Source organism: Parendozoicomonas sp. Alg238-R29, assembly GCF_947331445.1.
Lineage (GTDB): Bacteria > Pseudomonadota > Gammaproteobacteria > Pseudomonadales > Endozoicomonadaceae > Sansalvadorimonas.
Genome location: NZ_CAMZOG010000003.1, coordinates 1 through 57,671 on the forward strand (window position 1 = coordinate 1; position 57,671 = coordinate 57,671).

The 57,671-nt window shown below is 47.9% G+C and carries 53 protein-coding genes (1 of these 53 running past the window's edge); 29 read left to right on the forward strand and 24 right to left on the reverse strand.

What is annotated here, in order from left to right:
- Positions 1 to 412: 412 nt before the first annotated feature.
- Complete coding sequence (locus QMA35_RS01095; protein ID WP_281645276.1) at positions 413 to 1,615, reverse strand: hypothetical protein; 1,203 nt, start codon at positions 1,613 to 1,615, stop codon at positions 413 to 415.
- A 193-nt stretch (positions 1,616 to 1,808) separates the two neighbouring features.
- A complete protein-coding gene (locus QMA35_RS01100) occupies positions 1,809 to 2,069 on the reverse strand; it encodes a death domain-containing protein (RefSeq protein WP_281645277.1) in 261 nt (86 codons plus the stop codon).
- A 350-nt stretch (positions 2,070 to 2,419) separates the two neighbouring features.
- On the opposite strand from QMA35_RS01100, the gene QMA35_RS01105 reads away from it, so the two are divergent.
- A complete protein-coding gene (locus QMA35_RS01105) occupies positions 2,420 to 3,454 on the forward strand; it encodes a metalloregulator ArsR/SmtB family transcription factor (RefSeq protein WP_281645278.1) in 1,035 nt (344 codons plus the stop codon).
- A 7-nt stretch (positions 3,455 to 3,461) separates the two neighbouring features.
- Positions 3,462 to 4,625, forward strand: coding sequence for a methionine adenosyltransferase (gene metK / locus QMA35_RS01110; RefSeq protein ID WP_281645279.1), 1,164 nt, complete (start codon positions 3,462 to 3,464; stop codon positions 4,623 to 4,625).
- A 65-nt stretch (positions 4,626 to 4,690) separates the two neighbouring features.
- Here metK and QMA35_RS01115 read toward each other — a convergent pair whose 3' ends face one another.
- Positions 4,691 to 6,037: a hypothetical protein gene (locus tag QMA35_RS01115; RefSeq protein WP_281645280.1), complete on the reverse strand. Its 1,347-nt coding sequence runs from the start codon at positions 6,035 to 6,037 to the stop codon at positions 4,691 to 4,693.
- Positions 6,038 to 6,356: 319 nt separating this feature from the next.
- Here QMA35_RS01115 and ahcY point away from each other — a divergent pair, with 319 nt between their 5' ends.
- From ahcY to QMA35_RS01130, 3 genes are all read left to right on the forward strand, one after another.
- Positions 6,357 to 7,745, forward strand: coding sequence for an adenosylhomocysteinase (gene ahcY / locus QMA35_RS01120; protein ID WP_281645281.1), 1,389 nt, complete (start codon positions 6,357 to 6,359; stop codon positions 7,743 to 7,745).
- A gap of 126 nt (positions 7,746 to 7,871) precedes the next feature.
- The gene (gene metF / locus QMA35_RS01125) at positions 7,872 to 8,717 is read left to right on the forward strand and encodes a methylenetetrahydrofolate reductase [NAD(P)H] (RefSeq protein WP_281645282.1); all 846 of its coding nucleotides are present in this window, start codon (positions 7,872 to 7,874) and stop codon (positions 8,715 to 8,717) included.
- 132 nt (positions 8,718 to 8,849) lie between these two features.
- Positions 8,850 to 9,122 (forward strand): hypothetical protein, encoded by a 273-nt coding sequence (locus tag QMA35_RS01130; protein ID WP_281645283.1) that lies wholly within the window; start codon positions 8,850 to 8,852, stop codon positions 9,120 to 9,122.
- Positions 9,123 to 9,161: 39 nt separating this feature from the next.
- Here QMA35_RS01130 and QMA35_RS01135 read toward each other — a convergent pair whose 3' ends face one another.
- Positions 9,162 to 9,878: an SIMPL domain-containing protein gene (locus QMA35_RS01135; RefSeq protein ID WP_281645284.1), complete on the reverse strand. Its 717-nt coding sequence runs from the start codon at positions 9,876 to 9,878 to the stop codon at positions 9,162 to 9,164.
- A 121-nt stretch (positions 9,879 to 9,999) separates the two neighbouring features.
- Between QMA35_RS01135 and QMA35_RS01140 the strand changes: the two genes are divergently transcribed.
- Together QMA35_RS01140 and QMA35_RS01145 are read left to right on the forward strand one after the other, a co-directional pair.
- The gene (locus tag QMA35_RS01140) at positions 10,000 to 10,734 is read left to right on the forward strand and encodes a 16S rRNA (uracil(1498)-N(3))-methyltransferase (protein WP_281645285.1); all 735 of its coding nucleotides are present in this window, start codon (positions 10,000 to 10,002) and stop codon (positions 10,732 to 10,734) included.
- A gap of 23 nt (positions 10,735 to 10,757) precedes the next feature.
- On the forward strand, positions 10,758 to 11,570 hold the full coding sequence (locus tag QMA35_RS01145; protein WP_281645286.1) for a hypothetical protein: 813 nt from the start codon (positions 10,758 to 10,760) through the stop codon (positions 11,568 to 11,570).
- Positions 11,571 to 11,576: 6 nt separating this feature from the next.
- On the opposite strand, the gene QMA35_RS01150 is transcribed toward QMA35_RS01145, so the two are convergent.
- From QMA35_RS01150 to QMA35_RS01190, 9 genes are all read right to left on the reverse strand, one after another.
- Positions 11,577 to 12,032, reverse strand: coding sequence for a chemotaxis protein CheW (locus tag QMA35_RS01150; RefSeq protein WP_281645287.1), 456 nt, complete (start codon positions 12,030 to 12,032; stop codon positions 11,577 to 11,579).
- Between the two features lie 5 nt (positions 12,033 to 12,037).
- Entirely contained in the window at positions 12,038 to 13,132 is a 1,095-nt protein-coding gene (locus QMA35_RS01155) for a chemotaxis protein CheB (RefSeq protein WP_281645288.1), read from the reverse strand.
- The gene (locus tag QMA35_RS01160) at positions 13,095 to 19,637 is read right to left on the reverse strand and encodes an Hpt domain-containing protein (RefSeq protein ID WP_281645289.1); all 6,543 of its coding nucleotides are present in this window, start codon (positions 19,635 to 19,637) and stop codon (positions 13,095 to 13,097) included. Before QMA35_RS01160 ends, QMA35_RS01155 begins: the two co-directional genes overlap by 38 nt.
- Before the next feature lie 76 nt (positions 19,638 to 19,713).
- Positions 19,714 to 20,571, reverse strand: a complete 858-nt coding sequence (locus tag QMA35_RS01165; RefSeq protein ID WP_281645290.1) for a protein-glutamate O-methyltransferase CheR — start codon at positions 20,569 to 20,571, stop codon at positions 19,714 to 19,716.
- A 109-nt stretch (positions 20,572 to 20,680) separates the two neighbouring features.
- A complete protein-coding gene (locus tag QMA35_RS01170; RefSeq protein ID WP_281645291.1) occupies positions 20,681 to 22,762 on the reverse strand; it encodes a methyl-accepting chemotaxis protein in 2,082 nt (693 codons plus the stop codon).
- A 69-nt stretch (positions 22,763 to 22,831) separates the two neighbouring features.
- Complete coding sequence (locus QMA35_RS01175; protein WP_281645292.1) at positions 22,832 to 23,392, reverse strand: chemotaxis protein CheW; 561 nt, start codon at positions 23,390 to 23,392, stop codon at positions 22,832 to 22,834.
- 68 nt (positions 23,393 to 23,460) lie between these two features.
- On the reverse strand, positions 23,461 to 23,826 hold the full coding sequence (gene pilH, locus QMA35_RS01180) for a twitching motility response regulator PilH (RefSeq protein ID WP_281645293.1): 366 nt from the start codon (positions 23,824 to 23,826) through the stop codon (positions 23,461 to 23,463).
- 101 nt (positions 23,827 to 23,927) lie between these two features.
- Complete coding sequence (gene pilG, locus QMA35_RS01185; RefSeq protein WP_281645294.1) at positions 23,928 to 24,317, reverse strand: twitching motility response regulator PilG; 390 nt, start codon at positions 24,315 to 24,317, stop codon at positions 23,928 to 23,930.
- A 209-nt stretch (positions 24,318 to 24,526) separates the two neighbouring features.
- Positions 24,527 to 25,258, reverse strand: coding sequence for an ABC transporter substrate-binding protein (locus QMA35_RS01190; protein ID WP_281645295.1), 732 nt, complete (start codon positions 25,256 to 25,258; stop codon positions 24,527 to 24,529).
- Between the two features lie 207 nt (positions 25,259 to 25,465).
- Between QMA35_RS01190 and gshB the strand changes: the two genes are divergently transcribed.
- The 4 genes from gshB to ruvX are packed head-to-tail and all read left to right on the forward strand — an operon-like array spanning position 25,466 to position 28,381.
- Positions 25,466 to 26,419, forward strand: a complete 954-nt coding sequence (gene gshB, locus QMA35_RS01195) for a glutathione synthase (protein ID WP_281645296.1) — start codon at positions 25,466 to 25,468, stop codon at positions 26,417 to 26,419.
- Between the two features lie 50 nt (positions 26,420 to 26,469).
- On the forward strand, positions 26,470 to 27,333 hold the full coding sequence (locus QMA35_RS01200) for a TonB family protein (protein WP_281645297.1): 864 nt from the start codon (positions 26,470 to 26,472) through the stop codon (positions 27,331 to 27,333).
- 8 nt (positions 27,334 to 27,341) lie between these two features.
- Positions 27,342 to 27,923: a YqgE/AlgH family protein gene (locus QMA35_RS01205; RefSeq protein WP_281645298.1), complete on the forward strand. Its 582-nt coding sequence runs from the start codon at positions 27,342 to 27,344 to the stop codon at positions 27,921 to 27,923.
- A 5-nt stretch (positions 27,924 to 27,928) separates the two neighbouring features.
- Positions 27,929 to 28,381: a Holliday junction resolvase RuvX gene (ruvX, locus tag QMA35_RS01210; RefSeq protein WP_281645299.1), complete on the forward strand. Its 453-nt coding sequence runs from the start codon at positions 27,929 to 27,931 to the stop codon at positions 28,379 to 28,381.
- A 3-nt stretch (positions 28,382 to 28,384) separates the two neighbouring features.
- Here ruvX and QMA35_RS01215 read toward each other — a convergent pair whose 3' ends face one another.
- Together QMA35_RS01215 and QMA35_RS01220 are read right to left on the reverse strand one after the other, a co-directional pair.
- Positions 28,385 to 29,515, reverse strand: coding sequence for a PilT/PilU family type 4a pilus ATPase (locus QMA35_RS01215; RefSeq protein WP_281645300.1), 1,131 nt, complete (start codon positions 29,513 to 29,515; stop codon positions 28,385 to 28,387).
- Positions 29,516 to 29,548: 33 nt separating this feature from the next.
- Positions 29,549 to 30,583 (reverse strand): type IV pilus twitching motility protein PilT, encoded by a 1,035-nt coding sequence (locus tag QMA35_RS01220; protein ID WP_281645301.1) that lies wholly within the window; start codon positions 30,581 to 30,583, stop codon positions 29,549 to 29,551.
- 140 nt (positions 30,584 to 30,723) lie between these two features.
- Between QMA35_RS01220 and QMA35_RS01225 the strand changes: the two genes are divergently transcribed.
- The 3 genes from QMA35_RS01225 (at position 30,724) to QMA35_RS01235 (ending at position 32,943) form a co-directional block, all read left to right on the forward strand.
- Positions 30,724 to 31,425 carry a YggS family pyridoxal phosphate-dependent enzyme gene (locus QMA35_RS01225; protein WP_281645302.1) on the forward strand — a complete coding sequence of 234 codons (702 nt, stop codon included), beginning with the start codon at positions 30,724 to 30,726 and terminating at the stop codon, positions 31,423 to 31,425.
- 33 nt (positions 31,426 to 31,458) lie between these two features.
- Positions 31,459 to 32,292: a pyrroline-5-carboxylate reductase gene (proC, locus tag QMA35_RS01230; protein ID WP_281645303.1), complete on the forward strand. Its 834-nt coding sequence runs from the start codon at positions 31,459 to 31,461 to the stop codon at positions 32,290 to 32,292.
- A 93-nt stretch (positions 32,293 to 32,385) separates the two neighbouring features.
- Positions 32,386 to 32,943, forward strand: coding sequence for a YggT family protein (locus tag QMA35_RS01235; RefSeq protein ID WP_281645304.1), 558 nt, complete (start codon positions 32,386 to 32,388; stop codon positions 32,941 to 32,943).
- A gap of 76 nt (positions 32,944 to 33,019) precedes the next feature.
- On the opposite strand, the gene QMA35_RS01240 is transcribed toward QMA35_RS01235, so the two are convergent.
- Complete coding sequence (locus QMA35_RS01240) at positions 33,020 to 33,502, reverse strand: hypothetical protein (protein ID WP_281645305.1); 483 nt, start codon at positions 33,500 to 33,502, stop codon at positions 33,020 to 33,022.
- A 202-nt stretch (positions 33,503 to 33,704) separates the two neighbouring features.
- Between QMA35_RS01240 and QMA35_RS01245 the strand changes: the two genes are divergently transcribed.
- The 6 genes from QMA35_RS01245 to hemW all read left to right on the forward strand — a co-directional run bounded on the left by QMA35_RS01245 (position 33,705) and on the right by hemW (position 39,840).
- The gene (locus tag QMA35_RS01245) at positions 33,705 to 35,669 is read left to right on the forward strand and encodes a dynamin family protein (RefSeq protein ID WP_281645306.1); all 1,965 of its coding nucleotides are present in this window, start codon (positions 33,705 to 33,707) and stop codon (positions 35,667 to 35,669) included.
- A 120-nt stretch (positions 35,670 to 35,789) separates the two neighbouring features.
- Positions 35,790 to 36,959, forward strand: a complete 1,170-nt coding sequence (locus QMA35_RS01250; RefSeq protein WP_281645307.1) for a homoserine O-acetyltransferase — start codon at positions 35,790 to 35,792, stop codon at positions 36,957 to 36,959.
- On the forward strand, positions 36,959 to 37,552 hold the full coding sequence (gene metW, locus QMA35_RS01255) for a methionine biosynthesis protein MetW (RefSeq protein WP_281645308.1): 594 nt from the start codon (positions 36,959 to 36,961) through the stop codon (positions 37,550 to 37,552). The genes QMA35_RS01250 and metW overlap by 1 nt, the downstream gene beginning before the upstream one ends.
- Positions 37,553 to 37,571: 19 nt before the next feature.
- Entirely contained in the window at positions 37,572 to 38,015 is a 444-nt protein-coding gene (locus QMA35_RS01260; RefSeq protein ID WP_281645309.1) for a DUF4426 domain-containing protein, read from the forward strand.
- A 26-nt stretch (positions 38,016 to 38,041) separates the two neighbouring features.
- Positions 38,042 to 38,644, forward strand: a complete 603-nt coding sequence (locus QMA35_RS01265; RefSeq protein WP_281645310.1) for an XTP/dITP diphosphatase — start codon at positions 38,042 to 38,044, stop codon at positions 38,642 to 38,644.
- On the forward strand, positions 38,641 to 39,840 hold the full coding sequence (hemW, locus tag QMA35_RS01270) for a radical SAM family heme chaperone HemW (protein ID WP_281645311.1): 1,200 nt from the start codon (positions 38,641 to 38,643) through the stop codon (positions 39,838 to 39,840). The genes QMA35_RS01265 and hemW overlap by 4 nt, the downstream gene beginning before the upstream one ends.
- Here hemW and QMA35_RS01275 read toward each other — a convergent pair.
- The 4 genes from QMA35_RS01275 to QMA35_RS01290 form a co-directional block, all read right to left on the reverse strand.
- Positions 39,809 to 40,717 carry an endonuclease/exonuclease/phosphatase family protein gene (locus QMA35_RS01275; protein WP_281645312.1) on the reverse strand — a complete coding sequence of 303 codons (909 nt, stop codon included), beginning with the start codon at positions 40,715 to 40,717 and terminating at the stop codon, positions 39,809 to 39,811. The genes hemW and QMA35_RS01275 overlap by 32 nt on opposite strands.
- A 44-nt stretch (positions 40,718 to 40,761) precedes the next feature.
- Positions 40,762 to 41,430, reverse strand: coding sequence for a thiol:disulfide interchange protein DsbA/DsbL (locus tag QMA35_RS01280; RefSeq protein ID WP_281645313.1), 669 nt, complete (start codon positions 41,428 to 41,430; stop codon positions 40,762 to 40,764).
- A gap of 132 nt (positions 41,431 to 41,562) precedes the next feature.
- Positions 41,563 to 42,168, reverse strand: a complete 606-nt coding sequence (locus QMA35_RS01285) for a c-type cytochrome (protein WP_281645314.1) — start codon at positions 42,166 to 42,168, stop codon at positions 41,563 to 41,565.
- A gap of 54 nt (positions 42,169 to 42,222) precedes the next feature.
- Positions 42,223 to 42,528 carry a c-type cytochrome gene (locus QMA35_RS01290; protein WP_281645315.1) on the reverse strand — a complete coding sequence of 102 codons (306 nt, stop codon included), beginning with the start codon at positions 42,526 to 42,528 and terminating at the stop codon, positions 42,223 to 42,225.
- A 231-nt stretch (positions 42,529 to 42,759) separates the two neighbouring features.
- Between QMA35_RS01290 and yihA the strand changes: the two genes are divergently transcribed.
- Positions 42,760 to 43,425 carry a ribosome biogenesis GTP-binding protein YihA/YsxC gene (gene yihA / locus QMA35_RS01295; RefSeq protein WP_281645316.1) on the forward strand — a complete coding sequence of 222 codons (666 nt, stop codon included), beginning with the start codon at positions 42,760 to 42,762 and terminating at the stop codon, positions 43,423 to 43,425.
- 264 nt (positions 43,426 to 43,689) lie between these two features.
- Here the strand turns inward: yihA and QMA35_RS01300 are convergent, their stop codons facing one another.
- Complete coding sequence (locus QMA35_RS01300) at positions 43,690 to 45,054, reverse strand: hypothetical protein (protein WP_281645317.1); 1,365 nt, start codon at positions 45,052 to 45,054, stop codon at positions 43,690 to 43,692.
- Positions 45,055 to 45,157: 103 nt separating this feature from the next.
- The gene (gene polA, locus QMA35_RS01305) at positions 45,158 to 47,971 is read right to left on the reverse strand and encodes a DNA polymerase I (protein WP_281645318.1); all 2,814 of its coding nucleotides are present in this window, start codon (positions 47,969 to 47,971) and stop codon (positions 45,158 to 45,160) included.
- A gap of 261 nt (positions 47,972 to 48,232) precedes the next feature.
- Here polA and QMA35_RS01310 point away from each other — a divergent pair, with 261 nt between their 5' ends.
- The 8 genes from QMA35_RS01310 (at position 48,233) to QMA35_RS01345 (ending at position 55,612) form a co-directional block, all read left to right on the forward strand.
- Positions 48,233 to 48,664 (forward strand): DUF2782 domain-containing protein, encoded by a 432-nt coding sequence (locus tag QMA35_RS01310; RefSeq protein ID WP_281645319.1) that lies wholly within the window; start codon positions 48,233 to 48,235, stop codon positions 48,662 to 48,664.
- Between the two features lie 43 nt (positions 48,665 to 48,707).
- Positions 48,708 to 49,703, forward strand: coding sequence for a homoserine kinase (locus QMA35_RS01315; RefSeq protein ID WP_281645320.1), 996 nt, complete (start codon positions 48,708 to 48,710; stop codon positions 49,701 to 49,703).
- A 64-nt stretch (positions 49,704 to 49,767) separates the two neighbouring features.
- Positions 49,768 to 51,024, forward strand: coding sequence for a hypothetical protein (locus QMA35_RS01320; RefSeq protein WP_281645321.1), 1,257 nt, complete (start codon positions 49,768 to 49,770; stop codon positions 51,022 to 51,024).
- 28 nt (positions 51,025 to 51,052) lie between these two features.
- Positions 51,053 to 52,870, forward strand: a complete 1,818-nt coding sequence (locus QMA35_RS01325; protein ID WP_281645322.1) for a hypothetical protein — start codon at positions 51,053 to 51,055, stop codon at positions 52,868 to 52,870.
- Between the two features lie 77 nt (positions 52,871 to 52,947).
- The gene (locus tag QMA35_RS01330; protein ID WP_281645323.1) at positions 52,948 to 53,463 is read left to right on the forward strand and encodes a Fur family transcriptional regulator; all 516 of its coding nucleotides are present in this window, start codon (positions 52,948 to 52,950) and stop codon (positions 53,461 to 53,463) included.
- Complete coding sequence (gene znuC / locus QMA35_RS01335; RefSeq protein WP_281645324.1) at positions 53,456 to 54,247, forward strand: zinc ABC transporter ATP-binding protein ZnuC; 792 nt, start codon at positions 53,456 to 53,458, stop codon at positions 54,245 to 54,247. The genes QMA35_RS01330 and znuC overlap by 8 nt, the downstream gene beginning before the upstream one ends.
- Entirely contained in the window at positions 54,244 to 55,056 is an 813-nt protein-coding gene (gene znuB, locus QMA35_RS01340; RefSeq protein WP_281645325.1) for a zinc ABC transporter permease subunit ZnuB, read from the forward strand. Before znuC ends, znuB begins: the two co-directional genes overlap by 4 nt.
- 7 nt (positions 55,057 to 55,063) lie before the next feature.
- Positions 55,064 to 55,612: a hypothetical protein gene (locus tag QMA35_RS01345; protein ID WP_281645326.1), complete on the forward strand. Its 549-nt coding sequence runs from the start codon at positions 55,064 to 55,066 to the stop codon at positions 55,610 to 55,612.
- A 218-nt stretch (positions 55,613 to 55,830) separates the two neighbouring features.
- Here the strand turns inward: QMA35_RS01345 and QMA35_RS01350 are convergent, their stop codons facing one another.
- Entirely contained in the window at positions 55,831 to 57,243 is a 1,413-nt protein-coding gene (locus QMA35_RS01350) for a hypothetical protein (protein WP_281645327.1), read from the reverse strand.
- A gap of 69 nt (positions 57,244 to 57,312) precedes the next feature.
- Positions 57,313 to 57,671, reverse strand: the 3' end of a protein-coding gene (locus tag QMA35_RS01355; protein WP_281645328.1) for an alpha/beta hydrolase. The gene runs 508 nt beyond the window's last position; only the last 359 of its 867 coding nucleotides appear in the window; the start codon falls outside the window, past its right edge; it ends in the stop codon at positions 57,313 to 57,315.

The following is a 57,671-nucleotide window of genomic DNA, read 5'->3' on the forward strand; positions in this document are numbered from 1 at the left end:
AATACTCTTTAATACTCTTTAATACTCTTTAATACTCTTTAATACTCTTTAATACTCTTTAATACTCTTTAATACTCTTTAATACTCTTTGCTCAGCTACTTGTTCATGCTTTCAACAACAGACAACACCAGTTCCTTGCGTGTTTCAAACTTTTCACGGTCGTGATCGCGGATGATGATGCAGTTCAGTTCCACAGTGGCCACTGTGCCGCTGGAACCCTGCAGGTATGCAGGCCTTCATTTGAACCCCCATCTTATCACCCGGCTCCCATCAGGGAGCACAGCCTGTCCCAGCTCTCTGTAAATGGCAACTTAGCCATGATTGACCATCTGCAACCGATAATCGGGCTTGAGCCTGATCTCCGCTCCTCGGTCGAACAGGCATAATCGCGCAACAACCACTCACATTCTTTTAACGCCGACTGGAGGAAGCCAGGATTTTTTTATAGATTGCATCAGCGTCCTCCTTGCTTTGCCCTGCGGCGGCGTAAACATCAAATGTGGCTTCTGCCAGCTTTATGTAACTAGCGTCAACTTCTCGCTGCAGCCATATGTTAATGACGCTACTCATACACCCATCCGCATTTCCATGATTGTTCGATTCGATTATACTAGCTTCCCCGCCAAGCCCAAGTTGCACCGCAATATCTCGCCAATGCACTGCGATCTCGCGTCTGAAAGTGCTGACAGATTTCAGGGCGGCTCGTGATCTGGCCGCGGGCGGTATGCTCACCGATGGATACTGGCCAATTTGTGCACATAGTTTCTTGGAGGCAGGTGTATCAACAGGGTCACTCCCGCTCTGTTCCCGACGTCTCTTCAACGACGTGACTTCCTTGCTATAGGCTATGAGGCGCTCCTGTGATTCTGTTATCTGGTGGTCTTTGGCTGCTATTTCAGCAGTCTGTCTCTGTTGTTGTTTGAGTGCCTCACCATATTGCGCTTGCAGTTGTGCGTATTTTCTCTCGCCATCCTGACGAACTGCTTCCACATCTTTAGAGAAGCGTTGTTGGTAGTCATGGTCGCTTATCGCTGTTAAACGCTTAACCTCATCCTGCAGATTTTGGGTATGGGAGAGTGACCTCTGTGCTTCACTGGCTTGTTGTGATGCTTGAGCTCTTAGCGCGTCAATCGTCTGTGTGAGACAACGGTTCTCATTATTTGACTGGGTAACCTGACTAGAAAGAGCCTTGATTTTTTCCCTTTGTTCTTTGACAGTGGCATCATTGGCAATAGCTGCTTCCAGTTGTGCTATCTTCTCCCCGCTTTCCCTCTGCTCTCTTTCGTGGATTTTGCGTTGTTTTTTCTCTTTGGCCTTATAGTCTTCAAGGCTTTGTGTTAGACGCGTTACCTCCGATACAAGACAGGCATTATCATCCTGCAATGTCTTGGTTTTCATCGCTTTTTGATAGTGGGGGTTAGTTTCGTAGGAGGTTTGACCTACTCGCTTCTCTATTTTATCGGCTGTTGAAATGGCTTGAACATTTTTACTCCGTAAAACCTTTAAAAAAACATCCAGATTGGCTGTTGCCGGATGTGATTCGATCCACGTATTTATAATTTTCGACAATAGTTCTTCACAGTCACCCCTTATGTCGCTTTCCAGCGACAGCATTTCATCCTCCGATAGCAAACAATACCCAATCTCGTGGGCGTGAACACTTAGTCCCACAATCATATTATCGAGGGCTGCTCGTGATGGGAGAGGGCGGCACTCAGGTAAAATATTAGCGTAGGGATCAATAAGAAAATCTTCCCCTCTGCTCCTTAAATTATCAATGTTACTGCATAAGGCTCTGAACTCGAGATCATATAATCCCGCCTTTAAATTCTCGAGCGTACACCTTTGCGGGTATTTTTTTCCAGTGGATAAGTACCGCTCTCAGCTGTTCTGTTATGCTCTTTTTGTCATGTTCGATAGAGTTAACTGCTCGGTCATCGCTATCAAACAACTGTATCGCTAAATCAGACCACTTGTTCCCCAGAGATGGCCCTATGCACTCTATGACTTTATTGATATCCAGGCCTTCCTCCGATGTCACAGCGGCATTGGTAGAAGATGCCGACATACCGGAAGCCCCCTCCGTATTAGTGAGGTAACCAGCCGTTTGGCTCCATGAGTTTCCCCCAGAGGACCCTTGCGTTCTATACATTGTGTATTCCCTTTGTTGTTTGATGTGATGTGTGTTGTTTGATGTGATGTGCCAAATTGGACATCACCGGGAACAAGAAGACTCCTGAGCCAGGCAGGGCTTGTCAGGAATCACAACTGTGTTGTCAGTGCTGGGCCAGAACCTTCTGCTCAGGAGTACGGGAAACAGTCTGACTGGATATTGATTGAGATAGCGAACCCATCAAATATCACGCTGTATCAAAATATTTTGATACAGCGTTTGCGTACTGTTAAACTTCTCACACTATGACAGTCGCAATAGCCAAGTCTCAGGCTACAACCCCGAATTTATCTGATTCAGAAAATGAGCTTCTTCACGTCGCAGCCCTTGGCAAAGCCATGGGGGATGCCCTGCGCCTGAATGTTTTGCGACTACTGAGAACAGAATCACTCGGGGTTCTGGAGATCACCAGAATCCTGGAGACCCGTCAGTCCGGCCTTAGTCATCACCTGAAAGTGCTGGCGAAATCAGGCCTGGTCTCTACCCGGCGGGAAGGTAACTCTATTTTCTACCGCAGGGCTCTGCCGCCTTCTGATTCAGTACAGGGGCAGCTTATTCAATCCCTGTTTGAGGCTATTGATGAAGTTCCTCTGGCACCTGATTACCGGGAGCGCTTGCAGGAAATCCGACAGGCACGGGCTGAACAGTCACGGGTTTTCTTCTCCCGCAATGCTCAGGCTTTCCGTCACCATCAGGAACTGATTGCTGACCACGAGCTATACACACGAACAGTACTTGAAATGCTGGTTCATGTAGATCACCCGTCCCGGAGAATTGTTCTTGAACTGGGCCCGGGGGAAGGGACATTCCTGCCTCAGCTGGCAGAACAATTTGAACGAGTTATCGCTCTGGATAACTCTCGCGACATGCTTGAGCAAGCCAGGACACGCGCACACCAGGCCGGTATCACTAATATTGAATACCGGCTTGGTGAGTTGTCTCTGTTGGCAGATGAAGGCATGTCTGTTGATTGTATTGTTGCCAATATGGTTTTACACCATGTTCCGGCACCAGCCGCTATCTTTCGGGAAGCGGCAACATTATTACGTCCCGGTGCAAGTCTGTTTATCAGCGATCTCAGCCGTCACGACCAAGAGTGGGTGAAAGAATCCTGCGGTGATCTGTGGCTGGGTTTCAGTAGTGATGAACTGAGTGGCTGGGCAAGAGAAGCTGGCCTGATTGAAGGGGAGGCCCAATATCTTGGGCTTCGCAATGGCTTTCAAATACAGGTTCGGCAGTTTTATCGCCAGCGCCGTCGACAAGAATTACTTGAGGATTAATAAAACCATGGCTGAATATTCCCTGTTTACTTCAGAATCTGTATCTGAAGGGCACCCGGACAAAGTTGCCGACCAGATTTCTGACGCCATTCTGGACGCCATTCTGAAAGATGATCCGGATGCCCGTGTTGCAGTAGAGACAATGGTTAAAACCGGCATGGTTATTGTTGCCGGCGAGGTTCGCACAGACACTTATGTTGATATCGAAGAACTGGTTCGCAAAGTAGTCAAAGACATTGGTTACGATCACGGCGATCTTGGTTTTGATGGTGAATGTGTTGCCGTACTCAATGCTATTGGCAAGCAGTCTGCCGATATCGCCATTGGTGTTGATGAAACCGAAGAACGCGAGCAGGGTGCTGGCGACCAGGGTCTGATGTTTGGCTACGCGACGAACGAAACCGACTCCCTGATGCCCGCTCCTATTTATTATTCGCACAAGCTTGTGCAGAAACAGGCTGAGCTACGCAAAAATAAAACTCTGGCCTGGTTGCGCCCTGACGCTAAGAGCCAGGTCACCATGCGTTACGGTGCTGATGGTAAGCCAGTAGCCGTTGATGCTGTTGTTCTTTCTACCCAGCACGATCCAAGCATCAGCCTTGAGCAGCTACGTAAGGAAATTCTGGAAGAAGTTATCAAGCCAGTACTCCCTGCCGAGTGGCTGCACGCTGATACCCAGTACCACATTAACCCAACTGGCAACTTTGTAATTGGTGGCCCTGTTGGTGACTGTGGCCTGACTGGCCGTAAGATTATTGTTGATACCTACGGTGGTATGGCTCGTCACGGTGGCGGTGCATTCTCTGGTAAAGATCCTTCTAAAGTTGACCGTTCAGCAGCTTATGCTGGTCGCTACGTGGCCAAGAACATTGTTGCCGCGGGTCTTGCCGATCGTTGCGAAATCCAAGTCTCCTACGCAATCGGTGTATCTGAACCTACCTCTATCAGTGTGAACTCGTTTGGCACTGGAAAAGTCAGCAATGAAAAAATCGTTGAACTCGTTCGTGAACACTTTGATCTGCGTCCAAAAGGCCTGATTGCCATGCTGGATCTGAAACGCCCTATTTATCAGGCGACTGCCGCTTATGGTCACTTTGGTCGTGATGATGAAAACTTCACCTGGGAACGCACAGATAAGGCCAGCATTCTGCGTGAGCAGGCTGGGCTCTGATCCCAAATTTCTATAAAAACGGAGCCTAATGGCTCCGTTGTTTTATTCATTTGCCAGTAAGGAGATTACTGAATAATCTCAAAGTGCGTTTTGTGCTCAATTGGGTACTGACGAACGGTTGGAGCTTCTAGGTACTTCTGAAGAGCGTCCTTATCCTCTGGAGCAAATTCAAACTGTCTTGTACCCCATTCCGCTTTACCGTTTGCAATTAACAGCAGTACAGCTTCGGTTTGCCAAATAGTATGGCTACCCGCATCCTGAGGCGATTTCGCTGCGGCATCCTTGGAGAATGGTGTATCTTGATGAGTCTTCAAACACTCCGTGATCGCCCTACCATCTACAGCATGTCTTCCCTCTACTACAGGCAGCCCATAAGTCGAGACAATTACACGCCATGCGCCGGCCGCGCCATTATTATGCACAAAAGAGATGTAGTAGAACCCTCTAAATTCAGGGCTTTCGCCACAAATCTTACCTGACTCACGCAGACGAACTTTCATGGAGATGACTTCTGCACCATCTTCATCATTACCCAAACGGCCAGCGATGATGGGGTACGTTTTAAACGTATCCTTTGTAATCAGTGGCTGTGAATAGCCTCCGATAGAATTTTTAGCAATTTTGATCTCTCCTGCTGCAGGAAGAATGTTAAAGGCATGAACAAAGGCTTTTGCAACATTGTCTGAGTAGTCATCAACACTGAAGCCATCATCGTGAGCACTACTAAACGATTTCGTAACCTCATTCATAAATGCTTTATCAGCAATTGTGTTCTGAGTGGCTTCTTTATCCATGGTTTTATCTGAATCTGGTCCTTTAGATTCGCCTTGCTGATCCTGATCTGTAACCTTGCTAGGCACAATCACCTGCTTCTGCTCATCCTGCTGCACCTGCTCGTCCTGCTGCTTCTGCTCGTCCTGCTGCACCTGCTCGTCCTGCTGCACCTGTTCGTCCTGCTGCACCTGTTCGTTCTCAGTGTTCTCAGTGTTAAAGAAGCCACTAAAGCCGAAAGAGTTAACAAATTGATTAGCAGTACTTTTCCAAGAGCTACCCAACTTCGTCTCGTCCTGCTTCTTCGGCTCGTCCTGCTTCTTCGGCTCGTCCTGCTTCTTCGGCTCGCCCTGCTTCTTCGTCTCGCCCTGCTTCTTCGTCTCGTCCTGCTTCTTCGGCTCGCCCTGCTTGTTAAGAATATTGGAATCAGAATTTGTCGTAGTAGCAGGGGCTGCTGGTGAAGTGCCTACCACAACCGGTGGTTTATTACCGTTATTCTTATACATGATGCGGGTGGCTTCATCGCTATCCCGCGATCTAACACCTGCATGGAGAACACCACTGAAAGACAGTGCCATTGCTGCTGTGAACAGAACTCCTGCAATCCTGGTGGTCAATTTCCCTGATTTGATAGTTTTCATTCCCTTTCCTCCTCTCAAATAGACTGGGGTATGTGGCTTCGATGGACCGCAAGGACATCCAATACCAGCAATCGCAATATGCGGCTGTCACTATGGTCTACACCTATGACCTGCGGTTCCTACAAACATTCCCGCCTATGTACAAAACCCCATACACCTTTGTAAGAAGAGGTAACTTCTGCTCCTACTTGATAATTCACACTCACCAATCGCTATATCAAAATAAATTGATATAGCGTAAGGCTGTTGCTAGACTGCCTAAAAAATTAAAAATCTTTCTGGCAATCACCCTGACAGCCAGTCACAAAAGAGAATGAATATGAACGCCGCAAATATTCCGGAATTCAGTGATTACAAAGTCGCAGACATTACTCTGGCAGACTGGGGCCGAAAGGAAATTCAAATTGCTGAGTCTGAAATGCCGGCTTTGATTGCTATTCGAAATCGCTATAACGCCTCTCAGCCTCTGAAAGATGCCCGGATTATGGGCTGCATTCATATGACCATTCAGACAGCCGTTTTAATCGAAACCCTGATTTCTCTTGGCGCTGACGTTCGCTGGTCTTCCTGCAATATCTTCTCAACCCAGGATCATGCCGCTGCGGCAATCGCTGCTCGTGGCATTCCGGTTTTTGCCTGGAAAGGGGAAGCAGAAGAAGAGTATGACTGGTGCCTTGAACAGACTATTGGCGCTGATGTAGCCGGATGGCAGCCCAACATGATTCTGGATGATGGCGGCGACCTCACTCTTCTTCTCCACAACAAATACCCTGAGATTCTGGACAGTTGCCACGGTATCTCTGAAGAGACCACCACCGGTGTTCACCGCTTGCTGGAAATGCTGGAAGAGGGGACGCTGAAGATTCCGGCTATTAATGTGAACGACGCAATTACCAAGAGTAAGAACGACAACAAGTACGGCTGCCGCCATTCGTTGAACGATGCAATCAAGCGGGCGACAGATCACTTGTTAGCTGGTAAGAAAGCTCTTGTGATTGGTTATGGTGACGTTGGCAAAGGCTCTGCAGCTTCTTTACGCCAGGAAGGAATGATTGTTCGGGTAACGGAAGTTGACCCAATCTGCGCCATGCAGGCTTGCATGGATGGTTTTGAAGTCGTTTCTCCTTACATTAATGGTGTGAAAACCGGCAACGACAGCTGCATTAATAAAGAGCTACTCGGTAGCACTGATCTGGTTGTGACCACAACTGGTAATGTCCATGTTTGCGACAACGCGATGCTTCGCCACCTGAAAAATGGTTGCGTGGTCAGCAATATTGGTCACTTCGACACTGAGATTGATACAGCTTACATGCGCGAAAACTGGCAGTGGGATGAGATCAAACCTCAGGTTCATAAAATCCATCGCAGCAATGAAGAAGCTGATCATCTGCTTCTTCTGTCAGAAGGTCGCCTGGTAAACCTTGGCAATGCCACTGGGCACCCATCCCGTATTATGGATGGCTCTTTCGCTAACCAGGTTCTTGCACAAATCCATCTATTCGAAGCTAAATTTGCAGATTTGCCAATTTCGGAAAAAGCAGCAGCCGTAACTGTAGAAGTTCTTCCAAAGCAATTGGATGAGGAAGTAGCCCGTTATATGGTTGAAGGTTTTAGCGGTGTCCTGACTAAACTGACCCAGGAACAGGCAGACTACATCCATGTTCCTGTAGATGGCCCATTCAAGTCTGACGACTACAAGTACTAAATCCAGTACAACAGGTTAAAACGCCTGCCAGAGATAATTACTCGACTCTGGTAGGATATAAAGACAAGTAAAAACGATTCCAAGAAGGAGGAAGGGTCTGGCTTAATACCGGCTGACCCGGCCATCATGACACCCATCAGTTTCGAATTTTTCCCCACCCAGACAGAAATCGGTGCGGAGAAACTGCAAGTTCAGGCCCAGCAGCTGGCAGTAAGTAACCCTGAGTTTTACTCCGTCACTTACGGAGCAGGCGGTTCCACACGTGGTCGAACCCGTGGAACTCTGTTGGCAACCAGAGAAACTACCGCTCAGCCGGTTATGCCTCACCTTGCCTGCCTTGGTCACAGTAAAGAAGAAGTCCTCTACATTCTCAAAGATTATCAATCTCTGGGAATCAACAGGATTATTGCTCTCCGTGGAGATTTGCCGTCGGGTATGGGGCGACTGGACAATGCAGAATTTCAGTACGCCAGTGAACTCATCGCATTTATCCGTGAGGCAACAGGCGACCACTTCCATATAGAAACTGCAGCCTACCCGGAAGTTCACCCTCAGGCTCGTTCTATGGATTCAGACCTGGATAACTTCCGGCGTAAAGTAGATGCGGGAGCAAATTCTGCGATCACTCAGTATTTCTTTAATCCAGACAGCTATTTCTACTTTATGGATCGTATAGCTGCCATGGGAATTGATGTGCCAGTTGTCCCGGGAATTATGCCCATAACCAACTATATGAAGCTGGCTCGTTTCTCCGATGCCTGTGGTGCCGAATTGCCTCGCTGGTTGCGCAAACAACTGGAAGCTTATGGTGACGATAGCGCCAGCATTCGTCAGTTTGGCGAAGAGACAGTATCAAGGATGTGCGAAAAATTGATCGCCTTTGGTGTACCGTCGCTGCATTTCTACACACTGAACCAGGCAGCGCCTTCTCTGGCTATTGTTAAAAATCTTGGGTTATATCCAGAGAGCTAAACACTCACCTGTATCGGGGCGGAAGCTTAACCTTCTGCCCCCATTATTCTCATAACTCATGCTGCACCACTTCCCCACCCTGACTGATAATTTTAAGCATGCCGGGATACCCGAGCCATACTTGTTAAAATCATGACAGACAGCGTTCATAGCGAGCGCGGACAACACATGGTGAGCCACCTTAACTGGATACACAGCCATTCAATTACTAACGGTGATTATTTATACACACTGGCACTGTTTATTATTGAGCCCGACCGTTGGATGAATAGCTTTGGCTATCGAAAGCTGAAAAGCTCAGAGCAATATGCACTTTATCGAGAATTTAAAGACCTTGGTGAGGCAATGAACATCAAGGATATGAAGGCTTCAGCCTGGATCCTAAAAAACTGGTGGGGCGTATAACTCCTGGAGGCGGCTGCCCATATCACCACACCGATAAACCTAATCAACAAGATAATACTCTACAGTAGAGATCACTCTCACCCGTTTGATGTAAGGTGTATTCCGATCGCGATCATTGATCTGGAATACCCCCTGGCGGGCTGACTTAATCTTGCCAAGTTTGCTGTCTGAGTCGCGGGCAAATTTTTCGGCTACTTCGCGAGCTTTCTGGGTAGCTTCTTCGATCATCTTTGGTTTTAGATCATTCAATCCGTTAAACAGAAACTCTGTCCGTGCATTGTAATCATCTGTACTGAAAGCAATACCCTGTCGTCCAAGCTCACCGACATCCTGCATAGCTGTTCTGACTTTATTCACCTCACTGGTATAAACAGTGACCACAGAATCTGCAGTGTATCGAAAACGGATTTTGCTGGTATCAACGTAACTGTTGGCCTCGTTGTCGGTTATAGACGGTGGGCTTATGGAAACATCATCCCGGGCAAAGCCTTTTGACTGAAGGAAGGTAATGATCTGTTGATTTTTTTCATCGATACCATTGATCAGATTACCCAGCTGATTGTCCGCCTGCTTAAAGCGAATCGGCCAGATAGCAATATCTGCCGGAACTTCCTGTTCAGATAAACCCTTCACTACAACAGAGCGATTGAGGGTCTGAAAACGCACGATTCCTTCGGCTAACTGGTAACCACCAATAGCCAAGCCTGCTACAAAGCAGATGCCAAGAATCAATGATGGAACCGTTCGCTCTGTCACAATCCACTCCTTCGTAAACCGTCGCCTCAAAAAGCCTAAGGTAGTTTAGTATTCAACCACCCCATTCGTTACAATAATCAGGCTTTTTTCTTACCCGCCAACTTCTTCTGTAGACAAGCCCATGCGCAACCCTCGTATTTATGCTCCCGTAACTCTTGATGACTATCAGCCTGTAGACCTTCCTGAGAGTGCAGCCAATCATGTGGGCCGGGTTTTGCGTTTGAAAGCCAGCGACCCGCTCATTCTTTTTAATGGGGAAGGCGGCTGCTGGCAGGCTCGTGTGAGTGAGGTTACCAAGAAGAAAGTTCAGGTCGTACCATTGGAACACATGCCCGGAGATAAAGAATCCCCTTTGCATATTTCTCTCGGCCAAACCCTGAGTCGGGGAGAGCGAATGGATTATGCCATCCAAAAAGCTGTAGAGTGTGGTGTAACAGAAATCACGCCCCTGTTTACAGAACGCTGTGAGGTGAAACTCAACAGTGAGCGTCAGGACAAACGGCTGCGCCATTGGCAACAGGTTATTATCAGCGCCTGTGAACAGTGTGGTCGAAATAGACTTCCAGTCATTCACCCTCCCGTGCAAATCAACGACTGGCTGGAAGGTCGTACAACCCAGCTCAACTTTGTACTTCATCACAGAACAGAGAAAGCTTTGACTGGGTATGAACAACCAGAGTCCGTTTCCTTGCTTATCGGGCCTGAAGGCGGCCTGACTGCTGATGAAATTTCACTGGCCGAACAAAAGCAGTTTCATCCGCTGGCTCTTGGGCCTCGAGTTCTCAGAACTGAGACTGCTCCGATCTCTGCCATAAGCCTGATGCAATATATCTGGGGCGACTGGCGACAGTCATAACCTAAGACCTACAATCAGCAGCCATGAAAAGACTGTCACTGTATTTCATTCTATGTTTTCTAGCTGCCTGCTCCTTCAATGAGGAAACTCAGGTTGTGCATCCCCTTTGCATCAGCGAACTGGTACAGATGCACTCCGGGTCACAACCGGCCTCTATAAACCTTTCTGCATGTCAGAAGAAATATAACGGCCTGAGTTTTACTGCTGAGTCTCCTTGGGAAGCGTCGTGGTCAGCCGATCAGAACTCAGAAGGACATATCAATGAAGACCTACCGGTATTTTCTGCTTACAAAATTGCCGGCGGGTTAGATGATGATCAGGTATTGCTGACTCACATTGCAAACTATGGTGGCAGCGGAACATTCACTAATGCAGTTATTGTAAAAGGCCTGACTCTTAACCTCTCAGGAAAGATGCCATCAACGCTTGAGGTTGTTGAGGTATTCGCAGGCGGTGACCGTTGTTTCGGTGGAATTGATGATCTTCTTATTCAGACACCGAACAGATTTATCATTACCCGCAGGATCACTCCGGCAGAACTTATCAACTTTGGTCAGGGTGAAAAAACGCCATCAACAACACTTCCGGACTGTGCCCTCTGCTGTATTGGCACAATTTCTGAAAGTTACTCTCTCACGGGTTCAAGCCACTTGAACCGTGTTACGATTTTTCCGCAGGCATCTTTTCCACGAATACCAGAAGGTGACAGCGGTGCTGTGAGCCGCTGCCTTTATCAGTTACTTCCGGATATCAATCATCGAATGGAACTGAACAAAGAGGAACTGGAGGCACTGCACATGCAATTTAAACGTCAGTGCCTCAATAATGGAGAATAGCAGCCATCACGCTGAAAGCAGTTTTTCTTCCAGTTTATCCAAGTCAGGAATGATGGCCTCTGACCCAGCGGCACTGACTCCCATGCTGACAACATCTGCACTGTTATTCTTGGTTTTGAGCGGCATAACATCACCAGCTTCAACCTTGACCGAGCGAGGAATGCCTTCAACAGGAATGGCGTAAAAGGGCAGATCGCTATTTCTGGAAACACCATTGAGAATCGCTAAACGGGTTTCGGTTGTTGGCTTTTGCAATGTTTTGTTTCCGGCAAGCTCAAAAGAAACCACCGGTACAGTTTCATCCCGCCAGAGGATCTCACCAAGAAACCACTCAGGCTTTCCCTGAACAGGGTTTGGAGCCTGATAGGGAATCATTTCCGCAACAACAGCACCCGGAACCAGTAAAACATCATCGGACACTGACACCAGCATCGCTGCAATCTGTTGAGTATTTTCTGCCATGATCTTTAATCTCCAGAGACAACCTGACTATTTTTCTGTTTCAGGTTGCTCTCTATTGTTTTTGTCAGCTTTTCCGCCAGTTCTTTAGGGGTTCCTTGCCAGTCATCACAGCCAACTTCGATAATGGATTCTGGCATCAGGCTGCTGGCACAGCTCTCTGGGGTCTGTACCCAGACTGGACGTTTATTCCGATGATAATGGCGAGCCTCACAGGAACCATCTTTTCCCATTCCGGAAAAAATAATTGTACCGCTGGTCTGTGGCCAGGCTCGGCGAACTGTTTCCATAACCTCATCGATATTCGGGCTGTATGAGCCACTCCACCCCTGATCCATAAGATGCAATCTTCGCCGACTATCAAATTCGATCTTGTAGTCAACAGGAGTCAGAAGAATATCGCCTTCCTCCAATACCAGTCCTGGACTTGTAGCCACAACATTAAAGAAGCTGTGGCGAGCAATTGTGGAAGCCAGTGTAGAAGCAAACTCTCTATCGATATGTTGTGCATAAACAAAAGCGACAGGTAGCCCTTCAGGCAAGTCATCCAAAAATTGTTTTACTGCATTTGGCCCACCAAGAGAGGCGCCCAGCACCCACACCGTTTCAGCAACCTTTCCTGTGCGTGCCGAATGTCTTTTCTGGAAAGGTTTAATCGGCCAGGTCACAACCCGCTGATCGTTTTCAATGTTAGAGGTTGAATGCTCTACAGTAGGCTCAGGATCACGAAACTCATTCAGCTTGTAAGTAAGCCTGCGCTCCCAGCGAAGCTTAAGATCAGAAGAGCTTGCTCCTGATGCTTGACTATCTGGCAAGCCAATATCGTAAAACACTGGCACACGCGGAATGTCAGCCAACTGATCAAACAACTCGTCGTGATTGTCTTCATTCTCCAGATCAATCAGCCAAACCCGCACAACAGGAGACTCCAGCAAACTTTCGCTGCAGCCTTCCGGTGGAATATTGACAACAACGGTAAACCCTTTTTCTTCAAGAGTTTGCCGAAGCCGCTGCCGTACAAGAGTCCGGTCAGCGATAATGCCTATTCCTGTGCGGGTTTTCTGATCAATCATGGCGCTTAGCGAATCCGCTGATGGTTTCAAGCAGCACGCCTTCCTGGAACGGCTTACCAAGGTACTCATTCACACCAATATCCTGCGCGCGCTGACGGTGCTTCTCGCCTGTACGGGAGGTGATCATGATGATTGGAAGGTCTTTCAACTCCGGATGGTTACGCACAGCAGTTGCAACTTCAAAACCGTCCATTCGTGGCATTTCAATATCAAGCAACATCACTGCTGGGCGGTGCTCCTGCAGTAGAGAGATTGCTTCAACACCATCCCGAGCAGAAACAGTGCGGTAGCCATTACGCTTCAGCAGACGACCAGTAACTTTCCGAACTGTTACAGAGTCATCCACAACCATAACCAAATTATTTTCTTCTTCAATAACAGGAGCTGCTGTTTGAGCTGCACCTTCAGAAACTTGCTGCTTGGTATAACCGAGCAACAACCCTACGGGGTCAAGAATCACAACCACCCGTCCATCACCAAGAATGGTTGCGCCACTTACACCTCGTACGCCAGCAAATTGTGGCCCCAGACTTTTTACTACCACTTCACGACTGGCAACCAGACTGTCTACATGGATAGCAATGCCGCTATCACCGGCACGCACAAGAAGAACTGGTAACTCATGGGTGACATTTTCCAACTTTGGCTTTCGGTCATGCAGCAATTCACCCAGATAATGCAGCTGATAACTACGACCGGCATATTCAAGTGTCTGGTCATCAGCACTATAATGACTTTCCAGCTCAAACGGGCTCAGTCGTACTATACCTTCGAGTGTGTTCAGTGGAATGGCATACTGCTCTTCACCCACATTAACCATCAATGCCCGGTTAACAGAAAGAGTGAATGGCAGGCGAATTTCAAACTCTGTTCCCTTGCCTTCTTCTGTATGGATATCAATGTGCCCACCAAGCTGCTTAAGCTCACTGTTCACAACATCCATACCCACACCACGACCGGATATTTGCGTAACATTCGATGCTGTAGTGAATCCGGGTTGGAAAATCATATGAGAGATATCACTCTCTGAAACTTCCGCATTAGCATCCAGCAACCCTTTTTCAACGGCCTTGCTGCGTACCGCATCGAGATTCAAACCACGGCCATCGTCGGCAAGAGAGAGAACAATTTCTCCACCTTCCCGCTCAAGGTTCAGGCGAATTTCCCCAGCTTCTGGTTTGCCATTAGCTACGCGTAATTGGCTGGAATCTTCAATACCATGGTCAATGGCATTACGAAGCATATGCTCCAGTGGAGCAACCATTCGTTCCATAACAGAACGATCCATTTCTCCTTCAGCATTCACAACCTTCAGTTCAACCTGCTTGCCCAGTTCAGCAGATACCTGCCGCACAATTCGGCGAAGTCGTGGCAACATACGGTTGAATGGCAGCATCCGCGTACGCATCAAACCTTCCTGCAGCTCCGTATTGATACGGGACTGTTGAAGCAGAAGGGTTTCAGAGTCACGGTTCTTGTCTTCCAGTGCGCCTTTGAGATCCATAAGGTCAGTGGCAGATTCCACAAGTGCACGGGACAACTGGGTCAATTCCGAGTACTGGTCCATTTCCAGTGGGTCGAAATCAGGATGGTCAGCAACATCACCTTCATGACGGGAAAGAATCTGAGCCTGTGTTTCAATATCAAGTCGGCGCAACTGCCCCTGCAAACGATCAATGGTGGTATGCATCTCTTTCAGGGTGAAGTTGAAATCACTGATCTGCTGTTCAATACGAGAACGGGATATACTGGTTTCACCAGCAAGGTTTACCAATTCATCAAGAAGTTCGGCAGAAACCCGAACCATTTCTTTGTCGCTGGTTTCTGTTCGTGCATCTGCCGCCTTTTGCAGAATCTCGGCAGCAGGAGCACTGATGCGCTCGTCATTATCTGGAGCACCAGAACCAGGGAAAGGCACAACATTACTGTCAGCTATCGGTACGACTTCTTGTTGTGCAGAAGCACTCAGGGCGTTCAGAATGGCATCAAAACCACTGTGCAACTGCCCCTGCAAACCCGCAAGCTCTTTGATCGCTGCAACATCAATATCAGACGTTCCTAACTCCTGTATCTGCTGCACCTTCATTTCAAAGTTATGGCTGTCTTCACCCAGAGTTTGAAGGCCCGCCATTCGGGCACTGCCTTTCAGGGTGTGAAGGCTTCGCATGAGCAGCTCTGGCCATTCACGATTCCCGGGTTCTTCAATCCAGCCGGTCACCTGTTTTTCAATTTCGTCGAGAAGATCCCCTGCCTCTTCCTTAAAGATGTCGATCATTTCCAGATCAATATCTTCAGGCAACTCAACTGACGCAACAGACTTCTGCGCAAGATCAGCTTCAGGCTCAGGCGTTGTTTCAGCAGTAACCTCTGGAGTTTGAATGACTTCATGAGCCGGTTCTTCACTTGACTGTTCAGTATCCGCCGCCTGTTTCATAACAGCTCGGATTTCTTTGCAGAGACCATCTGCAGGCGTGCAAGGGTTATGAGAGCGGATAGCACTGAGCATTTCTTCCAGAGCATCATGACCCCGAAGCAGAAGGTTAATCAGGTCATTCGAAGCCTGCAGGCGACGCTGGCTAAGTGCTTCATAAACATCTTCCAGTTCATGGCCAAGATCACCGATTGCAGTAATACCCGCCATACGAGCACCACCTTTTATGGTGTGCAGATGACGCTGCAATTCAGCAAGATCTGTCAGGTCTGAAGTTTCATCGAGCCAGCGGTAAAGTGCAGCTGAAGCTGCACCAAGATTATCAACCGCTTCATCGAGGAAGATGGCAACCAGTTCTGGATCGATATCATCATCTTCAACGATTTCAACAGAAGCAACTGGCAAAACCTGTTCGGTATTGGCCTGCTGATCTACAGACGACAGCTCTTCAACAGTTTCTTCAATAGCATGGGATATATCTTCAAACTCTGGCTCTGCTTCAAGGCCATCAACCAGAGCCTGCAATCTTGAAAGGATTGACTCAGACTGTACAGGTGACTGCTGGGCAGCCAGCTGATCCATCATATCAACAAGATGGTCATGGGCTGTAATCAGCGTTTCCAGTGCAGCATCGGAAACATTCTCCGCTTTGTTTCTTAAGGTCTGGTAAACAACTATCAGTTGCTCTGAAGCATCGGCAAAAATATCCTGCTCAATCTCTCTGGCGCTGTCGACTAACGACTGAAGACCGGTTTGAAAATCATTAATCAGGTTATCTTCAGGATTCCGATTCCATTCCCGCAGAGACGGTGCTGCATCCAGCACCAGATCCATATACTTGGTAATAAAAGAAGAAATGGAAGGTTTTGTGTGTAAAGACTCGGTCTGTTCGTCCACACAGGCAGCTATGCGTTCTTCATAGAGCTCCTGTACATCAGCAGCAAGCTCAATCGCACCGGATATTTCAAGATCCTGGTACACGCCTGCATTAATCTGATCCAGGCTTTCCTGAAGTAACAGGCTGGTACGAGTTAATAAACCTACAACCTGCTCATCGGCCTCAAGCCCCATACTACGGAACTCTTTCGCCATGCGTTCCAGCCCGGACACCAGCTCAGCCACATGGGTAAGGCCAGCCATACCGGCGCTGCCTTTTAAGGTGTGTAGAGCAAGTTGCAATCCATCACTGATAACGAGTGAGCTTTCTGACTTATTAAACTGATCAATAAAGACGTTTACAGTGCCGAGGTGAGTCAAAGCTTCTTTGCTGAAAATAACCAGCAGTTCAGAATCCATATCCAGAACAGATTCTGCTTCCTGTTCCCCTTCTGGCGTCACTTCGTTATCAAAGGGGGTTTCTTCAAGAAGAATATCTTCCAGCGCGATATCCTCAGAAAATACCTCCTCCGAGACAACCTCTTCAGATATAGCCTTTAACGACTCATCCAGAGCAATCGTCTCAAGCTCGATTTCTTCAACTTCAATTTCAGATTCTGTGAATTCTTCTGGAGATTCTTCGTCCAGTTCAAAGCTGAGATCCAGCTCGTCTTCATCAAGGCTGATTTCACAGTCTTCAATTGCGCTATCGACAGTATTTTCAACAGCATTCTCAGCAGCACTTTCGACTTCAGTTTCAACCTGAACTGGAACTTCTCCACGGCTCCAGGCATCGGCTTCATCCATGCAAGCCTGAACTTCATCGGTTATCTGTTGACGACTATTAGCAAAGTCATCCACAAGAGCAGGAAGTAGTGCAATCACCCGATCAACCAGATTGACGATGGCATCACAGCTGCCCACCGTGCCTTCAATAACCCGGTTGAGCATATTCTCGACTGACCAGCCCAGCTCGCCAACAACCGTCGCCCCAACCATGCGACCACTGCCTTTCAGTGTATGGAAGCCCCGGCGAAACTCTGTCAGTGCTTCCTGGTCTTGCTGGTTTGCCTGCCAGCGTGGGAAGTATTCCTGCAATAATTCCCGAACTTCACCAACCTCTTCTGCAAAGATTTCAATGAGTTCTTCATCGAGTTCGTCTTCTTCCTCTTCAACAACTGCGACAGGAATAGTTTCTTCTTGCTCCAGACCAACAATCTCAAGATCTGGAATCTCTATCTCTTCGATAACCTCAACAGTGTCCGCAGGTTCCTGCTGCTCTGAACTTCCAGAAGCCCCCAGCTCCAAAACTTCCAGATCATCAAAGCTCAGTTCTACCTCAGCACTTTGCTCAGCACTTTCCTCAAGCTCGACATCATCCAGCTCAAAATCGATATTAAGATCAATTTCTCCACTGAATTCGTCAACAGTAAAGTCTTCAATTGTTAGCTCTTCGGTATCTGGAGCGACAATTTCTACTTCTTGGACATCAATATCTGCCGTTTCTGTAAGGCCAAGCTGTTCAAGACTTTCACAGGCAATATCCAGAATCGACTCACCTTGTTCGTCATCACCGTCACCCAATCGCTCAAGGTAGTATTCCGCGCCAGCCAGTACATCAGCCAACAGCTCCATACTTGCCCACTCCGGATCAGCATCTGAAGGCAGCAAAACCTTCTCTACATAATCACTTGCCGACTTGACCAGTTGAGACACACGACTTTGGCTGATAATTTCCAGACTTCCGTAAACAGAAGCAAGGGTTTCAGGTACAGGCTCAAGGTAACTCTTGTCCCATTGCAGGGCGGTAAAATCAACAATGGCTCCCTTAGCCTGATCAAGTCCGGTACAAGCTTCCTGAATAACTGTACGGCGGGCGTTGAGGAAATCAGCAGATTCTTCAGACGGTTGTAAAACTCCCGTGCTTTTATCAGCCATACCGCTGAGAGTCGCTTCCACATAGAGAAGGCTGCCAGCGATATCCATCAGCTGGTTATCATCGTGATTCTGACTGTTTATGGTGGTAGAAAGAGCTTCAATTTGCTCAAGGATAATCTTTCTGGGAATCCCCATTCCCAGAACAGCCAGAGTGTCTGCAATTTGTCTCAAGGCTGGAATCTGCTCGGACAATGCGGAACCCTCAGGGTTACGCACATACAAGTCCAAAGCATCTTTCACTGTCATCAATTCTTCAGACAGTGCTTTAACAACTGAGCCCATGGCTTCACGATCAGGGCCACTCAGCTTTTCGCGCTCCCGGTTCACGGTTTCTTCATCCAGAAGCGCAATACCTAGCTGGTACTTCTCTTTCATCTCCTGCGCTTTCGGAGAAGAGCAGGTACTTAGGGCGATGTAATAGAGTGAGTTTTTCAGAAGGTCTTCAGGAACAGGCTGGTTAAATGCCGTTGGCCCACCATTAACCAAACGCTGGAGAACCTGGTCTATCTGACGCAAAAGGTTACGAATAGTTGGGTTATTCTGAATTCCGCCAGCCACCAGGGCCTGAACCAGCCCTTGAGCGATAGGCCAGATATCCTTGGAAGGTAAGCCTTCGCACAAGGATTCCATGCGATTAAAAACACGATCCAGATAATTCTGGCTGACTTTATCAGATGGGTTTTTAAAGAAACCAACAAGAGCAAACTGGTACATCTGCCGCAGCTTTTTCACCAGCTGCATAAGAGAATCACTATTCAGCCTGGCTAATTCTTCAGAATCAACCGTGCGTGTCAAACCACTGAGATCAGGGCTGAACAGCGATGTTTCAGACAGGAGGCTTTCACCACGGGCACTGCGCAGGTCATTAAGGATAGGGAGAATAACAACCGGCAAATCCCTACGACCAGCCTGTACCTGTTCCAGATAGGGAGGCAGCTGCAGAATCGCCTGCATCAGAACTTCGAGAGCTTCATCACGAGCAGATAAAGTGCCATCCAGCAGCGCTTGTATCAGCCCTTCCATTTCTTCAGCAAGAAGGGCTGCTCCGTAAAACTCCACCATTTCCAAGGTGCCATGGATTTGGTGAATGTAGTTCTGGCAAAATCTCAGTCGTGTATCGTCCTGCGAATTCCCGACATACGCCTCCAAAGACTGCCGTGCTTGAGCCAGGGTATCGGTGATTTCTCCCCGCACCCAGTCCAGAGCAACCCAGTCCTGAGATTGTCCACCATGTTCTGCCAAAGTGCTCTCGGGCAGGTTTTGGTCACCCATGTCGCGGTGATCCCCCATAATCGCTCCTGTCTACCATGGTCAATGCCACGGCATTGCTGATTATTCTTTCAATTCTTTTCGCGGACTCTTGTTCTCAGAGTTTCCGCCTGACAAAGGCCAATGTCTGGTCATTGCCTACCGGTTCCAGCTCCGGATGTTGCCAGTTGGTAATTTCACCGGGACCCAGTACCAGTAAGCCTCCGGGAGCCAGCCTTTTTACCAGCTGCTCGATAATCGCTATACGCCGCCAGCGGCGGAAATAAATCAACAGGTTCTGACAAAAGATCAGATCCATATTTCTCATGGGAGCACGATCCAGGTCCAGAACATTGACCCGGGCAAAACAGACCCGCTCCCTTAACCTTTCCACAACCTGAACCCGGGCTGGGCCTGCTTTTTGAAAAAAGCGTTCCTTCAGCGCTGGCTCAAGGGACGACACCAGCCGTTCTTTGTAAATACCTTTACGGGCATGAGCTAACGCTTCGAGGCTGATATCTGTCGCCGTTACACCAAACCGAACGACGCGACCCAGTGAACTGACTTTGTTATGAATCAGCATGGCCAGTGTCCAGGCTTCTTCACCGGTCGAACACCCGACACTCCAGGCTTCGATAGAACTGCGATCAGAGCTTTCCAGCAATGTATCGAGATAGTTGCGGGCTACATTACAGGAAGGCTGATGGCGGAAAAAGCGGGTTTCCCGCACAGTCAGGTTCTCAACCAAAGTCGTCCATTCAAGATGCGAAGACGGCTCATTAATCAGGTTGAGATATTCGTCGTAGCTCCGAAGTTCAAGCTCGCGCATACGCCGAACCAATCCAGCTTGCAGGATTGAGCGGTGCTGCCAGGAAAAGTGATTCCCGGTGCGTTCTTCCAGCAGAGACTGCCAGCGCTCAAACTGATCGCGGGTCAAATCCGGTAGCCGGTCTGTCATCCAGGTTGGTATCGGCATTATTCTATTTCCTGACCGGGATCTCTTACGTATCTCTTTTATGTGCCGTGGTTATGCCTGTTGTGCATAACCACGGGGTGTCAGGACTCTGACCTCAATTGCACAGGCTTTATACCTGTGCGAAATTCTCTTCTTCAGAAGTCGCTTCCTCTTCCCCTTCGGGAAGCTTAAAGCCGGATACAGACTCACGCATGTCACCCGCCATGTCGGCGAGGTTACCGATGGATCGCGCGGTTGCGTTAGTACCGGAAGACGTCTGCGTGGTGATTTCCTGGATTACGTTCATCGTGTTGGAGATGTGACCAGCAGAAGACGCCTGCTGACGTGCAGCTCCGGAGATGTTGGAAATCAGTTCAGACAAGGAACGAGATACCGTTTCGATCTCTTCCAGAGACACACCCGCATCCTGTGCCAGACTTGCTCCACGTACCACCTCAGTGGTGGTTTGTTCCATGGAGATAACCGCTTCGTTGGTATCTGTTTGGATGGCTTTTACCAGAGCTTCAATCTGCTTGGTTGCCGCAGAAGCGCGTTCCGCAAGGCGCTGTACTTCGTCCGCAACCACCGCGAAGCCTCGACCTGCGTCACCGGCCATGGAAGCCTGGATAGCAGCGTTAAGTGCGAGGATGTTGGTCTGGTCGGCAATATCGTTAATCAGGGATACGATGTCACCGATTTCCTGGGAAGATTCACCCAGTCGTTTAATACGCTTGGAAGTATCCTGAATCTGCTCACGGATGGTATCCATGCCCGAGATTGTATTCTGTACAACCTCGTTACCCTTGTTCGCCAGTTCTACCGACCGGTCCGCAACCGAGGAAGATTCCACAGCGTTGGCAGATACCTGGTCGATGGACACCGCCATCTCGTTAATCGCAGCGGATGCTCCGGCAATTTCCTGAGCCTGGTGCTCGGCAGCTTCGGCCAGGTGGTGTGCTGTACTTTGGGTTTCGTCCGCAGCGTTGGATACAGACTGGGCAGTTTGGTTGATGGTATCTACCAGTGTACGCAGCTGCTCAATAGAGAAGTTGATGGAGTCAGCTATCGCGCCGGTAAAGTCTTCGGTTACCGTTGCAGTGACTGTCAGGTCACCATCCGCGAGGTCGGCCAGTTCGTCCAGCAGTCGCAGGATTGCCGCCTGGTTAGCTTCATTGCTTTCCGCAGTTTCCTGCAGGCGGACACGTGTACCCCTTACCATCGTCCAGCCAATCAGCAGAACTGAGAGCAGGGCGATAATACCGGGAGCAACAACAGTGTATTCGTTACCCTGCACAACATTCCGTTCATCTGCCAGGTTTTCAAAAGAGTTGGCAAGGTTGGATGTATCAGCCAGCAACTCCTGAGAATCTGCGAAAATCGCATCAGATGCTTCCCTTACCAGGAACAGCTCAGGTGAAGTTTCCAGAATCTCATCCACAGAACCAGATACAAATTCGAACAGGTCTGCAATTTCAGTCAGAAGGTCGATAACTTCTTCGTCTTCCACCTGATCAATGCCCATGGCAAGATTGCCTTCCAGCATTCCGTTCAGCACCCGGCCAAACAGCTTGGCGTCACGACCAAAACTGTCGGCAGCCATTACTGCATTTTCACCACCTTCAAGAACTCGGGCGATACTGTTTACAATACGTTCCGCACGCAGTGACTGCTCCTGAGCAATGACAACCTGGTCGGCAGAAGCTTCTGTTTCCAAAAGAATCTGCACAATCTCGTCGTATTCAATCTGCAGCTGAGGAATGGTTTCAGACAGGGTTGCAGCAACATCGTGAAGAGCCAAAACTGTTTCTTCGTTATCAACAATACTGTCGGTGTTTTCCCGCACTGCGTTCCAGGTCACAGACAGGTCAGACATATGTTCGCCAACAATACCTGGCTGCGTAGAAGCAGCGGGCAATCCCATTTTGGTATCACCACCGGCAAGAATGTCATAGCGACGCTGGAATTCATTCCGGGCATTCTGCAAAAGACCAAAGGCCTCTTCCTTACCCGATACAGCTTCCGTGGCGTTCTTGGCGATCTGCTGGGACAAAACCCGCAATTCACCAGCATGGGCAATATATTCCTTATCGAAGTTGGCCTGTCGGTTAATAAACCAGAAGGCCGCAACCATTGCGACAAGTGAAACGACAAGGATGGTAAACAGGACACCTGTTGTCCTGCTACCACCTTTTCCAGATTCATTGGCTTTCATTGTTTTTACTGGCTCCCGCTAGCCGCAGCATTCCCTGTTATTGTTATTTTACCGATTCAGTGTCTGACATCAGGCCACCGCACTTCCCGGCGATACTTGTAGAAACCTGTCACTCTTCGCCAGAGTGCGGAAGCTGAGTACCAGAAACTCGGCTTCACGCTGGTAACTACCTGCCATACAGAAACGTACATTCTCCGGTATATTGACCGGAATACTGCTGTTGTATGTTTCAACTTCAAAATGTTGCAGCCCCGAAACCGCATCAACAACAAGGCCGCAATACAAATCACCCTGTTCAACAACCAGAGCACGTTGCTCCGATTGCTGAACAGGGCCACTTTCAAATCCAAAGAAACCACTAAGATCAATCAGTGGCAGCAAACGTCCACGGACGTTCGCCACACCTTTTACCCATGGGTAAGCACCAGGGATATCAGTCACAGTTTCCGGGATATGAAGGATTTCATGCACGTCTTCAAGAGGGGAAACATAACGCTGCCCATTGAGCATAAATCCGACACCACTCCAGTAGTTTCTTACTTCTTCCTGAGCGGGCAGACCTGCAGCATGTTCTCTGGCTCGCTGATCCAGATCCAGCAACAGCTCAAAAGGAGTTTCCGTTCTCTTCATGACGAGCCCTTCATAACGTTATCTTCACCGCTTCATCCGCGCTGCTAAAGCAGCAGTTTCAAAAGTTATCAGGCTGCCATTACGCTTTTAAGCGCACTGAGCAACTTGCTTTCATCAACTGGTTTGGTCAGATAACCTTTCGCTCCCTGACGCTCTCCCCAGACCCTGTCAGTTTCCTGATCTTTAGTCGTCACAATAATAACCGGAATATCACTGGTTTCTGCTCCGCGACTTAACTGGCGCGTTGCCTGAAAACCATTCAAACCCGGCATAACAATATCCATCAATACTGCATCTGGCTTTTCTGCACGACACAGAGCGACACCGTCAGCACCATTTTCAGCTTTGAGAACTTCATGACCGTTTTTCGTCAGAATTTTTTCCAGAATCACGGTTTCCGTTGGTGAATCATCAACGATCAATACTCGAGCCATCTTTCCCCCATAAACAAACAGTTAACAAATGAATAACTGCTATCAGTAACTGTTCTTTGTGTCTTACACAGCAGCGCTAATTACGCTGTATTTTTTGCTTCTCAAGCCGCTTCCGGAGCATGCTCTTTAATTGCATCAAGCAACTCATCTTTACTGAATGGCTTGGTCAAATATTCATCGGAGCCAACAATCCTGCCTTTGGCTTTATCAAACAGGCCGTCTTTACTAGACAGCATAATGACAGGCGTGCTCTTAAAGTGGCTGTTATTTTTAATCAGCGCACAGGTTTGGTAGCCATCGAGACGCGGCATCATAATATCAACAAAAATCACATGGGGTCGTGTATCGGCAATTTTGGCCAGTGCATCAAAACCATCGATTGCAGTAATAACTTCACAGCCAGCTTTTTTCAGCAGGGTTTCTGCTGTACGCCGTATAGTCTTACTGTCATCAATAATCATTACCCGGAGATTAGCGAAATCGTCACTCATCTTTTTTTGTACCTTATCCCCTGACAGGCCATTGAATGCACAGCCAGCTATTATTCTGCTGTAAACCCTAATAAATACATCAGGATATTTCTTATTATTATCGTCTGCATATTACAGATACATTGCCTGCTTTTTTACCACACATTCCTTCTCACCACCAACAGCAGAAGACAACTGGATCACGTTCACGGCGGTCTAAAGCAGTCGACTCATCGGTACTGATCGTATATCCCATCAACAGAACCATCACTTTTCATTTGATCCAGAACGACCTGTAACTTTTTCACAATGCGATTGGGCGTACTGCTATTCAGCGCCAAATAGAGGCCTTTGGACTCAACGAGATAGACTTGTTTCAAGCCTGTGACACCAACCTGGTCGGCACCGTAGGGACCAGACAAGCTACCGCTTGCCCACAGATCTATCCGCCCTTCTTTAAGCTTGGTTGCGTTGTAACTGTCTTTTAACGTCTCCAGCACTTTAACGCCGTTCTTCTTGAGAACGTTTGTGACATAGTCGTCTTTGTAAGCACCAACCTTGTACTTCTTCATATCTTCAAAGTTGTTTATTTTTATTTTTTTTCCTGGCAGGGAGAACACAACATAGTCATTATCCACAATGGGCCCAACCCATTTAAATGAATCTTCTCGTTCTGCACTTCTGGCAGTAGAAAAGACACCGTAATTGGCCTTATTTAGAGTCAGGTTATAAACCTTACTCCAAGGAAACCGAAGCGTGAGTGTGTATTCCACACCGGCACGTCGCATCATTTCACGAACAATGTCAGTTGATATCCCATCAACACCATCACCTCTGGCAAAGTTTCGATCGTCAATGCTCATATTAAACGGAGGATAACTTTCTGTGAGTAAAGTTAATCGATCATTTGCCTGAGTGAATGCCGCCCCCAGCAAAAGCGCCACAACTGAAAACGCTTTCATACTTCTTCTTATCATTAGTACAACTCGAACTGGTATTTTTAGGCCTCTATCCTTGCCGGATTTTGTATTGAGTTCTATGACATCCATCAACCCCCTATCACTTTCACCGCAGGCACTTTTAAAAACAAAACTCATACCAAGCTGGGTTCGCAGGCAGTCTTTCGATACACTGTCTGATCAGTTGTGTTACTGCAGTGGATCGCACACATGAGCATTCGCCTCGGCATCGTGATGGACCCTATACAGGGCATCAATTTCAAAAAAGACACTTCTCTGGCTATGCTACTGGCGGCTCAGAAGCGTGGCTGGCAATTGTTCTATATGGAGCAAAGCGATCTTTATCAAGAGGATGGTGTTGCCATGGGGCAAATGGCAACACTAGACGTTCGCAACGATCCTGCCGACTGGTTCACTCTGGGAGAGAGGAAAGCAGAAGAGCTTTCATCCCTGAACGTCATTCTGATGCGCAAGGACCCTCCTTTCGATAACGAGTTCATCTACAGCACATACATTCTTGAACAGGCAGAACAGGCGGGCACCCTGATTGTTAACAAGCCTTCCAGCCTGCGTGACTGTAACGAAAAATACTTCGCCACCCTGTTTCCCCAGTGCTCAGCCCACAGTATGGTTAGCCGGGATATGAAAACCCTGAAGTCTTTTGCTGCTAAACACGAGGATGTTATTTACAAACCTCTGGACGGCATGGGCGGCACAGCCATCTTTCGGGTAAAAAAAGGTGACCCAAATATCAGTGTGATCCTTGAAACATTGACGAACTATGGGCAACAACAGATTATGGCCCAGCGTTTTATCCCGGAGATTACCGAAGGCGACAAGCGCATTCTTATGATTGATGGCGAGCCGGTTCCTTATTCTCTCGCAAGAATTCCCCAGAAAGGTGAAACCCGGGGCAACCTTGCCGCTGGCGGTACAGGTGTCAGCCAGCCACTGTCAGACAGAGATCGCTGGATTGCCGGGCAGGTAGGGCCCACTCTTAAAGAGAAAGGGTTAATTTTCGTTGGCCTGGATGTTATTGGTGATTATCTAACCGAGATTAACGTAACCAGCCCAACATGCCTGCGAGAGATCGAAGACCAACAGGGCGTGGTTATTGCTGACAAACTGATGGATGTCATCAGTGAAAAACTGAACAGCCATTAAACACCGTCTGCGGAGAAAAGCGCAGGAGCAGAACAATAAAGACGTTTTTCGTGAATATTCTTAACTCTTCCCTGTTGAAGCCTGCCACTGCAATCAGTGTTTTGATAGCAGTGGTCTTACATGGCTTTCTGATTTACGGGCTGAGCTTTGCCTTACAGGAGCCAGAGCCGCCAGCCCGTACGCTGGAAATCACTCTGGCAAAATTTCCCACAACTGAAGCCCCCAAAAAAGCCGATTATCTGGCACAGGATAATCAGCAGGGCAGTGGTTCTCTGGATGAAAAAGCCAAACCTTCCAGTGATGTAAAAACACCTTTCCAGAGTGACAAACCAGAAACTGTGCAATTGCAGCAGCAAACCGCCCAGCTACAAAAAACCCAGGATAAGAAAGCGGAACGGGTTACCTCTGTTCGTTCAGAGACGAAGGTGCAATCACAGAAAGTCCAGGAAAAACCAAACCCTGTTCCAGTGGAAGAACCACCTAGACGTCAGATAGACCTCAGCGCAGAGATTGCCAGCCTTGAAGCTGATTTTTTCCGAAAACGGCAGGCCTATGCTAAAAAGCCGGTCGTCCACAGGATAAACTCAGCCTCCACTCGCAAAGCCGATGTGTTTTATCAGGAAGCCTGGCGGCGCAAAGTTATGCGCATAGGTCAGATCAACTATCCTGTTGAAGCACGGAAGCAGAAGATATACGGCGAGCTACGTTTAGCCGTACAGATTCGCAGGGACGGAAGCCTTAAGGCTATAGAGGTGATCCGGTCTTCCGGTTATAACGTTCTTGATGAATCGGCAAAAAATATTGTGCGAATGTCGTCACCGTTCTCTCCTTTCCCATCAGAATTACAGGAGTATGATGTTATTGAAATCATCAGAACCTGGCGCTTTGAACCTGGGAACGTCTTTGGCGGGTAAGGAATAAAATGATCGAAACAGCAACTCATAACAGCCTGCAAGATACTTTACTCATTGCCATGCCACAAATGAATGACCCGCATTTTACCGGTGCGGTCATTTATCTGTGTGAACACAATGAAGAAGGCTCCATGGGTGTTGTTATCAACCGTCCACTGGATATCAGCGTTGAAGAGTTGTTTAAAAAAATAGATATCGACTACCTGCCAGATCAGGAACAACGGATGAAAAGTGTTTTTCTCGGTGGCCCTGTTGATACTGATCATGGATTTATTCTTCACACCTACTCAGGGGAACTGGATGAAAGTGTATCTATCCCAGTCACCAGCGATATTGCCCTGACATCATCTCGAGATATCCTCACCAGCATTGGTTCCGGTGAAGGGCCACATCTGGCTCTGATCACTCTTGGTTATGCAGGGTGGGGCGCCGGACAATTGGAACAGGAGCTTGCCAGCAATCTCTGGCTGAACAGCCCTGCCGATAAAGCTATTCTCTTCACAACGCCATTTGAACAACGCCTTGAGCGCGCTGTTGCCAAAATCGGCATTGATCTCAACATGCTCAGCCTTGAGGCTGGCCACGCATAAACCAGATGACTGAACTGACTTACAAATCTGTTATGGGCTTCGATTTTGGAACCCGCAATATTGGCATTGCTATGGGGCAGGCCATCACCCGCACAGCCAATGCTATTACCCCCATTCGGGCTAAAGATGGCATTCCTAACTGGGATGAGCTGGGACGCATTATTGAAGAGTGGCAACCTGATGCTTTTGTGGTTGGTATTCCTCTGAATATGGATGGCACTGAGTCAGAGATGTCTCGCCGGGCTCGCAAGTTTGGCAACCGTCTGAAAGGTCGCTTCAACAAACCCTGGCACCCAACCGACGAGCGATTGACATCTTTTGAAGCCAAAGAGTGGGCAGGAAAACTTGGACATAAGGGTCACTATGGCAGTGACCCTGTGGATGGAATGGCGGCCCAACTTATTCTGGAAAGCTGGATGAATGGAGAGGGTACCGAACTATTGGCAGGTGGAGAATAACCTTTACAGGTGATCATCCTCATCCTGAATACTCAAACCTCCGGCCATCTTGTTCAGATGGCCAGCATCAGTTTCTGAACCTAGCTTTATCATCAAACGAAGATCATTAGCTGAGTCCGCATGAGCCAACGCATCTTCGTAGGTGATCTCGCCATTATTATAAAGCTCGTAAATAGCCTGATCGAAGGTTTGCATTCCCTGCTCATTGGAACGAGCCATTAGTGATTTCAGTTCGTGGACATCGCCCTTGCGGATCATGTCCGATGCCAACGGAGTATTGATCAACACTTCTACCGCCGGACGACGGCTTTTGCCATCAGGAGCCTGGATTAACTGCTGCCCAATAATTCCTTTAAGGTTTAGAGACAAGTCCATCCACACCTGCTGGTGACGATCAGCCGGGAAGAAATGAATGATGCGATCCAGCGCTTGGTTTGCATTGTTGGCGTGGAGAGTCGCCAGGCAAAGGTGACCAGTTTCCGCAAAAGCCACGGCATGCTCCATCGTTTCCCGGCTCCGCACCTCACCAATCATGATGACATCGGGGGCCTGACGCAGAGTATTTTTCAGGGCGACTTCAAAACTCTCGGTATCCAATCCCACTTCACGCTGAGTAACAATGCAGCTTTTATGTTGATGGATAAATTCGATGGGATCCTCTATAGAGATGATATGACCGGAACTGTTGTTGTTCCTGTGCCCAATCATGGAAGCTAGCGAGGTAGATTTACCGGTACCGGTACCACCGGCAAAAATAATCAAACCACGCTTGGTCATGGCCAGTTCTTTAATAATATCTGGCAGGCCAAGATCATCCACATCAGGAATCGTTGTTTCGATACGCCGTAAAACCATGCCAGCCAGATTACGTTGGTAGAAGGCACTGACACGGAATCGGCCTACTCCTCTGGCACTTATGGCAAAGTTACATTCATGTTCTCTGTCGAACATTTCCTGCTGGTCGTCATTCATTAGGGCAAGCACTGTATCCCGAGCTTGCTCCGGAGACAGGGGCTGCTTGGTGACCGGCACAATCCGACCATTAACTTTAATACTCGGAGGCATACCCGCAGTTACAAAAAGGTCTGAAGCCTTTTTTTCCACCATTAACTTCAGCAGCGGCGTTAAATCCATATTCCAACTTTCCTGTTTTATTCTACCCGCGACTTAGAAAGAGTCCGGATTTTTGGCTTTTTCTTTAGCGGCCTCAACAGAGATAATCCCTTTATCGAGCAGGTTGCGTAGACAACTGTCCAGTGTCTGCATACCAAGCTTGCCACCGGTCTGGATCGCAGAATACATCTGAGCCACTTTATCTTCCCGTATCAGGTTACGGATCGCTGGTGTTCCTAACATGATTTCGTGGGCCGCTACCCGGCCACCGCCTTTCTTCTTGAGCAGAGTCTGGGCAACAACCGCCTGAAGGGATTCTGAAAGCATGGAACGCACCATGGCTTTTTCTTCAGCCGGAAATACATCCACAATACGGTCAATAGTTTTTGCCGCTGAAGTAGTGTGCAAGGTTCCGAAAACCATGTGACCGGTTTCCGCCGCAGTCAAAGCAAGACGAATGGTCTCCAGATCCCGCATTTCACCAACCAGGATGATGTCTGGATCTTCACGAAGAGCTGAACGCAGGGCGTCGTTAAAGCTGTGAGTGTCTCTATGTACTTCCCGCTGGTTAATCAGACATTTTTTCGGCTCATGAACAAATTCGATAGGGTCTTCAATAGTCAAAATATGACCGTAATGGTTCTCGTTTATGTAATCGATCATTGCCGCCAATGTGGTGGACTTACCTGAACCGGTTGGCCCGGTGACAACACAGAGACCTCGGGGAGCATTAGATATCTCCTTAAAGACTTGCCCCATACCTAGATCATCCATACTCAGAACTTTGGATGGGATGGTACGGAATACAGCGCCAGCACCGCGCCCCTGGTTAAAGGCGTTTACACGAAAACGAGCCACTCCCGGCACATCAAACGAGAAATCTGTTTCGAGACGCTCTTCAAAGTCCTTACGCTGCTTATCATTCATGATGTCATAAATCAGCGCGTGAACTTCTTTGTGGGAAAGGGCAGGAAGGTTGATCCGGCGTACATCGCCATCAATACGGATCATTGGAGGCAGGCCTGCAGACAGATGCAAATCTGAAGAACCCTGTTTAACGCCGAAGGCCAGAAGCTCGGTAATTTCCATATCTTCTCCCAATAACAGTCAGCATTCGCTAAATAAGCCAGACTGCTCTTTTAATTCGCTTTATAATCTTTTTAGTTAATATGCCAGCAATGGTAAAACCATCATCGGCAAATACTGAATTTTCAAGATACTACACGGCAATGAGCTCAATAGAAACGCGCATACGGACGACCCGTGAACACATTCTCGAAGTTGCGGGAAAGTGTGGACGCAGCAACGAAGTCAAGCTTCTTGCTGTGAGTAAAACCAAGCCTGTGGAGATGATTCGGGAAGCCTGGGAATGCGGACAAAGAGACTTCGGTGAGAACTATGTACAGGAAAGCGTAGATAAAATCGCCGAATTGTCTGATCTTGAGGGTATTGTCTGGCACTTTATTGGTCCAATCCAATCCAACAAAAGCCGTCCGGTGGCTGAAAATTTTGACTGGGTGCACAGTATCGACAGGCTCAAAATTGCCCGTCGGCTCAGCGAACAGCGCCCGAACAACATGACTCCACTCAATATTTGCCTTCAAGTGAACATTGATAATGAATCAACAAAATCCGGATTTACGGCCAACGAAGTGCTTGCCGCAGCAAAAGAAATAGTAGCACTGAAAGGTGTTAAGCTGCGTGGACTGATGGCTATTCCTGCACCCAGTGAAGGCCACGAACAGCAACGACGTCCTTTTAAAGCCATAAGAGCTTTGATGGATCGGCTTAAAATCCAGTTTCCGGAACAACAGCTGGATACCCTGTCTATGGGAACAACTGGAGACATGGGAGCCGCCATAGAAGAGGGCGCAACTATCGTGCGTATCGGCACAGCTCTCTTTGGTGCCCGGGATTATTCAAAAGCCTGATCGAACAATACAAATTCTGACGGAATCAAAAACATGAGCGTATCACCAACTCTGGCCTTTATTGGTGCCGGTAATATGGCAGCCAGCATCATTGGTGGCCTGATTAAGAATGGCTGGCCCGCACAAAGCATTCTTGCTTCTGAGCCAGCAGAGGCAAAGCTTAAGCAACTCAACAGTGAGTTTGGAATCCAGACCACTTCAGATAATGGCCACGCAGTAACAACTGCAGATGTTGTAGTGATGGCAGTTAAGCCTCAGATTATGCAAAAGGTTCTGGAACCTCTTGCAGAAAGCTTCCAAAAGAGCCGTCCTCTTCTGGTTTCTGTTGCTGCCGGTGTTCCAGAGTCCAGCCTTAACTCATGGGCTGGTGGTAATCTTGCCATTGTCCGCTGCATGCCCAACACACCGGCTCTGATGCAGCTTGGAGCATCAGGCTTGTATGCCAACAAGCTTGTCACTGCTGAACAGAAAGAACTTACCGAGCAGGTTATGAACGCTGTAGGTATCAGCCTGTGGGTTGATACCGAAGAGGGCATTGACGATGTTATTGCCCTGTCTGGCAGTGGCCCGGCTTACTTCTTCTTGATGATGGAATCCATGATTGAGGCTGGTGAAAAGCTCGGTGTACCAAGAGAAACTGCCGCTCGACTGGTATCCCAAACAGCCCTTGGCGCTGCAATGATGGCTAAAGAGAGTGATGTGGATGTTGCCGAGCTCCGCCGCCGAGTGACCTCTCCCGGAGGAACAACTGAGCAAGCTATCCTCACTTTTGAAAAGGGTGGAATGAGAGAGCTTGTGGACAACGCCATGACGGCCTGCAAAGGAAGAGCACAGGAAATGGCAGAGCTGTTCAGCACACACAAATAATAACAACTGATACACCCTAACCATTGTATTGGGGGCGAATGTCCCCCATATTTCTATGTAACAATGACGGGATACCAAACGAGACAATCCTGAATGTCCATAATTACTTTTTTAATAGATACCATTGGCAGCCTGTTTGTCATGGCCATCCTGCTGCGTTTTCTGCTACAGCTGGTAAAAGCCGATTTTTATAACCCGATTTCCCAGGCGATTGTGAAAGTCACAAGTCCGCTGCTGAACCCACTGCGCAAGCTTATCCCCGGCTTTGGCGGAATGGACATTGCCGCACTGGCTCTGGCCTTTATCGTTCAGGGCGTATTCGTTGTTCTGAAAATGAAGGTTCTGGGATACATGCAACTGCCACTGGGCACCGTTGCCGTTCTAACTTTGTATTTCCTGCTGAAAACCCTTCTTGATCTATACACCTTTGCGCTAATCATTATGGTTATTGCCAGCTGGGTTGCTCCCGGAAGCTATAACCCAGGCCTGATGCTCTTACACCAGCTGACAGAACCTCTGTGCAGCCGGGTACGTAAAGTGATTCCACCAATGGGTGGCCTCGACTTTTCAGTGATGGTGGTAATGTTCGCGATTTTCTTCTTGAAAGAGCTACTGCCCAACATTCTGCGGGTCGGTCTTCCAGGGGTTTAACCAATACAAATCAGACAAGAAAAAGGCGCTATCAACAGCGCCTTTTCTTTTGGAAGTGTTCTACTTAAAGAACCTTTTACTTCCCGACGGGGAATAGTGAACTACAGGTTTCCTTCAAGGTTAAGCTGGCTTTGCCCGGATCATTCAGAAACTTCCAGCCACCTTTTACTGTTCTCTCAAAAGGTGTGACTAATAAAGTCGGATCAGGCTCCTTAAAGCTCTGCACAATAGCGAACGGCAATCGAACCATTCCGATGAACAACCCAGTAGCAATGCCCGATACGCCGCCGATGGTGCTTCCAACGGTTCCACCCAAAATCGCGCCAATAGAGATAGATGTTGCTCTCCATTTGCTATTGCGAGTGAACATGCTCACTGATGCGCCCAAAATCAGTGCACCGGTTCCCGCTCCAGCAAGCGTTCCACCAATACCCACGAGCGCTTGCCCAGCAATTGCATCAGATGTCAGTCGCCTCAAAGGGTAAGAAATACGCCGAGCGAGCTGCCGGATAGGGCGTTTCTGTAGTTTATCGCCAATCCTGGCGTTTGTTTGTGGCATATCCCTTGCTCCAAACTCTATACACCGATTTCGTTGACAACAAAGTATGATAATCATTCAAACAAAACTATTAGACATTTGGCCTTCAAAACTTTAGTTGATGAGACCTTAGTCTCACATCATACAGAAGGACTGACTCCATAGTGTTTGCGTGGTTATAATCCACTCACAAATAAACAGTTCAGCCCCACAGGAGAGTGAGGTGCAACAGCTAAATTCTGGAATCTCTGCCCATCTGGCCTGGAAACGTTCACTACTAGTGCAAGTCAGTCGTTACCATGCCTGGCTACAGCACAATCACCTGTTGTCTCAGGATTTGAACGCTCAGCTGTTGTCTTATAGACAGACACTGTCTAACAACAACGTGACTCTGGCCTTTGTTGGTGAATTTTCCAGAGGAAAAACTGAACTGATTAACGCACTGTTCTTCAGTACTGTCGGTAAGCGACTTCTGCCGTCAAGAGTCGGGCGCACGACAATGTGCCCCACAGAGATCTTCCATGACCCTGCTGCGTCTCCAAACCTTCGTCTTCTGCCAATAGAAACCCGCCTGCAGGAAAAAAGTATCCAGCAGCTGCAAGCCACACCAGAAGCGTGGCATGAAATTGCTATTGCAGGTGACAACCCTGTTGAGCTGGCACAAACACTGTCTTCAGTAGCCCATACAAAAGAAGTGAGCCCGGAAGAAGCTGTTGCCCTTGGTTTTGATCCGCAACATCTCGATGCAAGCCTGAACAATAACAACAATGTCTGCATTCCAGCCTGGCGACATGCCATGGTGAACTTTGACCATCCATTACTGAAACAAGGGCTTCGTATTCTTGATACTCCAGGCCTCAACGCTCTTGGCTCTGAACCGGAGCTGACTTTAAGCATGTTGCCTGCAGCTGACGCTATTGTTTTTCTGCTGGGAGCCGACACCGGAGTAACCGCCAGTGATATGCAGATGTGGGAAGACCACATCCGCCATATTCATGACCACCGCCCGTCCAACCTTTTCGCAATTCTTAACAAGGTCGACACAATCAGCGACCCTTTGATGACGGAAGAACAGGTACGAATGATGGTGGACGACATCCGCCATGCGACTGCTCAAAAACTCCAGATTTCAGCCTCTGATGTACTACCCATGTCGGCCAGAGATGCTTTAACCGGCCGCCTTCAACATGACCAGCAGAAACTGCAGAAAAGCGGAATTCAGACTTTGGAGAAATTGCTTTCCAGAGAACTTGTTTCCCGGCAAGAGTTTTTGATCAGCCGTCATGTCATCCAGAGCCTTCTAACCATGCTGGGTAACAGTCGTTCAATTCTTCAGAAACGGCAAAAAGACCTCTCTTCTCAACAATGGAAGATGAATAGCAGCCGTAAAGGTAATCGATATCTTATTTCTGAGCTGACAACCCGTACCCGTGAGCTTCACAACCTGCATCACCGTCGTTTACTAACGTTGAAATCCAGCAAGCGACTCATTGCCAAGCAAGGAGATGCTCTTTCACAAGCATGTCGCCCAGAGGTTTTCCAAAACCGGCTCCTGCAGGTTCAAGCGCATATTCGTGGTAGCCTGACCACAGCAGGAATAGGCCAGGCAATCTCAAAGTTTTTTGATCTGGTTCATGATGATATCTACCAGTTGGGAACGGAAGCCAAACTCGCTAACAGGCTTATTAACTCAATTTACGAGCGACACAGGACTAAAACTTCTAACGACCCGCTGAAGCCAAAGCCGTTTATTACTCGCCCTTACATTGACGAACTTGAAGCTATCAGAAATAGGGCAGATCACTTCCGAAAACGTTTCAGTACTGTTCTGGCAAACCAGAGCACGGTTGCTCGTAGATTCCTGGCTACGCTGGCACAGGAAGTAACAACACTTCATAACAAGATGGCTATGGATGCGGGTAATTGGGCTGAGAATGCTCTTCTACCCATGACTCAGCATGCTCTTGAGCAGAAGCAGCTTCTTGAAGAACAGCTTGTTCAGCTTCGGGCGTTAACCCTGAACGACTGCAATAGGGAAAGGCTGTTGGGTAAACTGGACCAGTTTATCCATGATACCGAACACCAGCTGGCGCAGATTGATGTTCTGATTAAAGAAATTCGCCGCCCCGCACCAGCACGTCGTGAAGGAAATATTGTCCATCTCCATGCTGGCACAGCCATCGCCTGACAAGCTTTAGGGTAGTTTGCGACGACTCTTGCCAGCCGGGTGCTATTGCGCACCCGGCGCCCCCTCTTTAGACTGCCGTGAATACATCAAAATCCATAAAATAGAGATGACGCTATAACGATGCCGGAGATCGCTCAGGATAACTCTGTTGGGCTGGTAACGCCTGAACTTGTTTCATTTACCACACCCCTCACTCTCAGCTGTGGCCGCGATCTCCCTCAATATGACTTGATGGTAGAAACCTACGGCACGCTGAATACCAGCCGCACCAATGCTGTTCTTATCTGTCACGCTCTTAGCGGCGATCACCATGCTGCAGGTTATCACTCACAAGATGACCGCAAACCAGGTTGGTGGGATACAAGCATTGGTCCCGGTAAAGCCATTGATACCAACCGTTTCTTTGTTGTCTGCCTGAATAACCTTGGTGGCTGTGCTGGCAGTACTGGACCAACCAGTATCAATCCTGAAACAGGAAAACTCTGGGGGCCTGATTTTCCAGTAGTGACAGTTGATGACTGGGTAGAGAGCCAAGCTCGTCTGGCAGACCATCTTGGTATCAAGCAATGGGCAGCTATTGTTGGCGGTAGCCTTGGGGGAATGCAGGTTCTGGAATGGTCTATTCGCTATCCTGACCGACTGAGGAATGCTGTCGTTATCGCTTCTGCACCAAAGCTTTCTGCCCAAAACATCGCCTTTAACGAAGTGGCCCGGCAGGCCATCATGTCTGACCCGGATTTTCACGACGGCCACTATCTGGACAAAGGCACTTTGCCAGCATCAGGGCTTGGGCTTGCCCGAATGGTAGGGCACATCACCTATCTTTCTGACGATGCCATGAAAGCCAAGTTCGGTCGGGAGATGAAAGACAAGCATTTCAATTTTGATTTCGGCATTGAGTTTCAGGTAGAAAGTTACCTGCGCTATCAGGGAGAATCTTTCAGTAAACGCTTTGATGCCAACACCTACCTGTTAATGACTCGGGTACTGGATTACTACGACCCTGCAAGCCGTTATAACAACAACCTTGTTGAAGCGTTGTCTCATGCCACTGCCAAATTCCTTGTAATCGCGTTTACTACTGACTGGCGCTTCAGCCCTGAGCGCTCAGAAGAGATTGCAAATGCCCTTCACACGGCTCAGAAAGAAGTCAGCTACCTGAAAGTTGAAGCTCCCCAAGGACATGATGCATTCCTGATGGACATTCCCCGTTACACGGCGGCTCTAACAGCCTGGATGGAACATGTAGCGGATGAAAGTGATGCGCTGCTAACAGGGAGTGCGATCTAATGAGAAAAGATTTCGAAGTTATCAGCCAATGGATTACACCGGGCAGCCATATTCTTGATCTCGCCTGTGGTGATGGCGAACTGCTTCAGCTGTTACAGAAAAACAAACATGTTCAAGGTTACGGGCTGGAGATTAACGAGGGCAACATTCTCCAATGCCTTAAGCGTCGGGTAAATGTTATTGAGCAGGATATTGATAAAGGTCTGCTCAACTTTGCAGATTGCAGTTTTGATACTGTAGTGATGACATCTGCACTTCAGGCTCTTCATAACCCCGACAAGGTTCTTGATGAAATGCTGCGGGTGGGCAAGGAATGTATCGTGACCTTTCCAAACTTCGGCCACTGGCGCTGTCGCCTTTATCTTTCTCTGAAAGGACGTATGCCAGTTTCAGAATTTATGCCGTACTCTTGGTATGACACGCCTAATATTCACTTCTGTACTTTTCGTGACTTTGAGGCGTTATGTCATAACAAAAGACTGCGCATCGTAAACCGGTTGGTGACAGACCAGCAGCACCAGAGCAACCCTCTGGCGCAACTGATGCCGAACCTGTTCGGCGAAGTGGCTATTTATCATCTCAGGCCCAAATAATTAGAAAAGGTTTTTGTCTATGAACACCGCATATTTAAATATCTTTAAACGTCTATTCACACTGGTATGTATGGGCTTGGCTCTATCTGGCACGGCGAAAGCTGCAGAAAAGTCATTCGGCGATTACGTAGTTCATTACAACGCCTTTAACAGTACGTTTCTGCTCCCAAATGTGGCCAAGGCGTACGGCATTGAACGCTCTCCAAAACTTGGATTGATCAACACTTCCGTATTGAAGAACGGCAAGTCGGTCAAAGCTAAAGTGGCTGTGGAGTCTGCCAACCTTATGGCGCAGAAAAAGAATTTGAAAACCTGGCTGGTTGATGAAGGTGACGCTATGTATTACCTGTCCTCCTTCAAGTTTACCCATGATGAATTGCTACACTTCACCATCCAGGTGCAGCCTGAGGGCAGCAATCTTCGGGAAACAGTGAAGTTCAGCCAGAAATTTTACAAAGACTAGACTGCAAAAGCAGTTAAGAGATAAGAATGTCCGAAATCGTTATCGCCACAGGAAACCTTGGCAAGCTTGCTGAATTCAGAGAGATGCTGGCACCTCTCGATATCAAAATTTATCCACAGAGTGACTTTCAGGCTGGCAGCGTTGAAGAAACTGGCCTGACTTTTGTCGAGAATGCCATTCTCAAAGCCCGCCATGCCTCCCGTGTATCCGGTCTGCCAGCTGTTGCCGACGATTCCGGTTTGGAGGTTGATTTCCTGAAAAATGCACCGGGCATTTACTCAGCCCGCTTTGCTGGTGAAACTGCCACCGATTACGACAATATTGAGAAACTGCTGAAAGAACTTAGCGGTGTACCTACAGAGAAACGCTCTGCTCGCTTTCAGTGTCTGCTTGTTTACTTACGCCATGCTGATGATCCAACTCCTTTGATCTGCCAGGGAACCTGGGAAGGTTACATTCTGGAAGAGCCCAGAGGCGAACATGGTTTTGGTTATGACCCGGTGTTCTTTGTTCCAGAAAGTCACTGTGCTTCTGCAGAGCTCGAACCTAAGGAAAAGAATCGTTTGAGCCACCGAGCGAAAGCTATGACGCTCCTGCTGAAAAAGCTGGAAGAGCAGAAAACTCAGTGACACTCTTTCCAACTTCCACAGAAATACAAACTCAGGAGCTGCAACTGCCGCCCCTGAGCCTTTATATCCACGTTCCCTGGTGTATTCGCAAATGCCCCTACTGTGACTTTAACTCCCATCAGGCGGATAAAGCACAAAACAACGAAGGGCATCTTCCCGAACAACAATATGTTCGAACTTTGCTGAACGATCTGACTCAAGAAGCTGAAATTGTTCAGGGTAGGGAGCTGCACAGCATATTTATTGGTGGTGGAACGCCGAGCCTGCTCAGCCCGGAATCATACGAACAGCTGTTCTCTGGTCTTAAAGAACAACTGACGTTCAGCTCAGGCATGGAAATCACCATGGAGGCGAATCCGGGCACTTTTGAGCAGGAGCGCTTTAACGGCTTTCGAAATGTTGGCATCAACAGATTGTCTATTGGCATTCAGAGTTTTGACGACAAGTGTCTGAAAGAGCTTGGCCGTATTCATTCCGGTGACGAAGCCCAGCGAGCCATGGCTATGGCTCGGGCAGCCGGATTCGAGAACATTAATCTAGACCTTATGCACGGTTTGCCGGGGCAATCAGAAGCGATGGCGATGGATGATCTTGCTAAAGCTATTGCACTTAAACCGGAACATTTGTCGTGGTACCAGCTCACCGTTGAGCCCAATACTGTCTTCTGGACTAAGCCACCCAAACTTCCAGAAGACGACACCCTGTGGTCAATTCAGGAAAACGGTCAAGCTTTTCTTGCCAAACATGGTTACCAACAGTACGAAGTTTCCGCTTACAGTCAGGAGGGAAAACAATCCCGTCATAACCTGAACTACTGGCAATTTGGTGACTTTATTGGCATTGGCGCTGGAGCTCACGGGAAAATCACCGATCTAACAACCGGAACAATTCGAAGAAACTGGAAAACCCGCCTTCCGGCAGATTATCTCAACCCAGAAAAATCATTTTTAGCAGGTGAAAGACTTCTTGAAAAAGATGAGCTGCCGCTGGAGTTTATGATGAACGCTCTTCGCTTGCGTAATGGTGTTGCAACAGAACTCTATGAGCAGCGTACTGGCCTACCACTGAAAGATTTAGAGAGTTCTTTAATTAAACTGCGCAGTCTGGAGTTAATGGTTAACAATCCTGAACGAATTCAGCCATCGGAAAAAGGCAGCCTTTTCCTTAATGAGCTGTTGGAACACTTTTGCTCTTAATCGTCAGCTCTTCCGGTAGGTCTATTTCTACCGCTATAGGCAGATGATCAGACTGGGGAAAGTTCAGAACCGAAAAGGTTTTCGCCCTCAGGCTGGAGCTGAGCAGGATATGATCCAATGACTTGCTTGGTTTCCAGCTTGGGAATGTATGAACATCCATAGATGCACTGTGTAGACCTGCTCCGGCAAGGGGAGAATCTCCCAGCAGTTGTCCCGCATGAGTATTCATATCTCCCATAAGAACAACATGCTCATAGCTTCCCATTAAACGACGTATGTAAGACAGTTGAATATCCCGCCCATGCTTATTCAAAGCAAGATGCATCACCACAACAAGCAGAGGGTTGTTTTCTCCCAGTTCCAGAGCAATAGCGCCACGTCCGGGAATCAGTCCGGGTAATTTATGATCTTCCAGTTGTTCGGGCCGGACACGGGTCAATATTCCATTACTGTGTTTGGCAATATGCCCCAGATCGCGATTGAGTTGCTGATACCACCAGGGAAAGTTTCCTCTATGGGCGAGGTATTCAATCTGATTGATAAACCCGCTGCGAAGACTCCCACCATCTGCTTCCTGTAGTGCAACAAAATCATAGTCGAAAACAAGTCGGGCTATACGGTCGAGGTTCTTTTGGCGCGCGAAAGACGGAAAAACATGCTGCCAGCTGCGGGTGACATAATGGCCATACTGCTGAGTGGTAATGCCTACCTGAATATTAAAACTCAATAACCGAAGAGTGCTCAGTTCTTTCAAACCTTCGCCTTCATCGTGAAACAGGGAGGTTGCAACATCCTCCCGAGTAAAACCTCGTCCACGGCTATAACTGCGTTCATGAATATGCCGGGTTATGAAACCCTGAACCGTTTTCAACGGCATAAATCACACGGCCTTGGTGTCGCTCGTATCCGACACCTGTCATTTTATTTGGCTACAGGAACAGCTTTCTTTTCTGCGACAGCTTTCTCTGCCCTGATTTTCTCAATCAGAAAATCAGAAATCTTTAACATATTCTCCAAACCACCAGCCATGGCAGGATCAACAACATAACGATTGTCCACAATTATGGCTGGCACTCCCATAAGCTGGGCTCCCCGGGTAATAGCACTGGCTTTTTGCGCCTGATTTCGGATCCCGAATGAATCATATATACGCCCAAAATCAGCTTCTTTCACCCCAAATCTTTGTTTCAGGAATTCGGCTATATCTTTCTCTTTATCCAGCCGCTTGCCCTGCTTCTGTACTGCGTCAAAAATCACAAAGTGCGCTTGTTCCAGCAAGTTCATCTCTTCAAGGGCATAAAATAACTGCGCATGAGCCTGCCAGGGCTTTCCAAATATGACTGGAATTTCAGCGGTTTCCACATCCTTTCCAAGACCCTTTTTCCAGCCCTCCTGTATCTTTGCCAGATCAAAACAGTGTGGACAGCCGTACCAAAACACTGTTTCCACCTCAATTTTTCCCAGAATTCCGACAACAGGTAATGGCTGTTTAAGACGTTTGTAATCAACGCCTTCGCGATACCCAGCGGGAGCCGCCAGCAAAGGTAAACTTAATAAAGCCAGAAAAATTACAGGCAGCAGTCTTGGCATTCTTTCCCCCAATGAAGAACAAAACACAGAAGCGATTCCGGTTATTTTAAATTAGCAGGAAAACGTAGATTTGATGGAGGAGAAAGAGGGGGAGATGTGGCGAAGCCTGAACAGGCTCCGCCGCAAAGAGAATTAACGCAACCCGCTGATATAGCTGCTCAGAGCATCAACCTGCTTGTTACTGAGCTTTTCTGCGATATCTCGCATGATCCGTGTATCACCATCATTTACGCGATCACCTTCACGGAAGTCACGCAGCTGCTTCGCCAGGTAAGCAGGGTGCTGGCCAGCAAGCATTGGGAATTTCGCTAAAGAGTTACCCTTGCCAGTTGGCGCATGACAGGCAGTACAGGCTGGAATGCCTTTCTCAACATCACCGCCACGATAGAGCTGTTCGCCAACAGCAACAGAAGACTCTCTAGCTACACCGAGAGGAGCAGCCTGGCTGGCATAAAAGGCTGAGATATCGGCAATATCCTGATCGCTCAGGTTATCAACCATACCGGTCATCTCCACAACCTTGCGCTCGCCACTCTTAATATCGGAAATCTGCTTAATCAGATAGCCTTCACCCTGCCCGGCAAGGCTGGGAAAGTTTGGCGCAATACTTACCCCAGTTGCACCATGACAGGCTGTACATACGGCTATTTTAGCTTTACCGGCTGTAGCGTCCCCAGCAGCCGCAGCGTAGCCAGTCCACCCCAGACCTACCAGCAAACAAACAATAAACTTTTTCATCAACACAACCCGGCTCCGGTTATTTTTTATCCGATTTTTCTTGCTCAGCTCGGTTTACTGAGAGCTGGACATATAGCTTATGACCGCTTGGTAATCTTCAGGGCTACAGTCCATACACATTCCCCGTGGCGGCATAGCCCCAACCCCTTTGATGACACTTTGAACGAGAGTATCCATGCCCTTTTTCAGCCTTGGCTCCCAGTTCTCGGCATTGCCTTTGCGCGGAGCATTGGCGATTCCTGCATCATGACAAACTCGGCAAGATGTCTGGTAAATCTGTTCCGGCGCTTTTTGCGCCATCCCCGTTTGGGCTGCAAGAAGAGCCGCAAGGAAAAAGGTCGTTCTCGTTATTATCTTCATAGGAGCCTCACCAGGCCTCCGATGTTTCAACCACCGGCAACTCTGTTGCCACAGGCCGTAACACTCATGAGGCAGGCATTTTTCTTTATTTATCATGCACTTCTTCGTGCAGAGAGCTGTTTTTATATACCAGCTCGCACTAAGGCTGGGTCATTATATACTATGCACTCTGTAAATCTGAACTCGGCTGTTCGTAGAAACGCCAGAAAACACTGAGAAAAGAGCTATTTAATGCCAAAAACCACCACCTCCCTCAACTATCGCACGGCCAGTTTCCTGATCAGCGCCGCGCGTCTGGACCAGTGTCCGCCGGCTACAGCCAGGGAGGTTGCCTTTGCCGGACGCTCTAATGCCGGTAAGTCGAGTGCACTGAACGCCCTGACTGGTTCCAACAAACTGGCCAGAACCAGTAAAACGCCTGGCCGTACACAGTTGCTAAATTTTTTTGAAGTTGACGAAGAACATCGCCTTGTAGACTTACCTGGCTACGGATACGCAAAAGTTCCTGAAAAGATGAAGCTGGAATGGCAAAAGCATCTAGGAGCTTACCTTGAGCAGCGTGAATGTCTGGTTGGGGTGGTGCTCTTAATTGATATTCGTCACCCATTGAAAGAGTTTGACCAGATGATGATCGACTGGTCTATTTCCAGCGAGATGCCTCTGCACATCCTTTTAACCAAGAGTGACAAACTCAAATATGGCGCTGCAAAAGCAGCCCTGCAGAAGTTACGAAATCACCTTAAGGACCATCAGGATCTGATTACTCTACAAATGTTCTCATCTCTGAAGAAAAGCGGCGTAGATGAACTTTCAGCTCGTCTTGATAGCTGGCTCTGTCAGGAGTTTGAACAAGAGGAAGAGTTCGTTGAAGCTGAAACTGGGAATGTAACAGACTAAGACTAAAGATCTAGATCTTAGAAAATACTCTAAAAAAACGGGCAAAAAAAACTCCGGCATCTTGGGGGAGGGATGGCCGGAGTTAAGTCTTCTTTTTTACCCCCAGAGCACACACTTCTCTGAAGGTACAACACCAAACACACAAGGAGTTTCAAGCATTCTCTCAACGCTCATATACTCTGACCATGATGTTAGGAAAAAGTTCATTTTTTTTAGAACTTTTTTCCAAAAACATGGCAACCCCTTGGATATGAAGGACTCCAACTAGTTCCCAGAACCCGATCCTCCATACTCTAGCCCTAAATAAAGAAACATTCGGGCTACAAAACTTTTCAGAGCCTCAAAGGCAACCTTTGGCTTCCCTCTCTCCCGCCCGGGAATCTGGTGGGCTCCCAACTGTGCCAATGCGATCTTTATGTCATCCATATAATGGTCCGATGTATTCAGCCACATCTCGGGAATCGCCACATCGGAAGTATGGTTACGATCAACCAATAAATAGCCTTTCTCTCCTGTAGAAAAAACAGCCATACGTCCTTCAGGAGCCACTGCTCCCGAAAGAGGTACGATGCTAACAGGCTGACGAACCTGCCTCTGGGAAACAAATGCAGAAAGAGCACCAAGCACTGGTTCAGTAAGAGGGAAAATTAAAGCATCAAAACCCAGCTGCCACCCCTCTGGCCATTCTCTATTGATAAGCCACTCTGTCAGCCATACAGGTTCAATTACACTCTCTTCCTGAATGTCAAGTGGCAGTTCAGTTTCTGACAACATACGATCATGTCGCCACAACTGTACAAACATCGCGTGCCGGTTGCTGGCAGGGCGGAGGCGAACCGAAGTAATACGTTCATTGCGGCAGTTCAGCAAAAGATTAATCCAACTGGCCTCAAGGGTATTTGGCAAATCGGGAGCAGGATTATGTTGATCAATATAAATCACCAGTTCACCGTGCTTTCGACTGCCACTTCCTGATACTCTCAAAACCAGCTCTATAAACTGATCCAGATTTTCCGATGCAAAATGTATCTGACGACGGCCTTCATACTGTGTTCCCATCTGAGCCCGAAGATCTTTCCAGTGCACTCCCAGAAGAGACGCATGACCAACAGGAAACCAAGTCATCTGGCGCCACCAGGACCATTGATGCCCTGATGCGTAATAGTTCAGGGCATTTGTTCCGCTCCGCAAAGCCCAATCCCAGCCGTTATGGGACTGGGCATAATCCACGGCAGTTTGCATACCGAAAGAAACAAAAGGTCGACTGGCATTGCCAAACGTGTTGATCAGCCCCTGACCAACCAGAAACATAAGAACAAGCGAAGCAATACCCAGAGACTCTTCTTCCCCAAGACGAACAACAGAGTCCTGCACAGTCCAGGGGTGATCGGCGAACTCATACCGTTTGTTAAAGGGGAGACGGTTCAAAATAAGGTTTTCACCGCAAATACCGCCTCCACAAAAATACTCCGAAGAAGAAATATCCGCAGGGTTTCTGTTCTTCGTCGACGCATGTAGAGGAGTGCTGTTTGCTAACCCGGGGAAAATAAGAATAAAAAAACAAAGTGGCAAAAAACAAAGTGGCAGCCATCGGAGCCATTTCTGGTCAGGAACTTTTAAACCCGGCATGTCACTACTCCTTCAGCGAAAGGGGCAAAAGTATAGTGAAAATAAAAGAGTGGATTCACAAAAGAACCCCGAAAGCACTGCTCCCGGGGCTTACAGAGGGAACTTAGTGAGCTTCGTCCCAGTTGTCACCGATACCGGCATCAACAACCAGAGGTACATCGAGAGTCACCGCTGAAGACATGTGCTCTTTTAAACCTGCAACCACGCAGTCCAGCTGGTCTTCCCGTACTTCTAAAACCAGTTCATCGTGTACCTGCATTATGATACGAGCGTCGTAGGTTTCTTCCTGCAACCAGTTATCCACAGAGATCATTGCTGCTTTAATAATATCCGCAGCCGTTCCCTGCATAGGAGCATTTATAGCCGTACGCTCTGCTGCCTGCTGGCGCATTTTGTTTCGGGCATTAATTTCCGGCAGGTGTAGTCTCCGACCGGACAAGGTTTCCACATAACCCTGTTCATGAGCCAGAGCGCGAGTCTGATCCATATAGCTTTGTACTCCGGGATAACGAGCAAAGTACAACTCTACATACTTCTGAGCATCGCCACGGGGAATCCCCAGCTGCTTAGCCAAACCAAAGGCAGACATACCGTAAATCAGACCGAAGTTAATCGCTTTCGCACTGCGGCGCTGATCTGCAGTTACTTCATCAAGAGCAACACCAAATACTTCCGCGGCTGTGGCTTTGTGTACATCCAACCCTTCAGAGAAGGCATTCAGCAACCCTTTGTCGCCTGAAAGATGCGCCATAATACGCAGTTCGATCTGGGAGTAATCTGCGGCCACCAGTTTATAACCTGGCTTAGTAACAAATGCCTGACGAATACGGCGACCTTCCCCAGAACGCACCGGAATATTTTGCAGGTTGGGATCAGAAGACGACAAACGTCCTGTAGCAGTCACGGCCTGATGATAAGAAGTATGAACACGCCCGGTAGAAGGCTTGATCATCTGAGGGAGCTTATCGGTATAAGTGGACTTCAGCTTGCTCAGGCTTCTATGTTCAAGAATTAGCCTTGGCAATTCATAATTATTTGCCAGTTCCACCAACACGTCTTCAGCGGTGGAAGGTTGCCCCTTGGGAGTTTTCTTAATAACCGGAAGGCACTGCTTTTCGAACAACAAAACCTGAAGCTGCTTGGGAGAGGAAAGGTTGAACTCTTCTCCAGCTTCCTTCCATGCCTGGCTCTGAATCTCCTGAAGTCGTTCGCCAATTTCCAGACTCTGTTGACCTAGTCGGTTGGCATCAATCAAAGCGCCATTGCGTTCAATACGAGAAAGAATGGGGACGAGAGGAAGTTCAAAGCTGTTGAAAACATCCACCAGCTTTGGGTGTTTCTCAAGTTGTGGCCAGAGAGCCTGATGCAAACGAAGAGTAATATCGGCATCTTCTGCAGCGTAAGGGCCAGCCTGCTCCAGAGCAATCTGGTTAAAGGTCAGCTGCTTGGCACCTTTACCGGCAATATCCTCAAAGTGAACGGTATCTACACCCAGATATTTCTTCGCCAGACTATCCATATCGTGGCGGGTACCGGTGGAATCCAGCACATACGACTCCAGCATGGTATCAAAGGCAATGCCTTTCAGGTCGATATCATAACGAGCCAGAACACTACGATCGTATTTCAGGTTCTGCCCAACTTTAGGGTGTTTATCGTTTTCCAGCAGAGGCTTGAGGGCTTCAAGAACAGCGTCTCTATCCAGCTGTTTGGGCGCATCCAGATAATCGTGGGCCAGAGGAACATAAGCAGCCTTGCCCGCTTCAACAGCAAAAGAAACACCAACAATGTCGGCTTCCATATAATCCAGGCTGGTTGTTTCCGTATCAAAGGCAAACAATTCAGCAGACTTCAACTGCTCCAGCCAGAAATCAAAACGCTCCTGCTCCAGAATAGTTTCATAACTGGTTTCGATGGCTGCAGGTATTTCGATTTCATCATCCACTTCAACAGAAGCCGGAGCAGAAGAAGCGGCTGATGTTTTAGCTGGCTTGTCAGAACTACCACTCTTCAGCTCTTTAACCCAGCCACGAAACTCCAGCTCTTCAAAGTACTTCAGCAGCTGATCTTTATCTTCTTCACTGGGAACAAGATCATCAAGAGTACAACCCAGATCCAGATCGGTACGGATTGTTGCCAGCTCATAAGACAGATAAGCCTGCTCTTTATTGTCTTCCAGCTTTTTGCCCATGGTCTTTGAACCACGAAAACCAAGCTCTGCCACTTTATCAATATTGGCGTAAATAGTGTCCAGGCCACCCAACCCCTGTAGCAAAGCCAGTGCTGTTTTGTTACCGACACCCGGAACACCAGGAATGTTATCAACCTTGTCTCCCATCAGAGCCAGGAAGTCGATTATCAATTCTGGGCCGATACCAAATTTTTCATGAACACCAGGAATATCCATTACATAGTTGGACATAGTGTTCACCAGGGTCACATGGTCGTTTACCAGCTGAGCCAGATCTTTATCACCGGTTGAAATAACTGTTTTACGGTTGGCTTCTGTAGCCCTTGTAGCAAGGGTTCCGATCACGTCATCAGCTTCAACACCTTCAATCACCAGCATTGGCATACTGGTTGCGCGAATAATTTCGTAGAGTGGCTCAACCTGACAACGCAAATCATCAGGCATTGGAGGGCGTTGGGCTTTGTATTCCGGATAAATATCATCCCGGAAGGTTTTCCCTTTCGCATCAAATATCACTACAACCGTGCTGCCCGGATAATCCGCTTGCAGTCGACGCAACATACCAACAACACCTTTCACAGCGCCGGTTGGCATGCCTTTAGAATTGGTCAGTGGCGGAAGGGCGTGAAAGGCTCTGTAGAGATAGGATGAGCCATCGACAAGGACCAGAGGTTTCTGATCGTGCCCCTCTTCAGTGAGACCGGTGGAGTCTTGTAGATCAGTCATTGTCTTCCTTGTTGTTCCCAACTTATGTTTTCCACCTAAAGTTGCTTACCCGCTCACGAAGATAAACATCAAAAGAGGTGCCATTTAAAGATTCGTTTCAGTGATTAATCCGGTCGCTATCCCGCGATAGTTGAAGGTAGAATGACCGCGGGCAAACACCGGTTCGGGCTATTCTAGACCAGCACGCTTTGCACAGACACCTGTCTGACTGTGTGAATTGAGAAATTACCATCCCGGCCGGTCATTTATTGGGGTAAAAACATGAACAGACTCACCAGGGCTTTTGCGACTTCACTTTTTATAGTGGCTCCAGCCTTTACTGGGTTAAGTGGCTGCAGTACTTTGTCTTCTCCTGAGAATGAGCAGACAGAGGCTGGTATTCAGCCACCAGTGGCCATTCCGGGGGTTAAGTCTGTTCAGCCTGAAGACCCCAAACTGGCACTGCCAACACCGGAGCCGGATTTTGATCCGGATGCTCTGGAAAACCTGCCCGCCGGTACCGATATCATTATCCGCCCAGGAAAAGAACGCACCATCCAGGAATATCGGGTGAATGGTGTTCTTTACTCAATAAAGGTGATTCCTAAAGTCGGGAAGCCCTACTATCTGGTTGCCGTCGATAACACCGGCAACTTTATGCGTTCCAACAGACCACAAATGCTGATCCCCAGCTGGAAAATTCTGGAATGGTAATAACCATCCGCCAATAACAAACCAGGAGCCAGGATAAACAATAATGTCAGTGTATACACAGCTCTCTCACAAGGATTTTTGCAGTTTCCTTTCCCTCTACGATCAGGGAGAGCTGATTAGCTGGAAAGGCATTGAAGCCGGTATTGAAAATACAAATTACTTTGTGAACACAAAGCGCTCAGGCTCTGGCGAACACAATTTTGTTCTAACAATCTTTGAGTATCTGCCCAAAGAGCGGCTTCCGTTCTTTATCCAGTTTATGGAATTGCTGGCAGACTCCGGGTTGCCAGTCCCAGCTCCGGTTCACGGGTTGGATGACCAACCTCTACGTGAGATCAAAGGAAAGCCCTGCATGTTGCAGCCCCGCTTGCCCGGTCATCATGTAGACCCTGCCGATCTGACAATCACCCAATGTCAGGCTATTGGTGAAAACCTTGCCCGTATTCACGTTGCTGGAATAGGAGCAACATTCTCTCAGGATGATTTGCGGGGCATGGAGTGGATTAACAAGCAGATCAACCGGCTCTCACTCTTACTTCCAAATGAAGAAGCTGAGCTGCAAGCCTCCCAGTGGAAGGACATTACCACCGGGCTGGCCGCTGAACCTGATCTGCCACAAGGCCTTATCCATGCTGACCTGTTTGTAGATAACGTACTGTTTGAAGGAGAACAGGTCACCGGCATGATCGACTTTTTCCAGTCCTGCAAAGGCTGGTTACTTTATGATGTGGCAGTGACTGTGAATGACTGGTGCCGCCAGCCTGACTCTCTTGAGCTGGATGCAGCCCGAACTGAAGCATTTCTTAAGGCTTACAATGCTGTTCGCCCTTTCACCGATAGCGAAAAACGCTGCTGGCATCTGATGCACAGGCTGGCCTGCCTGCGATTCTGGATTTCCCGGCTGTTAACCTACACCTATCCAGAAGATCCTGCTGAGGATGATCAGGATGAGGTTATCCGGCATTTCAAGGACCCTGATGAGTTCCGGGATATGCTGGAATTGCGTACAGAAAAGTCTTTTTGCCTGACGCTGCCATAACCGTAAAAAAACATTTACTCCTGCCGATAAAGTCTTGGATTTCCAAGGCTTTACAGGCGGGCTGATGACGCCATTTTCCTCCAGCCGACAACGAAAAATGAGTCTGCCCGATTTTCTGAGCTTCCAGAAACACAGGCAGTGCCGCCCTGAAAGAGCCTTTCTGCACGATTATCCCTACTGGAAAACCCCAGATGGCAGAGTCCTCTGGCTGGATACACGCAGACCCCATCAGGAGTATATAGTCAGAGCCAGCTCTCTTGAGGAGTTTTATCGCAAGGATATTATCCGTGGAGGAGTAGCCCTGCTGGATAACTACCTTCCGCCAGCAAAGAGCGACACTCCCATTCTCAAACGCAGAGCCAAACACAGAAAAGCTGTTAAGCAGCTGTCAGCCAAACCTACGCATGACTCCAGCTCTTCTGAGTATTCACTCCTTAGTGAAACAGGCCGTGAATCCCGTAAAGTTCATACTGCTAAACACTCCCACAGATACCATCGCCGGTCCGCACGAGATAATTCACTAGAACAGAAACTAAAGACTCCACCAATAAAGCCACTGACAGATCAGGAATTTCACCAGGCAATTAACGATCTATCCCTGGAGAAAACAGCCAAAAACTCAAAACCGGTAGCTAGAGCCAAACAAGAATTAAGGTTGGAAGAAAGCAACCGGGAAGCTATGCGGGGCTCTCTGGTAGAAAGAGTTCGTTACTTCCTTTCCAGAGCTTTGTCGGAAAAGCCACCTACAGAAGAACAAAGCGAACTGAACTGTCTGGGGATCAATGAGAAAGGGCACATTGTTCTCACCAAATCTCGTTGGTTTTCCTTCCTCTTTCCTAATGCTCATATCCATAACTTCATTAACATTTATAAAAAAGCTATAGGCAAGCACCTCAGCGCATTAAACAACATTCGTAAACTTTACGATTTACCACCTTTACATACGGAGCTCCCATGGAGGGAAGGGCAGTGCCACGCTGACGTCATCAGCACCCGGCTTCAGCATATAGAACAGGCCAACAGCACTGATTTTATGGAGCTGCTGAACATACATATTGAGCAAGCCTATTTCTTTCTTCTCCATCAGGAAGACAACCATCATGTTCCTCGAATTATTCAGGAGCAACTGATTCACATGGGCAAGTTGGTGGTTGACTGGATGACAACGGCTCCGGCAGAAGGTGAGCTGATTATTCAGTATTACCAGAAAGCCCTGAGCAGCCTGAGCAATGATCCTAAAATCCGCAAACGTTGCCCTGTACTGACTCACAAAATTATGGGCTGTGCACAGTCTATTCTTGAGATACAGATTCGAGATTGATTCTCCAAGGATTGGAGCGAGACAAAATATGCCAATTAAAAGTTCTATCGAATCACGGTCACTTGCTGAATTTTATGAATTCTACGATAAAAATAAGGGGCAATTCCGCACAGGCAAAAACTCTATTCTCTCGGAAAAACACCATCTAGAAACCAAGGATGGAGGGGTCGTTTACCTCACCACCGAAGGAACGATTAGAGTTGTATCAATAGCTGAAGCTTATGACAGGGATGAGTCGATATTAAAAAGTTCCTGTGACCTGCTACAAAGAGCAAGCGACCCAAAACTTAGAAGCCGGGAGATACAAATAACAAATTCAGCTCCTGCCGGGCTCACTCATCACGTATTGGAACCACCCACTAAACCCCTTAAAAAACAGTACAATGAAGCAGCTATACATGAAATAAAGTTCCCACCGCCATCAAAGGAAGCTTTAAAGAACGAGAATTCAGAAGAAACTTCATCCTCTCGAAAAATGAAATCTCTGTCATCCGTAACTTCTTCTGAGGATGATACAACCATACACTCGCCTATTGTTTCTACAACCTCTCCAACGGTGGTTCACACTCTTCGCTCGCCATCATTACTATCTTCACCCTCCAGCTCCAGTTCCAGCTCCAGCTCCAGCTCCAGCTCCAGCTCCAGCTCCAGCTCCAGCTCCAGCGAAGACTCCGATGCTGAGCTCCTTACAACAAGAGAAGTTGTGAGTGATTCTGGGCGAGAACAATCCCCCAAACCAAAACGTAAAAAGAAACGTCAATCTTCCAAAAAAATCTCGAGAACCAAAGGTTACTCATCAGATTCTGATTCAGGTACAGAAGTCGAACACAAAAGACGTGTAAAAGCGCACTCCGTTCCAAAAGTATCCCTGCAACAATGGCGGGAGCAAAGAGAATCAGAAACGAAAAAAACCATCGAGTTCACCAGATCAGAGTCCGTAACAGACAAGCAGAATCAAGCTGAAACGGAATTTCTCCGGCAGTTAAATATTCTTCTGGAAGAGCAGGGTCATAGAACCCCGGAAGAGGAAGAAGCATACCGCCCTCTCGTTTACGGTGCTCTTGTTGACCCGGAAGTTGGGGTTACCTGGCCTCAGGATAACTATGAACACTTTAATTTCGACAAGTTAGCTATCGATACCAGTAAACTTTCTAAAGAAACCATCAACGCCCATATGCGCCGCGCTGCCAGAAAACTTCGGGCTCACAGGCTTCACACCCATGAACAAGTCGACGATAAACGAACCATTCTGTTAAGGCGGTTAAATGAAGAACGGGCCGTAATGAAAACGTTTTGTAACAACCGCGGAGTCACAGCAGAAAAACTTTCACAATGGGTAAGTGGTTACACACCTGAACGATTAGAAGATCTGGTATTCAAAACGAATCAAACAATGGATTCTGGCACCACACCAAGTGACGATCTCACTCGCCAGGAAAAGCTTGAACAGGATATGAGGCTTATTGAGCTGCTTTCCAGCACCTTAGAAAAGCAGACAGACTACAAATCACGATACTCAAAGGTAGACTTCGTCCCCTATAAGCCCGTTAAAAACACAACTATCTGGGCTGATCTTGAACAAATGACCACAAACACTTCATCCTCTGAAGCCTCCCACCTCGGAGAAAGCGCAACCTACGTATTCTCTAAAAAAGATGTGGAAGATTTTCGGGCTCATTTCACCAGCAGGCTGGCAAAGGAGTCTCCTACGAAGGTGTCCAAAAAAGCTATGATGATGTCCTACCCATTTGATGATTACGAAGAGCGATTAAAGCGCATGAATCGTATGAAAAAACGGATGGAAAGAAGGGAGTGGGAACGATCACAGAAAGTGCACACTTCATAACGAACCCTTTCACTCCTTTCCCTACACATATTCAAGAATGTTATATTATATCCTTCCACATTCTTGAGATATTCTGAGTGACCACCACTGTCGAACCTGTCCTCCACGAGAGTAGGGCCTACACAGCTCACGACCATACTACCTGCATAAACTCGGCTCTGGAGCGTGCCACTGTTATCTGCCAGGAAAAAGGGCAACGCTTAACAGCTCTGCGCAAACAGGTTCTCGAACTGGTCTGGCAAAGTCACAAACCTGTGGGGGCTTATGATGTTCTGGCTATGCTTTCCAAAGGTCAGGAGCGCCCTGCTGCACCTCCAACGGTGTACAGAGCTCTCGACTTTCTGCTGGAACAAGGGCTGATTCACAGGATTGCCTCCCTGAATGCCTTTATTGGCTGCAGCTGCCCCGATACGCCCCACGCTGGCGTCTTTCTGATCTGTGAAAAATGCCGCACAACCCGTGAACTGGATAGTCACGATAATATCCAAAACCTCAAGAATGCTGCTGACAGTACAGGCTTTAAAACCAGTAAGACCCTTATCGAAATAAGCGGTCTCTGCCCCTGTTGTCAGGAGGAGGCTTCCGATGAGTGAAGCCCTGCTGTCCCTGGATGATGTTCAGGTTGCCTTTCATGGGCGAACAGTTCTGGACAATGTTTGTCTGAACCTGAATAAAGGTGAAATTGTTACCCTGATTGGCCCCAATGGAGCAGGGAAAACAACACTGGTTCGAATAGTTCTCGACCTGTTAAAACCTTCCCGCGGCACCCGAAAAGTTCAGCAGAACCTGCGTATTGGCTATATGCCACAAAAGCTTCAGATTGAGCCGACAATGCCTCTGACTGTTGGTCGATTTCTTAGCCTTGCGGGAGCGAATAAAAGGGAAATTCAGAAAGCCCTTTCAAGAACACTTTCTCAAGCCAGAATAGGGCAACTTATCAACAACCCTATTCAAAACCTTTCTGGTGGCGAAATGCAGCGCGTTCTTCTGGCCAGAGCGCTTCTGCGTAAGCCCAATCTGCTGGTTCTGGATGAACCGGTTCAGGGCGTGGATGTTACCGGTCAGCGCGAGCTTTACAAACTGATAGCAGAGTTGAGAGACGAAACCGATTGTGGAGTGCTAATGGTTTCTCACGATCTGCACTTAGTGATGGCAGCAACAGACAATGTTATCTGCCTGAATAATCATATTTGCTGTTCCGGGCATCCCAGCCAGGTTAGCCAGCATCCTGCCTATCTCCGCCTGTTTGGAGGGGAGTCTGATGAGTTGGCAGTGTACAGCCATCACCATGACCACAACCATGCTCTGGATGGACATGTGATTGGCAGATGCGGCCATTCCCACAGCGCTGAAAACAACAACACAGATTCTTTATGATTGATTTATTTCTTTATCCCTTGCTGGCAGGCCTTGGCGTTGCTCTGGTTGCTGGTCCATTAGGCACTTTTGTTGTCTGGCGTCGTATGGCGTACTTTGGTGAAACCCTTTCCCATTCGGCACTGCTTGGTGTTGCACTCGGCTTTCTTCTGCAAATAGATCTGAACCTTTCTGTGGCTGTGGTTTGTTTTGTTCTGGCTCTGCTGCTTGTCTGGCTTCAGCAGAAAAAGATGATGGCTACCGATACTTTACTTGGCATTCTGGCTCATAGTTCTCTCAGCCTTGGCTTGGTTGTGGTTAGCCTGCTCGGGGCAGTGCGTGTCGATATGATGGCGTATCTGTTTGGTGACCTATTAGCAGTTGGTGCTTCTGATCTGTTCTGGATATATGGTGGAGGTGTTGTTGTTCTAGGGCTGCTAGCACGGTTCTGGACTCCACTGATTTCAATAACTGTTCACGAAGAACTGGCTCAAGTTGAAGGGGTGCCTGTTGAACGCATACGTTTGTTGCTGATGATGTTAATAGCTCTGGTTATTGCCGTAGCGATGAAGATTGTTGGCGTACTACTGATTACTTCCCTTCTGATTATCCCCGCCGCAACCGCACAGCGTTTGGCTAAATCCCCAGAGCAGATGGCTATTGGCGCAAGCATTCTGGGCATGTTATCTGTAACCGGCGGCATGTGGGCTTCCCTGACCTGGGATACGCCAACCGGCCCATCAGTCGTTGTGTGTGGCGCAATGCTGTTCCTGCTGGTAATGTCTGCCTCAGCGCTCACAGGAACCCAACACAGACGTCAGGTATCTTAATCAGAATATGAATCGACTGCCGTTTTTACCATTGATGGTTTTGCTTTTTCTTGCAGGTTGCCAAACTGCTCCACAGTATTCAAACCCAAACCAGTACAGTGCAACCGGACCGGTGATTTCAGCTATTGAAGCAGATATTACTGCTAACCGCCTGACCCGGCCGACTGGCAACAACGCCATGGAGAAAATTCATCGTCTGGAATTGATTTCCCCTAATGACCCGCTGGCAGAAAAGTATCGTGAAAAGATTGCCAGACAACTGGTAAAACTGGGACAAAAAGCATTTCTGGATAAGAAGTATTACCGGGCAAAAGTACTGGCTTTACGTGCTTTAGATGTTTCTCCAGCCTATCCAGATGCGGGATACATTCTTGATGCAATAAGAGAAGCCCAAAAACCTTTGTCTGCTCCCGTTTCATCAGGCCTTCCTACAGAAATTGTTGATATTGAGCAGGTTTCAGCACCAGCGTCAGTGGGCATAATTACGGTTACTGTTCCAGATGTTCAGGGAACAGTTGAAGACTTGGCTCCAATAACCACAGAGCAAATTGACTGATGAAAATAGAAGCTTCTTTCTGAAGTGACAGGCAACTCAATTCTGATCCGGTGAAGGCTGCAGATAACCTTCTGCCAAACGTAATCCAAGACCATTTCCTTTTATAGAACGGCGCCTTTCCAATCAGGAAAAGCGCTTGAATACATTTTCACGCGCATGAACAGATATACCCGCTTCAGTATCAGTCACCTTCAACACAGACTGCCCATTGGAAACTTCTAAACTGATAGACCGGAAAAGAACTCTCCCAAAAACTCTCTGACAATTAATGTTTTTCTGGTTTCATCACCGCTTCTCTGCACAGGTTTCCAGCCAAGTTTTTTTAATAGCTCCGCCCTGACTTCTTTATTAGACCTTATCAGGGCATCCATATCCTTTATGGTTATTCTTTCCAACTCCCGATAAAGATCTCCCTCTCTAACATTAATCGCCTTATCATCAGCTTCATGTTTCAAGTTAAATACCGGCAGTGCCATACAGTGCATCTGATCCATGACCATGCATGCTCTTTGCATAGGCTTGTCCTGATTGTTTAAAGCTGCCTCAAGCATGGCTGCAACGTTTATGGCGTAAGCATTATGGCTTGAAGGCATGTCTTTACTTAATAAGCCCGCAGCTGGCATCCCTGATAGTACCTGCTGCCCTTTATGCAACCAGTCCTTGAACCACTCTGGCGTCTCCTGCGCCTCAAAAGCATCTGTCAATTTAAAAGCCAAACCAGTCAATACTGTCACTGTCGGCACGCTGACAAGCTCTCCGGCAGTGAGACCTACCATTTCATTCTTTTGCTGCAACATTGTGGCCAAAGCTTCCGGCGTTAGTTCCTGACCACAAAAATAAGTCGCCGTATCAATCGCATTGTAATTAACCAGAGATGATGTGGTGCTTTGAAAAACGCCACCCGGCAAATATTGCAGGATCATTTTCATCATTGCTCTGGCCTGCACAGGAGTGCGGGGTTCATCACTTTCGCTGTATGTTCTCATCAGCGTGTACAGATCATTACCACCCCAATCAGAAATCCATTCTCCGAATATCTCAGGCTGATTAACGGCTATAGCGAATAACAAGTGTCCACCACTACAAGCATCACTTTGCAGTACATTGTATAAGTCAGAGGTTTCGAGGTTTTCCAGAACTGGCAGAAAAACTTGTAGTAACTGGTTCAACTGATCAGACTGAAATGCTTTGAGTAATTCTTTTGTCTCTTCAGGATCGCCCTTCTGCATTGCAAGTAAGAGAGTTCCACCTTTTTGGGCGTCCTGTTCAAAAATCAGTTTTAACTGTTCTTGTGTGCATTTCATAAGGCTTTCGGGATTGGGTAGAAGATCGCTTTCGAGATAGAGGCCTGGTTGGTTTTTCTCCACATCTCTCAGCAAATGGCTGAAATACGTAACCATACTTGAGGGGTTCGTCGGGAGCAGGAGAGCACCTTTAGATCCCGAGGTGTCATAATCTGTCCACGTTTTTCCGTATCCAGCTTTTAGCTCTTTGGGAAGATACTTTTCAGGTATGCATTTTTGCACCAGATGCAGACAGGCCGTTTTCAAGTAGCTTTTGATATTTGCCGGAGAAAGCTTATGAGAAAGGCCACGAATCCCGTCGCCAGTCTTCTGCACAAGGAGCTTCATGGTATCTGGACCCGAGAAGGTGGAATACCATGAATATCGGCAGCAAGGGTTATAAAACCAGCCCTGAGCTTACAGCGCGTTTATAAAACGATTAATAACTTCAGAACACTTCTGGGGAGCTTCTTGAGGTACCATATGCCCGGCACCTTCCAGCTCAATCAACTGATGCTCTGGCTTTATTTTTTGCCACTTTCTCAGAGCATCCGACACAAGAACACCACTGGTAGCGCCCCGAATCCCCATAACCGGTACAGTTAAGGATTTCAACGCCGCCCAGACATAGGGAACAGTTCTGTAATTATGTGCTTCCCACTCACGCGGATAGGCTAGCCCAAAACCATCGCTCCTTTCAGAAATCCCAAAATCCCCAAAGTCTGACATAGCTTCCGGGGTAAAGGCTGAAAACGCTTTTTTGGGCTGGTGAAAGT

Coding starts and splice junctions, on each gene's coding strand:
- QMA35_RS01095 (WP_281645276.1), bottom strand. CDS start 1,615: ATGCTGTCGCTGGAAAGCGACATAAGGGGTGACTGTGAAGAACTATTG.
- QMA35_RS01100 (WP_281645277.1), bottom strand. CDS start 2,069: ATGTCGGCATCTTCTACCAATGCCGCTGTGACATCGGAGGAAGGCCTG.
- QMA35_RS01105 (WP_281645278.1), top strand. CDS start 2,420: ATGACAGTCGCAATAGCCAAGTCTCAGGCTACAACCCCGAATTTATCT.
- metK (WP_281645279.1), top strand. CDS start 3,462: ATGGCTGAATATTCCCTGTTTACTTCAGAATCTGTATCTGAAGGGCAC.
- QMA35_RS01115 (WP_281645280.1), bottom strand. CDS start 6,037: ATGAAAACTATCAAATCAGGGAAATTGACCACCAGGATTGCAGGAGTT.
- ahcY (WP_281645281.1), top strand. CDS start 6,357: ATGAACGCCGCAAATATTCCGGAATTCAGTGATTACAAAGTCGCAGAC.
- metF (WP_281645282.1), top strand. CDS start 7,872: ATGACACCCATCAGTTTCGAATTTTTCCCCACCCAGACAGAAATCGGT.
- QMA35_RS01130 (WP_281645283.1), top strand. CDS start 8,850: ATGACAGACAGCGTTCATAGCGAGCGCGGACAACACATGGTGAGCCAC.
- QMA35_RS01140 (WP_281645285.1), top strand. CDS start 10,000: ATGCGCAACCCTCGTATTTATGCTCCCGTAACTCTTGATGACTATCAG.
- QMA35_RS01145 (WP_281645286.1), top strand. CDS start 10,758: ATGAAAAGACTGTCACTGTATTTCATTCTATGTTTTCTAGCTGCCTGC.
- QMA35_RS01150 (WP_281645287.1), bottom strand. CDS start 12,032: ATGGCAGAAAATACTCAACAGATTGCAGCGATGCTGGTGTCAGTGTCC.
- QMA35_RS01160 (WP_281645289.1), bottom strand. CDS start 19,637: ATGGGGGATCACCGCGACATGGGTGACCAAAACCTGCCCGAGAGCACT.
- QMA35_RS01165 (WP_281645290.1), bottom strand. CDS start 20,571: ATGCCGATACCAACCTGGATGACAGACCGGCTACCGGATTTGACCCGC.
- QMA35_RS01170 (WP_281645291.1), bottom strand. CDS start 22,762: ATGAAAGCCAATGAATCTGGAAAAGGTGGTAGCAGGACAACAGGTGTC.
- QMA35_RS01175 (WP_281645292.1), bottom strand. CDS start 23,392: ATGAAGAGAACGGAAACTCCTTTTGAGCTGTTGCTGGATCTGGATCAG.
- pilH (WP_281645293.1), bottom strand. CDS start 23,826: ATGGCTCGAGTATTGATCGTTGATGATTCACCAACGGAAACCGTGATT.
- pilG (WP_281645294.1), bottom strand. CDS start 24,317: ATGAGTGACGATTTCGCTAATCTCCGGGTAATGATTATTGATGACAGT.
- QMA35_RS01190 (WP_281645295.1), bottom strand. CDS start 25,258: ATGAAAGCGTTTTCAGTTGTGGCGCTTTTGCTGGGGGCGGCATTCACT.
- gshB (WP_281645296.1), top strand. CDS start 25,466: ATGAGCATTCGCCTCGGCATCGTGATGGACCCTATACAGGGCATCAAT.
- QMA35_RS01205 (WP_281645298.1), top strand. CDS start 27,342: ATGATCGAAACAGCAACTCATAACAGCCTGCAAGATACTTTACTCATT.
- ruvX (WP_281645299.1), top strand. CDS start 27,929: ATGACTGAACTGACTTACAAATCTGTTATGGGCTTCGATTTTGGAACC.
- QMA35_RS01215 (WP_281645300.1), bottom strand. CDS start 29,515: ATGGATTTAACGCCGCTGCTGAAGTTAATGGTGGAAAAAAAGGCTTCA.
- QMA35_RS01220 (WP_281645301.1), bottom strand. CDS start 30,583: ATGGAAATTACCGAGCTTCTGGCCTTCGGCGTTAAACAGGGTTCTTCA.
- QMA35_RS01225 (WP_281645302.1), top strand. CDS start 30,724: ATGAGCTCAATAGAAACGCGCATACGGACGACCCGTGAACACATTCTC.
- proC (WP_281645303.1), top strand. CDS start 31,459: ATGAGCGTATCACCAACTCTGGCCTTTATTGGTGCCGGTAATATGGCA.
- QMA35_RS01235 (WP_281645304.1), top strand. CDS start 32,386: ATGTCCATAATTACTTTTTTAATAGATACCATTGGCAGCCTGTTTGTC.
- QMA35_RS01240 (WP_281645305.1), bottom strand. CDS start 33,502: ATGCCACAAACAAACGCCAGGATTGGCGATAAACTACAGAAACGCCCT.
- QMA35_RS01250 (WP_281645307.1), top strand. CDS start 35,790: ATGCCGGAGATCGCTCAGGATAACTCTGTTGGGCTGGTAACGCCTGAA.
- metW (WP_281645308.1), top strand. CDS start 36,959: ATGAGAAAAGATTTCGAAGTTATCAGCCAATGGATTACACCGGGCAGC.
- QMA35_RS01260 (WP_281645309.1), top strand. CDS start 37,572: ATGAACACCGCATATTTAAATATCTTTAAACGTCTATTCACACTGGTA.
- QMA35_RS01265 (WP_281645310.1), top strand. CDS start 38,042: ATGTCCGAAATCGTTATCGCCACAGGAAACCTTGGCAAGCTTGCTGAA.
- QMA35_RS01275 (WP_281645312.1), bottom strand. CDS start 40,717: ATGCCGTTGAAAACGGTTCAGGGTTTCATAACCCGGCATATTCATGAA.
- QMA35_RS01280 (WP_281645313.1), bottom strand. CDS start 41,430: ATGCCAAGACTGCTGCCTGTAATTTTTCTGGCTTTATTAAGTTTACCT.
- QMA35_RS01285 (WP_281645314.1), bottom strand. CDS start 42,168: ATGAAAAAGTTTATTGTTTGTTTGCTGGTAGGTCTGGGGTGGACTGGC.
- QMA35_RS01290 (WP_281645315.1), bottom strand. CDS start 42,528: ATGAAGATAATAACGAGAACGACCTTTTTCCTTGCGGCTCTTCTTGCA.
- yihA (WP_281645316.1), top strand. CDS start 42,760: ATGCCAAAAACCACCACCTCCCTCAACTATCGCACGGCCAGTTTCCTG.
- QMA35_RS01300 (WP_281645317.1), bottom strand. CDS start 45,054: ATGCCGGGTTTAAAAGTTCCTGACCAGAAATGGCTCCGATGGCTGCCA.
- polA (WP_281645318.1), bottom strand. CDS start 47,971: ATGACTGATCTACAAGACTCCACCGGTCTCACTGAAGAGGGGCACGAT.
- QMA35_RS01310 (WP_281645319.1), top strand. CDS start 48,233: ATGAACAGACTCACCAGGGCTTTTGCGACTTCACTTTTTATAGTGGCT.
- QMA35_RS01315 (WP_281645320.1), top strand. CDS start 48,708: ATGTCAGTGTATACACAGCTCTCTCACAAGGATTTTTGCAGTTTCCTT.
- QMA35_RS01320 (WP_281645321.1), top strand. CDS start 49,768: ATGACGCCATTTTCCTCCAGCCGACAACGAAAAATGAGTCTGCCCGAT.
- QMA35_RS01325 (WP_281645322.1), top strand. CDS start 51,053: ATGCCAATTAAAAGTTCTATCGAATCACGGTCACTTGCTGAATTTTAT.
- znuC (WP_281645324.1), top strand. CDS start 53,456: ATGAGTGAAGCCCTGCTGTCCCTGGATGATGTTCAGGTTGCCTTTCAT.
- znuB (WP_281645325.1), top strand. CDS start 54,244: ATGATTGATTTATTTCTTTATCCCTTGCTGGCAGGCCTTGGCGTTGCT.
- QMA35_RS01345 (WP_281645326.1), top strand. CDS start 55,064: ATGAATCGACTGCCGTTTTTACCATTGATGGTTTTGCTTTTTCTTGCA.
- QMA35_RS01350 (WP_281645327.1), bottom strand. CDS start 57,243: ATGAAGCTCCTTGTGCAGAAGACTGGCGACGGGATTCGTGGCCTTTCT.